We start from the raw sequence: 56235 nt of genomic DNA on the forward strand, positions 1-56235 counted from the left end.
CGCGCAAGCCTACACCTGGTTGTTTCGTGCGATGCCGCTGCTCGTTCTCCTGATCCTGACCTACAATTTCGCACTGTTCTATCCGGAGGTCGGTATCGGCATTCCGGCCCGGCCGATGTCGGCATTCCGGCCGGGCCGATGTGGTGGTCAGCGCCATCGACGGATTTGCTCACGCCCATTCTGGCCGCGGTCATCGCCTTCGCGCTCAACGAGGGTGCCTACTCCTCCGAAATTCTGCGCGCCTCCATCCTGTCCGTTCCTCGCGGGCAGGAGGAAGCGGCCGTCGCGCTCGGCATGACCAAGGCACGCGTCTACCGGCGGGTGGTGCTGCCCCAGGCGATCCGGATCGCGATACCGCCGATATTCAACAATCTGATCAACATGCTCAAAGGCACTTCGATCGTGGCTTTCATCGGCGTGTTCGACCTCATGTACACCGTCCAGTCCATTTACCAGATCTCCTACGAGATAGCCCCGCTGCTCGTGGTTGCCACCATCTGGTACCTGGTGGTGGTCACCATCCTGACCTTCGTCCAGTCGGCGCTCGAGTCCAAGTTCGCATTCACCCGGTCGAACTCACTGCGACGCCGCATTCTCAGTAACGCCTTCGGAGGTCGCTCATGAGTCCGTTGCCGATTCTGGAGGCTCGCAAGGTCAGCAAGACGATCAAGCACAACACGATTCTCGAGGACGTGAGTATCGAGGTGCAGAAAGGAGAGACTGTCTGCCTGCTCGGTCCCTCCGGCGCGGGCAAGACCACCTTCCTGCGTTGCTTGAACTACCTCGAGAAGCCCAGTTCCGGTGCGATCCTCCTGGAAGGCGAGCTGCTCGGATACCGGCTCGCCAAGAACCAGAACCACCTGGTTGAACTCACCCAGCGCGAGGTGGCTCGACAGCGACGCAGCATCGGCATGGTTTTCCAGTCGTTCAACCTGTTCTCACACAAGACCGTGCTCGAGAACGTGATCGAGGCTCCGGTCGGGGTACTGGGTCGCCCGAAAGCCGAGGCCATCGCCGAGGCACAGGAACTACTGGCCACGGTTGGCATGGAGCACAAAGCGAACGACATGCCGGACCGGCTGTCCGGCGGACAACAGCAGCGCGTAGCCATCGCCAGGGCCCTCGCGATGCACCCGAAGGTCATGCTCTTCGACGAGCCGACCTCGGCACTCGACCCGGAACTAGTCCGCGAGGTCTTGGAAGCCATGAAGAAACTCGTTGAACTCGGCATGACGATGATCGTTGTCACGCACGAAGTCGGGTTCGCGCGTGAGGTCGCATCCCGTGCCGTGTTCATGGAAGCCGGGCGGATCGTCGAAGACGGACCCGCCCGTGAGGTGCTATCGGTGTCACAAAACCCACGCACCAAGATGTTTCTGCAGCAGGTGCTCTGACGCACCCCACCACTGATGAGGAGCTGCGATGCTCGAACAGATCGCCAGGCTGCGGCGAAGCAGCGCGGCGCTCGACTCGTCCCCGCTCACCTTCGACGGGGGAGGGCATTACCGAATCGAGATCCCGAGCGTCGAAACGCTCGCCGCCTTCGACATCGCTGTGCAGGAGGCGGCTCGACGCGAGGTCCCGATCCATCGAATCTCGCAGGGCAGCGGGATCATGCTGCTGACCGACGAAGAGCTGGCCGGTTATGCGCGACTCGGCGTGGCACACCATATCGAGGTCTGTTTGTTCGTCGGTCCCCGGGCAGCTTGGGATGGTGCGAGTCCATCACGGGCGACCGCCGAGGGAGCAGCCATCGGAGCGCGCAACGTCGGCCTCGCGTCACTGCACGGTGCCCTCAGCGATGTGTACCGGGCAGTCGATCACGGGATTCGCAGCGTTCTCGTCGCGGACGAGGGACTGATGGCGCTGATCGCCAAGGCGAAGACCGAGGGCTCGCTACCCGCCGACCTCATCGTGAAAGCTTCGGCGCTGATGGGCATCTCCAATCCCTACTCGGCCGAGGTGATCCATCGCATCGGGGCCGATTCGATCAACATTCCGGCGGAGACGTCGCTGCCGGAGCTCGCCGCGTTCCGTTCGGTGACCGACGGCGTCCTCGACCTCTATGTCGAAGGCCCCGACAGCCTCGGCGGTTTCCTGCGCTACCACGACATCGCCGAGATCATCAGAATCGCCGCCCCCGTGTATGTGAAATTCGGCTTGCGCAACGTCGCGCCGATGTACCCGACAGGGTCACACCTGCATGCCTTGGCCGAACAGACCACCGCTGAACGCATCCGTCGCGCCGCGATCGGACTGGAACACCTTGCCCGCGCCGGCACCGATCTCAAAGTCGACGAATCATGCGACCGTGCTGGGATCCCGGTCGCGTGAATAATTCGTGGGCGGTACCGGCACTCTCGGCACCAACCCGAACGGCGTGACCGGCGGGGCCGCCGAGGCGCTGCGCCGTACCGACGTGGTGGTCGGGTGTCGGTGCCGAGGAGCTGGTGGCGACGATGGCCGACGACGCCATCGTGTTCGCGCTGTGGCGCGATTTTCGGCATGCACAGGGGTCAGACATGATTGATCCGATACAACGGAAAGTAGGAAGAGATTTTCCCGGCCGCGTAGTCCGTGGTCAACTGTGGGACATCGCCGAATTCGTAGATGCTGCTGGGGTCGATATCCGCACCGCTGCCCGATTCAGGTGAGAGCGGTTACCCTTTACGGGGGAGCCGACGTTCCTGGCGTGTTGATCATGGAATTCTCGATTACGCTTCACGGCCCCTTGTATTTGTGTCGTAAATATGATTGTGTGCCCGCCATTGGCCACCGCCGCACCGGCCGCCCGCCGCAGCCGGTCGGTCAGCCGTGCCCGCGCCGGAACCTCATCCACGGCCTCGGTGAAGGTCCTTCTGCCGTACCCGGGCTGGTCAACCTGAGCTCCGACCTCCAATTCGGTCGGCATCCGCCCCCAACATGTACTGCCGAGGAGATCGCCCTCGACCTGGCGATCCAAGACGCCGAGCGGATCCACCACGACGAGGACGAACTCGTCACTGACTTGGAGGCTGAACTGCCGGCCTCGCGGTCCGACTACAACTGCGACGCGCTGCAGGACGTCTTGTTCCAGGACAAGGACGACGAAGGCTTGCTCACCACCGCGTTCTGCTCGACCAGCAGGATGCCGAACGCTCCGGCCGCGGTCGCGCCCCCCATCCTCGAGCCAGTCTGGCTTCTCGACAATGCCGAGCGCGACGAGCCACGATCGGTCCGCGCGTTCTCCGGCGGCTTCGGTCAGGGCGCGGGTGGTGTGTTTTTCGTGGAAGCCGAGCATCCGGGCGACGACGGGTGCGGGGCAGGCAGGACGAGTTGGCGAAGGGCTGAAATCGCCTTTCATCGCGCGCTTGCGCCCCTGATCACCGGCGCTCGCACCGCGACCCCGGGCCGCCGCAACGATGTCCAGCAGCCCGGGGTGTCCGATCAAGACGGCAACGGCATCGGGTCGATGCTCTGGTCGTTCGCGGTCAGGTCGATGCCGTAGTCCTTTGCGAAGACCATGTAAGTGCTGTCCAGCACGTTCTCGGTGTTCTCGTTCAGGGTGTAAACACGCGCCCCGCGCAGGCGGTTGCGCTCGGCACCGGACAGCCCGTAGGTGCCGAAGCCGGTGCTGCCGGCGTAACCGAGCAGCACGCCGTAGTAGTTGCTGTGGTAGGTGTTGACGTGGTCGTGCCCGCAGAACACGCCCTTGACGTCACCGCGGGTGAGGATCGCGTTGAACATGCCGCTGTTGAACGGCCCGGGGCATTCGGCCTCGTTGCGCTCGCCGACGATGCCGTGCCGAGCCACACCCCGCGCGTGGTCGGCGTCGGTGCGCCCGTCGACGCTGCCGAATCACATGAAGCGGTACTCCCACAACGGGATGTGGATGAACATCAGACCCGGCACCTTCCGGCCGACCTGCCGCTCGATCTCCACCGACCGCTGGAAATACCAGGCGACCTGGTCCATCCGCAGCCAGTCCCAGGTCGGGTAGCCCGCGAAGTTCTGCCCGGCGATGTTGCCCGGCGCGTAGCGACCGCTGTCCAGCAGCCACAGGTTGAACTTCGGGTTGTTGCCCCGTGCGCCGTGGATGAACAGGTTCATGTTGCCAGTACCGGTGACGCCGCGCGGGCCCAGCTCGTTCACGTTATAGGCGTAGGACCGGTAGTACTCCAGCATCTCGGACTCGTCGAGGCCGCCCTTCGCGGTGGAGTCCTCGTCGTGGTTGCCGTAGGTGATGGCCCACGGGATCTTTCGCGCTTCCATCGGCTGCACGATGTTGTTCATCGCCTGCCGCATCTCCAGCTCGGTGTGTCCTGACACGATCCTTCGGCGTAAGCGCCTGGAGAGCACCGGAGAGCCGCGCTCACCCCTTCACCAGGGCCACCAAGACCAAACCGGACGAAACCGGATCTTCCGCCCAAAAGATCAAAACGCTGGGCCCTCGGCATGACCAAGTTCCTTTCTGAGACAAAGGACAGTGTCCATTCGTGCAGAGGGCTTGTTTGATCTCTGGGCGGAACCAAGTATGGCAATTACCTGGAAGACGAACCGATTTTACTGCGGGAATGGGATCCCGCGTCCTGCGCGCGGCTCGGGGGGCGCATATTCGGAAACGCTGCGGCGGAGAATCGGGAGCGTCCGGATTTGCGTACAAGATTCGCCGTAATCGTCTAAGGGTGCTGGAAACAGTTTCCAAACATAAGGTGCACACAACGTGATTACACCCATGACGACTGGAAGCGTGAACGCGGGTCGCCAGCCTATGATGCGGCATGAACCTGCGACCGAGGAGAGCGCCCGGATCTTCCAGCGGCGTCGACACGCTCTTGTTGGCACAGCTCTGTTCAACAGCTACTTCAAGCAAGCGCGACTGGACGAGCTCCTGCGGTGGGCGGTGACCGAGTTCGAGTCGGTGCATGTGTTCCTCCCTGACACGACCACCGCTTTCACGATGCAGGCCCGCGGCTATCCGGCGGTGGAAGCAGAGCGGAAGACGCGGCGCGAGGCACGAAGGCTGCGCGGGAAGATATGCGGGTCGCTTGCCATGCTCGGCGTCGCGTCCCCCGAGCAGATGATCATCGACTTCGCCTGGCTCAACGAGAACGAGGAGTACCTGCGCACGAGGGACGAGGTTGCGGAGGTCTTCGGGGCGGATGAAGACTTCAGGAAGGCCTGTCTGGCCGAGTCTGAGTCAGTCGCGAGGAGCAGGCGGAGAACCGATGGCATTCTCACGGAGGAAGAGCTGAACATGGCGGCACGGTACTTGCTGGCCGAGATCCCGCTTTTCGTAAACGCTCCCGCCATACTTGGCATGCCCGAGACTGTGTTCTGCTACCACCGCATCGAACCGTTCGAACGTGACCTGTACCGCGGCGCGTTCGCGCTGAAAGCAGTACCTCGGCAAGGCTGGGTCGTGGTCGAGTCCGCTTCTTCGGAAATGGTGGACGCCGGTGCCGCGGCCGGGTCCCTGCCGCGACCACGTACCGCAGGTGCGCTGTGAACCGCGCCGATACGGCCGATTGCGAACCCCGGCGGTCCGGCGAGCAAGTCGCTGGAAGTCCCAGCGCCTGTGGTAGGCGCGGCTTCGGCTGGTCTGCACGGCGACCAAACCGGCTGGTACTCCTGGAATCTCGATCGTCCCGCCGACCGGCAGCGGGACGATCGAGGGGAGCAGCAAGACCTCTACGACGGGCCCGGGCGATCTGGCGGCATAGCACCGCGTTCTCGTGCCGCAACGCCAACATCTCCGCATCCTTGGTCATGCGCCTGCGAAGCACAACAGCGGGCACCTTGATCAGATTTCGGACTAGCGCGGTGACGATCGGCAGCGGCATCGAAGGATCATCCCAGGCCCCGGCGCCCCCTGGAGGCCGTTGCCCTGCGCGGAGAACCTACAGGCCAGACCCAGAATCGTATTTCCGACCGGGACAAGGTCGCCGAGGTACCAGGACGCGGGATCTCGACCAGGTCGGTCTCTCGCCCCGCGCACCAGCGGCTTCATCCAGGTTCGGCGGGCCGCTCGTAGTCGATTTTGGACCAGGAATCGCCGACCCAGACGTAGTAGGGCTCGAAGTCGCGGTGCATCAGTGAGTGGTCGGACTTGATGTCCTGTACCGGCGTGATCGTTCTAAGCCGAGAGGCCAACATCAGCATCCACGGGAACTCTCCCAGGCCAACGACGCAAGACCTGCCCTCTCCGGCCACTATCGCGGCCAACCAGCCGCGGGCGGCCTTTGCCCGCAGCGACCACGATCTTCATCCCGTATCGGTGATCTTGCGCGCGGGTCAGGACTGCGGGTCCTTCGAGGCCTGCAGCTTCCCCGCTGGCAGCCGGTCGGCGCCCCAGCTGCGCTCGACGTAGCCAACGATGCGCGCGACGTCCTCGGCGGGCACCCGCTCAGGCTCCCCGCGCTCGAGTGGATCGGCGTGGAAGATGTAGAGCCGGGAGGCGAACTGGTCGAACGGCAGCGAGGCCTCACCGAACCGCTCGCCGTTGCCTGCGGTGGAGGCAACGATGCCATCGCCCCAGTCCTGGCCGCTGTCGTTGTTCGGGTTGAAGAAGTACACCCGCATGACGTCCTGGGGGTCCGGTGCGACCCGCAGGATCGTGATCGCGTGCCAGCCGACGTAGCGAGCGGCGCTGTCGGTGACGGCGATGCCGGCCGGCTGCGGATGGATCACCGGCTGCCCGCCGTTGTAAGAGGGGTGGTAGCTGGCGTGGAACTGCCGCAGGAACTCGTCAAGATCGACCAGCTTCCCGGTGCCGACCTCGACGTTGATCCAGAACTCGCGGGCCGACCACCAACCGTGGAACTCCGGGTTGACCCACCGGTGCGGGTCGCCGGGCCGATCGGCGCATCTCCTTCCCATCTCGGCATAAATCCGGTCCAGATGAGGCACCACCAGCAACGAAACAGGGTCCAGATCCGTCGGCTGGGTGCTCGCGACTCCGGACACGCTGTCCTTCGACGACACTGGCTGGCCTTCGAAGTGCATGATGATCTCGTCATCGCGCGCGGCCCACGCCACCACCTGCAGCAGGTAGTCCGGGTCGTTGTAAGCCCACATCGACAGAGCGCGGGCCGATTGGCAGGTCGGGTTGTCGCCCTGCCCGACGCCGAGTGGCTGGCCCAGCATCGACAGGACACCGGCGGTCAGCCGCGCGTTCGGCTCCGGCTGGTCGCCGAACACCGTCGTCAACCGCTCCCGCACGACTGGGGAGAGGTCCAGAGCCAGCTGGCGCGACAGCGCGGGCACCACCGGCGGGGCATAGAGGATGCCGCGGTCGAGCAGCAGCGCAAGCCCGTAGATGCACTGCGCGGTCTGCGGGTGCACAGCTTGCTCGATCAGGCGGTGTACAAGGTCGTGGTAACGAAGCAGGCAGTTCCGGCCGGTGTCTGACAACCCGAGCGCCTCGCCGACGAGGTAGTCGCTCTCGTGCAGCAGGAACCGCAGCAGCTCCGCGTGGTACGGCGACACCAGACCGGTGTCGTGCATCGCCCGGGCGAACCCGGTGGCCTCATACTGCAGGCCGCCGGCGTCCATCGCCTCCAGCCTGGCGCGGAAAACCTCGAGGCCAGGGTCGTCCCGGCACGCCTCGGTGGTCCCGAACAGGCTGGTGATGAGGCGGTCGAGGCCCTGACCGGACGACGCACCCAGGTCGACGTCCGGATCGCCGCGGTAGATCGCGATCCGGGTGATCAACGACTGCACCTGGTCGACCTGGATCGGGCGCTGGCGCAGGATCCGCCAGATCTCGTCGGCCAGCTTATCCAGGACACTGTCGTAGCCGATCTCGTCGGCGATGTGCCGGAACAGGTCCCGGATCAGCTGCGCGGTCCGGCCCTGCCTGGTCCGCTCCGCCTCGCTGGGCGGGGTGAACAGCAGCTCCAGGTTCATCGCCAGCACCTGGGAGAGGAACCGGCGGGCGTCCTCGGTGGAGAACGTCGGGTGCGCGAAGTCGCCGCGGGCGATCGCGAGCATCCGCAACTCGCTGGTCGCCTCCACCACGACGGTGTCCGCGTCCCCGCTGCGCAGCCCGGGGCCGACCAGTGCCGGGAGAAGGATCTCCGGAGACGCCCAGTCGGTCCCCGCAAACAGGCCGGCTTCCTCCAACGCCTGCGCCCGGGCCTGGACCGCCGCGGCGCCGCCCGGCTTCAGCAGCACCCGCCGCAACGCTTCCAGAACCCGCCTCAGCTTCGTGTGCTTCCCGAAGTCGCGGGTCTCGGACATGGCTTGAATGGCGGCGTCGAGCGAGGCCACGCGCTTGTCCAGCGTCGTGACCTCACCCGTGGCGTCGGCGGTCGGTTTCAAAGGGTTCCCTCAGGTAGGTCTCCTGCGTCCACGAAAGTCGTCAGACGTAGAAGTCGAGCTCTTCCTGTTTCTTCAACAGTTCGCGCATCCGGTAGGGGTCATCTCCGAAGAAGTACACCAGACCCCAGTGGTTGCCGAACGCGGTCCTCTTGGTGACCATCTCCTCCAGTGGCGTCGAGAGGTCGTGCGACTCGTAGTAATCGTCTTCCTCGGTCTCCTCCGGGATCTGCAGTTCGGCGACGACCCGGCGGCGCGGGTAGACGCCGAAGCAGCCCGCAGCCCCAGAGGCGTCGACGACCTCGCGCGGGAAGAAGGCGTCGATCTCCTCCTCGGTCGTCTTCGGGTCGAAGGCCAGCACCAGCGCCTGGTAGGCGTTGAACCCGTATGCCCTCTCGAGCAGCTCGAAGACCTTGAAGCCCGGCGGCCGGTAGGCGACCTCGCCGAAGTACATCTCGCCGTCACTGGTGACGAAGTACTCCGGGTGCACGAAGCCGAACTCGATGTCGAACGTCTTGATGAGCTTCTCGATCTGCGCCGTGATCTGCGGCCGGTACCTCTCCAGTTCCGGCGTCGCCGGAACGAACACCGAGTAACCGAGCGTCACATACTCGGAGATGTTGAGAAACTTGATCTTCCCGTTATGGATCCACGCCTCGACGGCGAATTCCCAGCCGTCGAGGTGTGATTCCATCAGGACCGGGAACTCCTCGTCGGGAATCATGTCGATCTCATCGGGCGTGCGGATGACGCGGTGCCCGAGACATCCGGCCTTGTCGAACGCCTTGAGGTGGATCGGGTCGTTCAGGTCGCCGTCGAGTTTCAGCAGCGTCTGGTTGACCCGCTTGAGGAAGCGGATCACGTCGTCCCGGTCGTGGGCCTCCTCGAAGATCCCGACCCGGATCCCGCCGAGCTGCGCGCGGCGCTTCATCAGGGACTTGTCCCGCAGCAGCATGGCCTGACCGAACAGGCGTGGGTTGTCCAGCAGGACGGCGTTGATCGCCCCGGCCCACTCCACCGTTTCCTCGAACAGCGGGATGGCGATGTCGACGCCCTCCGCCTTCAGGGTCTCGGCGATCTGCATGGAGCGGTCGTTGAGCCGCTCGAAGTTCCACGGCACGTAGGGAATGTCGTGCTCGGAGCAGTACTCCTCGGCCCAGTCCGGTGCCACGACGACATAACGTCGATCGAACCGGTCGAGAGCCTCCACCGCGTTGAGGCTCCATCCGAGAAGCGCTACGTATCCCTTGTCCGGGTTCTTGATGGCCGGTTCGGGCTGTGGCATGGACCGCTCCTCCGTATCGGCGCATTCAGTTTTGCGACGGCGTCGCAGACACAACCGTACCCGGGGATGATGTTTCGTCGGCGTGCCGAAGCAAAGAATCCGGTGACCAACCTGGTAATCCTTCGGCCTGCAACACCGATCGGCCTAGTCGGCCGGGCTGGGCCGGCGACACCGCCGCGCCCTCGATGCGCGCGGTTCTTGGCCGGTTCCCCAGGTCGCCAGGGCCGGGTGGTGTCCGTTTTGATGTGTTTCGCATGCCGGTTTTCGGCGATGGGCATGGGCTATCGCCGTCGCGGGTGGGCGACGGTGCGCTGGTGGCGCGGCCGGTGCTCTGGCCAGTCGAAGCCGAACCGGATACGCGGCGTCGTCGCTCGGCGCCCCGGATACGTGCGAACTCGGGAACCTGTTCGCCGTCGATCTCGACGATCACCACAATCCGGGCGTGAGAGGAAAAGTCGCCGTTGGAACAGGAACCATACGGTCCAGTGAGGATTCCGACTGGAAAACCTCTCTGGGGCACGGGGATGGCGACCTCGACGTCACCGATGTCCGGAATCGTTCCCAGGGAGGTGATGCCCCACGGCGTGTCCTCCCAGACCTGAAGCGTCTGGTACGCCTGTACTCGATCCCGGAGATGCGCACGGTCGGGTGGCATCATCCGGCATCCGCCGCAGCGCCTCGTCACGCAACCGCAGGGCCTATTCAATACTGCGGTAGTGCTTGACGAACAGCAAAGCGACCGGGGGTGCAGCCGACCGGGTAGGCGGGATGTTCAGGCGGCCAGACGGAACGGACGGCGGTCGGGCCCGCAGTGTGCGGGGTTCTGGCTGGATTTTGTACATGCCGCCGCGATGATGGCGGTCATGGCCAGGTCGTATCGGAACTTGTGAGCGATTTCCGCTTCGAGTTCCGCGTACTTGGCGGCTAGCTCGGGACGGAGCTGTGCGGCACGGATAACGTCCGCGCGGCTCGCTAGGACGCACGGCGAGCACGACAGACTTAACTGGACTACCGAGAGACTCTGCCATTGACTGGCAGCTGTTCACTCACTGTCGCTTGTAGACAGCCGCGCATGTGGTGGACTTGCCGATATGTGATACCCGGTGTTAGCGCCTGATTAGGTCGAGCTCGGCGAAGAGTGCATCGACGATACAGCGCGGGCGTTTCGTTCTGAAGAACGTTCAAGGCTCAGCGCATTGGCCTTGCGCACGCCGCGGACCGGGTGCGAGCTATTGCTTGCCGGGCGCGGTGGTGAGTTCGGTTGCGGCCCAGCTGGCAAGGAGTCGGAGTGACTCCGCCGAGGGTGAGTCGGGTTGGGCAGTGTAGGCGGTGAGGGTGAGGCTGGTGTCGGTGGTCAGTTGCATGGCCTCGAAGTTGAGGGTGAGTTCGCCGACAACGGGGTGGCGGAAGCATTTGACGCCGGTGCGGTGCAGTCGGACGTCGTGGGCGGCCCAGCGGGTGTGAAAGTCCTCGCTGCGGGTGCACAGCTCGCCGATTAGGTCGGACAGGCCCTTGTCGCGGGGGTCGCGGCCGGCTTCGGTGCTATGGAACTCACCTCCGTCAACGACACCGCCAAAGCCCCGGCTGCCGCGTTCACCGGCGACGTCTACGTCACCCCGATCAAGACAGCGCAACCGCCGTCCCGGCTGATCGCGTCCCTGGTCCGGTTCACCCCAGGTGCCCGCACCAACTGGCACTCCCACGCCAACGGCCAGACCCTGCACGTCACCGAAGGCGTCGGCTACGTCGTCAACGCAACGGCGACGTGATCCGCATGCGTGCCGGCGATACCGTGTGGACCCCGGCTGGCGAGGAACACTGGCACGGCGGCACCAACACCACCTGCATGAGCCACATCGCCATGCTCGAAGGCACCCATGACGGCGACGGCACCACCTGGCTGGAATCCGGCACCGACGAGCAGTACGCCGCCGCCCACCAACACCACTGACGCAGCGCCCGAGGAACCGATCATGACCTGGACCGATCACGAACTGACCCTCGCCGAGCGCACCGACGAACTGGAGATCGCGCCCCGTCGCGACGACGGAATCCTGCGCAGTCCGGTGCCGATCTGGGGCGTCCGAGACGGCGACGACCTCGGTGCCGACACCGAGATCAACGACCGCATCGACGCCGCCTACCGCCCCAAGTACGGCCGCCACAACGCCAGTTACCCAGCCGGGCCCGCTGCCGGGGATCGACACGCAGCATCGGACAGCGCACGCACCACTGACTGAACTAACTCCAGAATTTTGGCTCTATCTTTTCGGAGTTTCTGGGAGGATCGCCGGTCATCCGGCGCGGAGTGGGCGCGCGGAGCCGATGTGTTCGACGGCCTCGCGGGCGGCACGCCAAGTGTCGAACAGCGCGTCGTAGCATTGGGCCCGTTCGGGATCGGGATCGAGCTGCTGGAACTCGCAGGCGATCCGGGCGCGGGCGTCGTCGAGGTCGCGGGCCAGCCCGGAGCCGACCAGAGCCAGCGCGGCGGCGCCGAGCAGGGTGACGTCGGGTTCCTCGCACACCAGGGTGGTGCGGTGCAGCACGTCTGCCCGCAACTGCGCGGTCGTCATTGAGCGGGCGGTACCGCCGGCGAGAACGACAGGCAGCCGGGCGGTGTCCGGGTCTGGGGAATCGAGCACATCGATGCCCTCGCGGACAGTGAACGCGGCACCTTCCTGAGCTGCGCGCAGCAGGTGCGCCGCGGAATGCTCGGGGCGCTGACCGATGACTGCGCCGCGGTCGGCAGGCCGCCAGCGGGGGAACCGGCTACCGGTCATGGTCGGCAGGGCGAGAAGCCCGTCGGCGCCGGGTGGGATCTGGGCGAGCTTGCCATCGTCGACGGCGCCGACCAGCGACCGCCACTGGGCGACGGCTCCACCGGTCATGCCGCTCGCGCCGCCGGCTACCCAGCGCCCGGCGACGAGCGCGGGGTTGACCAAAGCCTGGGCGGGCGCCAGATCGGCGTGGTCGATCAGCCGGCCGACGACGTCGGTCGTGCCGGCGACGTCGGCGATGGCGGTGGTGCTCGAGCCCAGCAACAACCCGATCCCGACCGAACCGTCCGGGCCACCTGCCACCACGGGTGTACCGGCTGGGAGGAGACACGCCTCGGCCGCTGTCCGGCTCAGCCGGCCGACGATCTCCGACGGCGCGACCTGCCGGGGAAACCAGGCCGGGTCAAGGCCGAGCGCCTCGACCACGGCGGAGTTCCACGCGCGGGCGGTGACGTCCGAGATGAGGGTGTAGGCAGCGTCGACGGTGTCGGTGACGATTTCCCCGGTGAGCCTGGCGATCAGGAAATCCTTCGGCGAGAGCAAGTGGCGGACCCGGGCGGTCAGGTCCGGTGACCTGCGCAGCTCGAGCGCGTAGGCAAGGGCGCCTCCGGTGAGGGCGGGTCGTCGCGCGGCGTGCAGCAGGTTCGCCTGCAGCCGCTCGTTGATCGCGTGCAGTTCGGGGATACCCCGAGGGTCCGACCAACCGCCGCCGGCCTCGATCGGGCGGACCGCAGCATCGACGGCGACAGTGCCGATGTGCGCCGAGATCGCGATAGCCGCTGGTGCGGGTCGGGCGCCGTGGGCGCGGTCGGTGTCAGCGAGCGCGGCTAGCGCGGATAGCACCTCTTTTAGCAGCGTTTCGGCGTCGAAGTACTCCCCGCCGCCGGCCGGGTCACGCTCGATGCGCGATCCGACTGCGACCGTGCCCTGTGCGGTGACCAGCGCGGCGCGCACAGCGGAAGTGCCAATGTCGACTGCGACGACACTGGCAGTGCGTTCGGAGCTGGCGGCACCGTCTCCGCTGGCGCCTGTGGTCATCGGACCCTGTTCATTCTGAGGCTCTGCTCGTCCGTTCGGATGGGATTTCGGCCGAACGATCGTCGGATCGCGCGGCTAGCGCAATGACTGCGGCGTGGTGTCTTGTCTGGGTTCCAGGTCGAGCCAACTGGGGCGGTGCTCAAGGTCAAATGGCGCCATCGTCGGCGAGCGCCTTCAGCTCGACGTCGGAGCGGCCGAGGATGGTGCGGTAGACGTGCTCGTTGTCCTCGCCGATCTGCGGTGGGGCCTTGCGAATGGTTGGTGGGGTCTTGTCCATCTTCACCGGATTGCCGGGCAGGCGGATAGTGCCGAGGCTGGGGTGCTCGGATTCCACGATCATCTCGCGCGCCGCGATCTGGGGGGAAGCGGCGATGTCGGGGATCGTCTCGACCTTGGAGAACGGGATCCCGGCATCATCGAGCACGACGGCGATCTCGTCGCAGGTGCGGGTGGCGGCCCAGTCGGCCACGGCCCGTTCCAGGATTGCTTGGTTGGCCATCCGGCCCGGCACGGTGCGGTAGTCGGGGACCTGCAGAAGGTCCTCGCGGCCGATGCCGCGGCACAGCTTCGGGAACAACCCGTTGGTGCCGGCCTGGATATAGATGTCGCCATCGCGAGCCTCGTAGACGTTGACCGGGGCGGTCAGCAGGTCGCGGGATCCACTGCGCGGCATGTCCAGGCCGAGCATGAGGTGCGAGATCAGGCGGGTGCCGAGCGTGGCGAACATGGAGTCCAGCGAGGCGACGTCGACCCGTTGTCCTTCACCCGTCCGCTGCTTGTGCATGAGCGCGGCGAACGCGCCGATCGCAGCCTGGTAGCCGGTGACGTAGTCGGCGATGTAGGTGCCGGTGAGGGTCGGTTTGCCGTCCGGCTCGCCGGTGATCGCCATCAGTCCGGACGAAGCCTGCGCGATCGCGTCGAACAGAGCCCGCTGGGATAGCGGGCCGGTCTGCCCGAACCCGGAGATCGAAACAAGGATGATGTCCGGCTTGAGCTCGACCATCCGTTCGTAGCCGATACCCATCTTCTCGATCGTGCCGGGCCGGTAGTTCTCCACGACCACGTCGGCCCAGCGGACCAGGTCCTCAAGGATCGCTACCGCCCGGGGGTGGCGAGTGTCGAGCGTTGCGCCGTACTTGTTGCGGTTGTAGAGCATCGTGTAGACACTCTCGCCCTGGCAGTAGGGCTCGTGGTGGCGGGCGTCCTCCCCATCGGGCCGCTCGATCTTCACGACCTCGGCGCCGAAGTCGGCGAGGACCTGCGCGCAGCTCGGCCCGGCGATGAATCGTGAAAGATCGAGAACCTTGACTCCATCGAGCGGGCTGGGCGATCCGGATTCCTCCTGCAGCACTGTTCTGTCCTTCCCTGCCGACCGGTGTTTCCTGGTCTGGACGAGCTGACGGTCCGGGCCGACCGCGCGCCCTGAGCGGTGCCCGCCCCGCAAGCGCGGTCCGGCTGCCGCGCGTGAATCATGTCCTAGTTATCGCCACCGCGGCTCGCGTGGGCCACCAGCGTGGGCGCGGGACCGGCGGGTCAGTCGGCGTCCTGCTGAGGCGCCGGCGCGGTGGCCTTGAACGGCACGAACGCCGGGTAGGTCCAGGCATTGGCGGAGCGGTCGAGAACTACATCGACGACAAAGGGCTGGGAGTCAGCGAATGCGTCCTTGACCGTTTCGACGAGGTCGTTGACGTCGGTGACCCGTTTGGAGGCCAGACCCATGCCCTTGGCGACCTGGGCGAAGTCGACGTCGTGGAAGTCGACACCGATGGTGCGGCCGTTGAAGTGCAGCACCTGCTCCTGGCGGATGTTGCCGTAGCTGGAGTCGTTGAGCACGACGATCACGATCGGACCGCCCTTGCGGGCAAGAGTTTCCAGCTCCCCGAGACTCATGCCCAGCGAGCCGTCGCCGATCAGGGCGAGGACCGGGCGGTCGGGGTCGGCGGCAACCGAGGCGATGGAGGCCGGCAGCGCGAAGCCCATGTTCCCGAACCCGACCGGCTTGATGTAGCGGTACGGCTTCTCCATCTCCCACAGAAATGACCACACGCCAGGGTTACCGGCGTCTGGGATGAGCACTGCGTCGGTCGGGGTGACATCGCGCAAGGCGCGGACGACCGCGGCAGGGGAGACCGTGCCCTCGTTCTCAGGTTCCAGGGAAGCCGAGAGCTCCCACCACTCCTTCTCGGCCTGCTGCAGCGACTGGATCCAGTCGCTCCGCTTCGCCTTGGCCTCGGCGGCTCGATCGGCGGTGGCGGCGACGAGGGCGTTGCTGAAGGCGGCGAGGTCGCCGGTCACGCCGGTGGTGATCTCGGAGTAGTAGCGCCCGATCATCGTGGGGTCGACGTCGACCTGGATGACCTCGGGCAGTTGCAGGCGCCACCGGCCGGTGGAGACCGCGTTGAGGCTGTTACCCAGGGCAAGGACCAGATCGGACTCGCCGACCACGCGCGTGGTGAGGTTGGTGCCCATCCGGGAGAGCGCACCAAAGACCAGGGGATGGGTGGTGGGAACCGCGCCCATGCCGTTGAAGGTGGTGATCACCGGGATGTTCAGGGCGTCGGCCAGGGCGAGTACCGCATCGGCTGCCTGAGCACGGTTACCGCCATTGCCCAGCCAGATTACGGGCTTGTCCGCTGCGAGCAGCCGCTCCGCGACGGCGCTGATCTGCTCCGCGGCGGCAACCGGCCGGTGACCGACCCAGGACCGTGAGGGGTGCACCTCCGGAAGCGCGGGTGGGTCTTCGACGATCTGCTCGATCGTGTCGCGCGCGAAGTCGAGGTGGACCGGACCGGGATTGCCGGTCATCGCGTTGATGTAGGCCTCCTCCATCGCCTGCTTGATCGAGGAGCCGTGCGCGACCAGCCGCGCGTACTTGGTGAAGGGCGCGAAGATCTGAACGTGGTCGGCGTTTTGCGCATCGTCCTTGTGGATGTTCGCACCGTTGTTGTTGCAGGTGATGATGATCGCCGGACTGGAGTCCCGGAACGCGCCGCCGACCCCGGTGAGCAGGTTGGTCGCGCCCGGCCCGGTTGTCGCGATCGCGACCGCGGGACGGCGGGTCAGTCGGCCGTAGGCGTCGGCCATGACCGCGGCCGCTCCCTCGTGCCGGGTGTGCACGAACTCGATCGACGGGGTGTCGATGATCGCGTCGGTTATGGCGAGGGTCTGCCCGCCAACGACGCCGAACACGTGGGTGACGCCCAGCGACTCGAGCATTTTCACGACCAGCTGACCGCCGGTGATCTTCTCCGACATTCCTCTATCCCTTTCGGTTCCCGGTGAGCACGCCTGGCGTCGACCGACGCGACGCGAGGCCGTGATCGTGCTGGTAGGTGCAAGAACCGCCCGGATTCGGGCGCATGGGGGAGACCGTGCTCACCGAAAAGTCTAGTTGACTAGATATCTTGACCGTACGCAGTCGCCAGGGAGCGTGTCAACAGTCGATGCCCCCATGTCTCCGGCATGACCTTTCGGGAGACTTGTTCGCGCAGAACGTGCTTCCGGGTCAGGTCGCCGAAGTTGCCTCTTGACGCCGTTCGCATGGCATGGCTTTACTGTACGCAAATAAGACTAGTTGTCTAGTCTTATTGAATTCGCCGCTGATCTCGCAGACCGCCCGGCCCGCCGCCAACCACACCGCACGAACTGCACCAGGTCCGCCGCGGCACCGCCAGCGGCATCCCCAGGACCTGTCCGGTGGACGCCCACCCCTTCAGATGTGACCGTCTGAAGCGAACACGACAACGGAGTCGGTAATGTCCATTGACCCCGCACCCGCTTCCTCACCCGGCTCAGGAACACCTGAGATGACCAATGACGGCATGACCGCACAGACCGAGAAGGAACGTCGCACCCTGGCCCGCCGGGCCGCGGTCGCCAGCCTCGTCGGGACCGCCGTCGAGTGGTACGACTACTTCATCTTCGGAACGGCCTCCGCGCTGGTGTTCGGCAAGTTGTTCTTCCCGGGCGGCAGCGCGGTGATAGGCACCCTGTCGGCATTCGCCGTGTTCGGTGTTGGATTCTTCGCTCGTCCGGTCGGCGGCATAGTCTTCGGCCACCTCGGCGACAAGATCGGCCGCAAGGCTGCCTTGGTCACGACGCTGCTGATGATGGGAACGGCGACGTTCGTCATCGGCCTGCTTCCGACCACCGCGACGATCGGACTCTGGGCACCGATCCTGCTGGTGGTGTGCCGCCTGGTGCAAGGCCTCGGAGTCGGTGGCGAGTGGGGCGGTGCCTCGCTGGTGGCCGTCGAGTTCGCCCCGGACGGAAAACGTGGCGCCTACGGGGCTTTCCCGCAGGTCGGCAACGCCGTCGGGCTGGTCATGAGCACGGGAATCTTCGCCTGGGTGTCGACCCTGCCCGAGCAACAGCTGATGTCCTGGGGTTGGCGCATCCCGTTCCTGCTCAGTGCCGTCCTGATCGCTGCCGGCATGGTCATTCGGCTCAAGCTGACCGAAACCCCCGCGTTCCGGGCCGCGCGGGAGGCCGTCGAAGCCAAGCAGGCGGTCGAGGGCGTCAAGGAGAGAATGCCGCTCACCGAGGTGCTGCGGCGGTTCCGTAAGCCGCTGCTGCTGGCAATGGGTATGCGGGTCGGAGAGGTCTTCGCCGGTTACATCATCCTGACAATCGGTCTGACCTACGCCACGACCTACACGAAGCTGCCTAAGACCGACGTGCTGCTCGCCGGAACCGTCGCGGCAATCCTTGCCGTCTTCGGTTATTACATCGCGGGTGCCGTCTCCGATCGCATCGGCCGCCGGACGGTGTTCATGTTCGGTGCCGGCGCCGGACTCGTCCTCATCTTCCCGTTCTTCGCGGTCCTGGATTTGAACTCCGTCCCGCTGATGTTCCTGGTCTACGTCGGGATGTACATCGTGTCGGTAACCCCGATGTACGGGGTCGAGCCGGCGTTCTTCTCCGAGCTCTTCGGAACCAAGGTCCGCTACACCGGGATCTCGTTGGCCGCGCAGCTGCCCAGCGTCCTGATCGGACTCTGGCCAGCCGCCTCCACCGGGCTGCTCGTCGCGACCGACGGCCGCCCGTGGCCGGTTGCGGCGATCACGGGTGGGTTCATCCTCATCGGCCTGATCTGCGCGTGGAAAGCCCCGGAAACCAACCGGCTCGAAATCGCGACAGTCGGCGAGACCAGCAAGGACCCGCGCAGCGAGCAGGCACTGCCGAACAGCTGAGCGTGCTGTCCAGTTCGCTGGCCCAGCCGGCTGCCGAACCGCGACGAAGGAAAGATGGCCATGCCAACGACCCCCGAGCAGTCCGATACGCCGCCCCTTGGCGGCATCCGGGTCCTCGACCTGTCCCGGTTCATCGCGGGCCCGCTGTGCTGCCAAATCCTGGGTGACATGGGCGCCGAGGTGATCAAGGTTGAACGCCCAGGCGGCGAGGACTCCCGCCGCCACATACCCCACTACAAAGGCCACAGCCTCTACACCCTCAACTACAACCGCAACAAGTACGGAATCACGCTCAACACCCGGCACGCCGAGTCGCTGAAGATCCTTGAGGACCTCGCCCGCCAGAGCGATGTCGTCGTCGAGAACTTCCGGCCGGGCACGCTCGACGCGATGGGACTGGGCTGGGAGCGGATCCACAAGATCAACCCCCGCACGGTCCTGGTCTCGATCTCCGGGTTCGGGCAGACCGGGCCGAACCGGGATCGGGCCCTGTTCGACGCGATCGCCCAGGCCGCGTCCGGGCTGATGAGCATGACCGGGCAGGCCGACGGTGAGCCGACCATGACGGGAGCGTTCCTGGCCGACCACATCGCTGCCTTCCACGGCGTGATGGGCACGATGATGGCCCTCGCCGCCCGTGCCCAGACCGACCAGGGCCAGCACGTCGACATCGCCTGCTTCGACGCGCTCTTCGCCTGCATGGGCACCCTGCCCTCGGCCTGGCGGATGCTTGGTCAGGACGCGCACCGCAGTGGCAATCGCGACCACATCACCGTGCCGGCCAATACCTTCCCGGCCGCCGACGGCTACGTCTACCTGCACGCGGGTACCGACGCGCTGTTCCCCAGCCTCGCCGCGGTCATGGGGCGGCCCGAACTCGCGTCCGACCCGCGTTTCGTCGGCCAGCACGACCGGCTCGCCAACGTCGAGGCGCTCGACGACATCGTTCGGGGCTGGACCAGGCTGGGCACCGTCGAACAGATCGGCAAGGAACTCGCCGCGGCAGGCATTCCCTACGCGCCGGTTGCCACCGTCGCCCAGGCCACCGACTCCGCGCAGGTCCACGCCCGCGAGCTGATGATCGATGTCGAGCACCCGGGACTCGGCACCCTCACGCTGCCCGGAATGGCCCTCAAGCTAGGGGCGACCCCCGGCTCGGTCCGCAAGGCCCCGCCGCTGCCCGGTGAGGACAATGCCGACGTCTACCGCAGGCTTCTCGGCATCGCCCCCGAGCGGCTCGACAGGCTGCGCGCCGACGGCGTGATCTGACCGCCCGTCGGAGCCGTAACCCGTCGAACCCACCTGGTCCGGCACAAGCATCGAAAGCGAAAGAGAGGAACTACATGACCTGGCGCGACCTGACCGACCCTCGGCTCGTGGCTGAGGGAGTCGACCACGAGGCCGGGCTCAAGGAACCGATCTTCGAGAACCTCGAAATCCCCGAGAAGCTCGGCACGGTGACCATTGTCGTCGATGACCACAAGATCAAGCGATACGCGTTCACCCAGGATGACTACTACCCGTGGCATTTCGGCGGGAGCCCTTTCGGCGGCCGGATTGGCCACGCCGGTCTGCTGTCCAACGACCTCGTCCAACTGTTCACCACGATCTACGCCGCCAGCCAGACCGTCGGTCTGCACACCGAGGAACAGCTCTGGTTCGACAGCCCCGTACACCTCGATGACGAGGTCGTCCTCTCCGGCACCTACATCGATTCCTACAACCGGCGCGGCCAGGACTACGTCGTCATGGAAGCCCAGGCCACCGGCTCTGACGGGCGCAGTATCCTGCGTCACCGCGGGGTGGAGATCCTGCGCACCCAACCCGGCGACATCGCCGGCCGCGGTCAGACCGCCTCCGAAGGAGGTTCCGGACGGGTCGACGGCCGTTGCGACGAGACCCTGCCGACCGCCGCCATCGGCACCCCGTCCCTGCGGCCCGGGGCGCCGCTGCCCGTCCTGCGCCTGACCATCACCCAGGAGCAGGCCTCGGTCTTCTCGCGGGCCGGCGAGTACGTCCGCAACACCCACAGCGATCTCGCCGTGGCGCGCGCAGGCGGACTGCGCATCCCCATTGTCCAGGGCCAGCAGCAGTGCGGTTTGGTCACCGGCATGCTCACCCGGTTCTTCGGAGCGGACTTCTTCACCAGCGGCTGGCTACGAGTCAAATTCGTCAACCCCGTCGAGGTCTTCGAACCCATTGAGGTCGGCGGCGTCGTCAAAACGGTCACGCCGATTGGCGACGACCGGATCGAGATCGATGTCGAGGTATGGGTCCGCCGGGCCGACGGCAAGCTCAGCACGGTCGGGTGGGCCCGCGCCACGACCTCGGCCAGCGGAGCAGTACTCGCCGATGCCGATCAATGGACCGGCTCCGGTGGCTTCCTGTCCACCGCGGGCGTCTGACCGAGCCCGCGGCATCCTCGGCCCGGATCGGCCAGCCGGGAGGTAATCTGGCACTGGCCGACCGTGCCGGTCATCCGACACGACTCTAGGAGCATCCCGCCGTGGCCACGCGCCCGATGTACGAGGTCATCAGAGACGATCTAATTGATCAGATCACCACCGGCGCGCTACCGTCCGAATCCCGCCTGCCCAGCGAGAAAGAACTCGCCGAGCAGTACGGCGTGAGCCGGATGACCGTCCGCCAGGCTCTCGACTCGCTCGGACGAGACCGACTCGTGGTGCGCCGTCGAGGCTCCGGAACCTTCGTCGCCCCGCCGCGTGCCCGGTCGCGACGTCTCAACCGGCTCGGGCCGTTCAGCGACGACGTCGCAGGCAACGTCGACACCGTCACCACCATCGAGCTCCGCCGCGAAGTGCTCAAACCACCCAGCGACATCGCGAAGATCCTGGGACTCGGCGCCTCCGACGAAGCCGTCCAGCTCGTCCGTCTGCGCACCGTCGACGACACCCCGGCCGCCGTACAGGATTCGTGGATCCCGCTCACCATCGCCCCCGGACTCGCACGGAGCAACCTCATCGACGGCTCGCTCTACCACACCCTTGCCGAACGCTGCGGCGTCGCCGTCAGCTGGGCCGACCAAGAGATCACCGCCGCGCCCGCCACCAACGAACTCGCCCGCTGGCTCGACGTCAAGGTCAATGCCCCGCTCATCGAAGCCCACCGCACCACCCACGACGAAGCCGGGCGCACCGTCGAATACGCCCGTAGCTGGACGCGGCCGGAGTTCCCGTTCGTCGTACGGCTCGACGCTTGAGATCTCCCGCCAGGACGTCTCGAGGGCAACGCGGTCGTGGCAGTAAAAATATCTAGATGTCTAGCTTAATGTCGTTTCGGTCAGGGGACCTTCCGCGTCCCGTGTTGTGATCCGTGACGCCGTTCTGGCGCCGACACCCAATCTTGAGGAGGCCGCTAATGCACACGACGAAGTGGTGGACGGGGACGAAAGAAGCCGCCTTCGAGAACATCCAGATCCCGGAACTGTTCGGCCCCTTCGACATCGTGGTCGATGAGCGGATGGTGAAGAACTACGCCTTCGCCCAGGACGACGACGTCAGCCGGCTGACCGATGAACACGGGCGTCCGGCGGCCCACCCAGCCGTGCTGTCGAATGAGCTCCTCTTCCTCTTCTACGCGGTCTACGACGGGAACACAGCTCAGGGGTTGCACACCCATGAGGACCTTTCCTTCCACTCGCTCATCCGCATCGGCGAGAAGGTCACGCTGAGCGGTCAGTACGTGACGACCTACACGCGCCGCGGAAAGGGCTACGTCGTCATGGAGGCGGAGGCGCGCGGTGACGACGGACGTCTGCTCATCCGGCATCGCGGCACCGAGATCATGCGGGTGAGGGCGGCGGATGTCGTGGGCCGCGCCACCGCGCCACTGCCGGCAAGGTTCGTAACGGGCAAGCATCTCGACATCGAGCCCGCGTCGAGGGCGTCGTTCAGCCTCCCCGAGCGCACGCCGATCGCCCCTGTGACCAAGCAGATCGCCCAGGAGCAGATGTATCGGATTCTCCAACATCCACACCGATTTGGCGGGCGCGCGGCGTTCCGGGATGGACCGAACCGTCGCTCAGGCCATGCAGCAGGTCGGTTACCTCTCCCAGATGCTGACCGCCTTCCACGGTCCAGCCTGGATCAGCGATGGCCACCTGTCGGTGAAGTTCGTCGACGCCTTCTACGAGGGGGACACCGTGACAGCACATGGCGCCCTCCTGGGTACCGTCGACCACGAGGGACGGCGTCATCTGGAAAGCGAGGTATGGGTGGAGAACCAGCACGGCAAGAAGACCGCCGTGGGCTGGGCCCATGCCCCGGCCGCCGAACAGTGAATCACCAGTGTTGCGGTGTAGATCGGCTTGAGGTCCTTGGCCGACGCCGCAGAGCGCTGCGTCAGAACCGTTGGCGCGCCCCGACCCTGCCGAAACGAACGTCCGCCCGCTGGTCAACCTGGTCGCGTTCTGCGTCATAGGCAAGAACGCGACCATCACAATGGCCGCCGAAGCAGGGCAGTTGCAGCTCAACGCCTTCGAGCCTGGCCGACGAGTCGACGGCCCCACGGCCAACACCCGGCGGCTGGGCCGAACTGGTGGACAACAGCATTGCCAGCGTGACTGTCCTCAACCCGGTCATTCGGCCACCGGGCCGCCACGGATGTAGCCGCCGGTGCCCTGACGACGGGCAGACCGGTCACCCAGCTTCGTGCGTGACCGGGGGCCTGCTTGACATCAGACAACTCCTGAACCGTTCCTTTGCAGTGGGCGGGAGTGAGTCGCGCACTGGCACGCCCCGAACGGTCCTGGACCCGCTGGTCCCCGGCTTTCGCAGCCCGGATGGCGCACGCCTCCCGTGTGTGGTCCGTTCCGGGAGGGCTGGTTCCCTCACGACCTGGCCAAGTGGGTACGGCCAAAGGCCACGGGGAGGCCCCAAACCCTCTCTCTGGGCGAGGGCCCCGCCACAAAGCCGATACCGCGGCTTGGTTCGCTCTCGACATCGCCCACCCAAGAAGAATATAATATTCGTGATCAGAATATATGATCTGCGTTCACGGAGGTCAAAGGTGACCGATTCCCAGCTCGCCGCCCCCGACGACGCTCCACCAGGGAGCGCTGCGGCACACTCCACCCGACGGATGCGCAACCGCGTGCTCACTTCGAGCTTCGTTGGCTCCGTCATCGAGTGGTACGACTTCTATCTCTTCGGTGTCGCCTCGGCGGCGGTGTTCAACAAGTTGTTCTTCCCGGACTTCAGCACCACCGCAGGCACGCTGGCTGCCTTCGCCACGCTCGCCGCCGGTTTCATCGCGCGGCCGCTCGGTGGGATCATCTGGGGTCACTTCGGCGACAAGGTCGGCCGCAAGCGGATGCTCGTCCTGTCGATCGTGCTGATGGGTGCCTCCACCACGATCGTCGGCTTGCTTCCGACCTACGCGACCATCGGTATCTGGGCGCCGCTGCTCTTGGTGGCCATGCGGTTGATCCAGGGCATATCCGCCGGCGGCGAATGGGGCGGCGCCGTACTCATGTCGATGGAGCACGCACCGAAGCGCCGCGGGCTCTCCAGCAGCGTGGCCCAAATGGGCCTCTACGGTGGCATCCTGTTGGCCAGCGGTGTCTTCGCACTGATCTCCCTGATGGCCGACGACGCCTTCCTCGCCTGGGGTTGGCGCATCCCGTTCCTGGCCTCCGCGGTCCTGGTCGCGGTCGGCCTCTGGATCCGGCTCGGCGTCGAGGAGAGTCCGATCTTCACCAGGGCCCGCGGACAGGCGGAGCAGCGCGACGCCGAGAAGCCGGCGCTTCCCGTGCTCGAGGTCCTCAGGCACCCCAAGAACCTGCTGCTGTCAATTTTCTTGGTGCTCGGTCCCTTCGCCGCGAGCGCGGTGTACGGCACCTGGGTCGTCTCCTACGGGATCAAGCTCGGTTTCCCACGCATCGACGTCCTTAACGCCGTGTTGATCTCCGCCGCGATCGGCCTGCTCGGCCAGCCCCTGTTCGCCGGGCTCTCGGACCTGTGGGGGCGCAAGGTCGTGGTTGGCCTGGGGGCGGTGCTGCAGGCGGTGAGCATCGTCGCGATGTTCTCGTTGATGCATGCCGGGAGCGTCGCCCTGATGTACCTGGGCATCTCGCTTGCGGCGCTCGCCCACGCCGTCGTCTACAGCCCGCTCGGCGCCTGGCTGGGCGAACTGTTCCCAACGACGCAGCGTTACACCGGTGCCTCGCTCGGCTACCAGATCGCTGGAACCGTGGGCGGCGGGTTTACCCCGCTGATCTGCGCCTCGTTGCTGGCCGCAGCCGACGGGAGCACCGCTGGCATCTCGTTGTTCATCGCCGCCACGTGCCTGCTGACTTTGATCGCGGTGTTCGTGGCGAAGGAGACCTACCGCAGCGCGTTGTAGTTCCGCGCACCCGAGGAGAGAACGATCATGACGCTGACCGACCCCCGACCCGCCAGGGCTCCGGCTGCGGAGAGGCTTGGCATCATCGACACCGACTTCCACCCGATGCCGGTGCCTACAGACCCGCAGGTTGCGGAGCACCTCCCCGAGCGGTGGAGGACCTACATCGCCCGCTACGGGCTAGGCGGCTTCGGCGGCGGCGTCTCGCCGTCGCAACGGGAGTTCACCCACCGGCTCGATGCCGTCGACGAGAGTGGCCGTGTGGGCGTCGACCCGCACTTGGCCGTGCGGCAGGTGCTGGATCCGTTCGACATGTCTGCGGTGGTTCTGACCTGTCCGCAGACTTACATCATCACCAGCGGAGGGGCGAACATGCCCTACGAGTGCGCCTACGCGCTTTACCGTGCCTACAACGACGCCCTCGCGCACACCTGGGTGGGCGCCGACAGCCGGTTCCGCGCCAGCATCACCCTGCCTCGCGACCTCGCAGGCGCCGAGCAAGAGATCGTGCGTTGCAAGGAAGGACCGTACGGCGACTCCTATGTCCAAGTCCTGATGTCCCCCGCCGGCCAGGAACCGCTCGGCAAGCAGCGTTACTGGCCGATCTTCGAGGCGTGTCAGCACTACGACATCCCGCTCGCCTTCCACGTTCCCGGCATGGGCCGCCAGCCGACGGGGGCGGGCCGGCAGAACTTCTACGCGGAGATGCACGCCGCTTTCGCCGTGTTGCCGATCTCTATGGTGCCGAGCCTGATCTTCGAGGGTGTCTTTGAACGCTTTCCACGATTGAAGATCGCGCTTCTCGAACTCGGCTGGGACTGGGCCGCCCCGTTTTCCTGGCGACTCGACGCCACCTACGACAAGCTCCGCGACGAGGTGCCGCACCTGACCCGGCGCCCGTCGGAGTACCTGCGCGAGCACTTCTGGTTCTCCACTCAGCCGATCGAGGAGCCGGAGCGGCTGGAGGAAACCCCACACGTATTCGCGATGTTCGAGGAGTCCGGTTTCGCTGACCGGCTGATGTTCTCCTCGGACTACCCGCACTGGGACTTCGACTCACCGTACGAGTCGGTGCCCGAGACGTTCCCGCTGGACCGCCGGCGGCGAATCCTGGGCGAGAACGCGAGCCGCCTCTACGGCATACCGCTGCTGCCCGGACATGGGATCCCGGCGGTGGGTGCCTGAATGTCCGCGCTTGAGAAGGCACGCCGCGCGCGCCTCGCACGGCTGTTGAACCACGAGGACGTGCGCCGGGCCGCGGCGCGCGCCCTGCCTCGTGGAATCCGCGAGTACGTTGAGGGCGGCGCTGAGGACGAGGTCACCCTTTGGCGAAACGCCAAGGCCTTTCGCGACGTCGCGTTCCGGCCCCGCATGGCCACGTGGGTCGACCGGCCGGACCTCACGACGACCGTGCTCGGCACTCGCATCGAGCTGCCCGTGCTCACTGCACCCTGCGGCGGCATGCGGCTCGTGCACCCGCACGGCGACATCGGAGTGGCCACCGCGGCGTCGCGCGCCGGCTCGATCCACGTGGCCAGCTCGGCGGCCGGATTCACCCTCGAGGAGATCGCGGCTGTCGGGGGCCCGCAGTGGTTCCAGCTGTACCGCTTCTCCTCGCGTCGCACGATGGAGCACCTCATGCACCGCGCCCAAGAGGCGGGCTACTCGGCGTTGGTCGCGACGGTGGACACCGCGGTGTCCGGCTACCGGGAGCGGGATTTCAAGAACGGTTTCAGCTACTCGATGCGGGTCAACGCCCGTAATGCCGTGAAGCTCGCCCCGCAACTCGTGCGTCGACCCGCGTGGCTCGCCAGGTACATCCTCGACGGGCTGCCCTTCGAGATCCCGAACACCGCGCAGGTCACCGCAGATGGCAAGCCGATGGTGCTCACCGAGATGACGAAGGGGGGCGCGGGATCGCACTCGCCCACCTGGACCGACGTTGACTGGCTGCGCGCGAACTGGCGCGGCCACCTCGTCGTGAAGGGACTGCTCACGGCTGAGGACGCGCGCCGTGCCGTCGATGCGGGGGCCGACGCGGTGATCGTGTCGAACCACGGCGGTCGCCAGCTCGACGGTGCGCCCGCCACGCTGCACGTCCTCCCGCGAATCGTCGAGGCGATCGGCGGCGAGGCGGATGTGCTGCTGGACAGCGGGATCCGCCGCGGCAGTGACGTCCTCAAGGCACTGTCACTGGGTGCGAAGGCCGTGCTCGTTGGGCGGCTCTCGGTATGGGGACTGGCCGCGGGCGGAACCGCGGGCGTCGAGCGTGTGCTCGAGCTCGTGCGCGCCGAGATGGTCCGCACGATGCGCCTGATGGGTTGCGAGTCGGTGTCCGAGCTGGACCCGAGCTGGCTCGACGAGGACACGATCCCCGCTCACCGCAATAAGAAGGAGGTCGAGGTCCTGTGACTACGGCAGAGACCCGGTCCGCGACCACACCGGCCCGGCACGCCAACCGCTTCGTGGTCGCCCGCGTCGACGAGATTCCGCCGGGGGATCGACGCATCGTAGACGTGGGAGGCCGGCAGGTCGGCGTCTACAACGTCGGCGGCCGGTTCTACGCGATGCTCAACCGCTGCCCACACCTGGCCGGCCCGCTGTGCGAGGGCCAGGTGGTCAACGCCGTCGAGTCCTCCGTGCCGGGCGACGTCCGGCTCGAGGAATCCCGCACCTACGTCACCTGCCCCTGGCACAACTGGGAGTTCGACGTCGAGACCGGCCAGTCGTACTGGAACCCGCGGCTGCGCGCCCGCCCGCTGCCCGTGGGCGTCGAGGGCGGCGCGGAGATCGAGGCCGCCGTCCAACGCGGTGAGATCGACCGGCTGCCCGGCCCCTTCCAGGCCGAGATGGTCCCCGTCTCGGTGGAATCCGACTACGTCGTGCTATCGCTGCGGCCAGCACGAGGAGGCAACAGATGACCGCCCCTTTCACCGCCCTGCTGAAGGGCTCCGCCCGGGACGCCCTGTGGAGCGGGCCGGTGGTGGACTGCGACGTCCACGCCACCCCGCCGTCACTGGAGGCTCTGTTCCCTTACACCGAACCGGTGTGGGTGCAGGGCGCGCAGGAGCGCGGCTGGAAAGGACCCATTGGGGAGGCCCATGCTTACCCGCCTGGCGCCCCAACCACTGCTCGGGACGAGTGGCGGCCGGAGGGCAGGCCGCCGGCGTCGAGCGTCGAACTGTTGCGGCAGCATGTCCTCGACCCCTGGCGGGTCGACGCGGCACTCGTGAACACCGCCTACGGCGTGGACTCGCTGCGTCACCCCGACTGGGCCCCCGCGCTGGCCCGCGCGGTCAATGACTGGCTGATCGCGGAGTGGCTCGACCGGGATCCGCGGCTTGTCGGCTCGATGGTCGTCCCGGCGCGCGATCCCGCCGCGGCCGCCGCCGAGATCGAGCGGATCGGTTCACACCCGCGGATCGTGCAGGTCACCATGCCCGTCCGGTCCGAACGGCTCTACGGACAGCGGGTGTTCTGGCCGATATACGAGGCCATGACCCGCCACGACCTGGTCATGGGGCTGAGCTGGGGTGGCACCACCGAGGACGCGCCCTCCCCAACCGGTTACGCCTCCTGGTACGCCGAGGAGTACGCGGCGGAAATCCAGCTTTACGGCGCGCAGATGACCAGCATGATCTACGAGGGGATCTTCCAGAAGTTCCCTGGCCTGCGCGTAACGATGCTGGAGAGCGGCTTCGCCTGGGTACCCACCTGGAGTTGGAGCGTCAACAAGAAGTGGAAGGGCCTGCGCCGCGAGATCCCCTGGGTCGACCGGCTGCCCACCGAGATCATTCGCGACCACTTCCGGTTCTCCATCGCCCCGGCCGATCTGGGCCCGGCCGCGCACGCCCGCAAGGTCATCGAATGGTTGGGGTCCGAGGATCTGCTGTTGTTCGCCACGGACTACCCGCATCTGCACACCGACGACCTGGCAGCCGTCCTCGAAGTGATGCCGGAGTCCATGCGGCCAAAGGTCATGGCCGAGTCCGCGCGGCAGTGGTATCGACTGGACAAGGCCCTCTCATGAGCTACGCCTTCACCGCGTTCGCACATCCGAACCGGCTGCGCCGGATCCTGGAATCGGGCGGTACGGCGGTCGGGCTCGCCTGTCACACGGGGGATCCGCACATCGCGGAGACCCTGTCACTCGCCGGGTTCGATTATCTCTACCTCGACCAGCAGCACGGCGTCGGTGGTCTAGGCAGTCCGGTCGAGATGCTGCGGGCCACTGCGCGCACCGGCACCACACCGCTGGTAAGGGTCGCGGCGAACGACCCGGTGCTGATCGGGCGCGCCCTCGATGCCGGTGCCGAGGGCGTCATCGTCCCGACGGTCGAGTCCGCCGAGGACGCTCGCCGTGCCGCTGCGGCGGCCCGCTACGCCCCCGACGGAATCCGCAGCTGGGGACCGACCCGCTCGGCCTTCGGGCTCGGGTCGGACCCGGAGACGGTCAACGGCGAGGTGCTCTGCCTCGTCATGATCGAAACCATCGAAGGTGTCGCGAGAGCGGGGGAGATCGCCGCGGTCCCGGGCGTGCACGGGGTGTACGTCGGGCCGGGTGATCTCGCCGTCAGCCTAGGGCTGTCCCCGACTGAGGGGCCACGCAACGCACGGCATCGCGCCGCTGTGCGCGACATCTGCGCCGCGTGCGACGCGGTCGGCATCGCCGCGGGCATCACCGGCGACCCGCGCACGGAGGCCGCCCGCGGTTTCCGGATGGTCACCGCTGGCTCCGACGTCAGCTTCCTCAAATCCGGTCTCGCGGACGCACGGGCCCGCCGGGATGCCCTGCTGCGCACCAGCACCGAAGACGACACCGAAGGAGATGTCACCGCATGAGCACCGTCAACACCGTCCGAGGACCGATCGACAGCTCCGAGATCGGCACGACGCTGATGCACGAGCATCTCTTCGCCCACAACCCGGAGCTCGAGCAGAACCTGCCGCACCCTGAGTGGGACGAGGAGGTAATGATCGAGAAGGCCCGGAAGAGCCTCACCTCGCTGCACGAGGACAAGGGCATCGACACCTTCGTCGATCTCACCGTCCTCGGGCTGGGCCGCTACCTGCCGACCGTGCAGAAGGTCGCCGAGGGCCTGCCGCTCAACATCGTCGTGGCCACCGGGTACTACACCGCTAAGGACCTGCCGACCTTCTTTCACACCCACGCCCCGGACGGTCTGGTGGGGAAGACCCTAGGCGGCCGGGATCCGCTCGAGGTCATGTTCATCGACGACATCGTCAAGGGCATCCCCGGAACCGACGGGGTCAAGGCCGGGATCATCAAGGTGGTCACCGACGAGCACGGCATGACCGCCGACGTCCAGCGGGTCTTCACGGCCGCCGCCCGGGCCCAGGCTGAGACCGGCGTCCCGATCTCCACGCACACGAACGTCGCCTTCGCCAACGGCCGCGAGCAGCAGAAGTGGTTCCGGAGCAACGGCGTCGACCTGGAGCGCACCGTCATCGGGCACTGCGGCGACTCCACCGACCTGGACTACCTCAAGGAGCTCATGGACAACGGCTCGACCATCGGCCTCGACCGGTTCGGCATGGAGTTCGTGCTCGACGACGACAGCCGCATCGACACCCTCGTCGCACTGCTCGAGCAGGGCTACGCGGAGCGGATCACCATCTCCCATGATGCCGGGTTCTTCTCGATCAACACCCCGCCGTCCTTCCGAGCGAAGCACGTGCCGAACTGGCATCACCACCGCATCTCCGATCACATCCTCCCGGAGATCCGCAAGCGCGGGGCCACCGAGCAGCAGATCACCCAGATGATGGTGATCAACCCGGTCCGGGTACTTACCGGCGACGCCGCGGCGACCGCCGCCGTCGCAGCGAAGGCGCTCGGAGCGGGGGTCTCGTGACTGCAGAACTGGTCACCCTCGCACCTCCGGCCACCCTCCCGGACGCGGTCGCACGCTGGAACAGCGGCGCGATGGCCTTGGTGCCCCTTGCCGGGGCGACGGAGCCGTTGGTCATGGCCCGGGACACCCGAGAGACCTTGGCCGAGTACGCGCAACCGAACGGGGTGTCCGGCCGGGACCTGATCGACGCCGTCGAAGCCGCCGAACTCCGCGGTCGCGGCGGCGCCGGCTTCCCGACCGGCGTCAAGATGCGGGCCGTCGCCGACCGGGAGGGTCCGCGCACGATCGTCGCGAACGGCGACGAGGGCGAACCGCTCGCAGTGAAGGACCGGTACCTCATGCGGATCCGCCCGCACCTCGTCCTCGACGGGCTGCTGCGGGTAGCCGACGCGGTGGCGGCCGATCGAGCCGTCGTCTACCTCTCCGACACCATGTCCGCCGACAGCGTGCGGAAGGCGCTCGACGAGCTCGGCGGAACACCGGTGCCGATCGATGTGATGCAAGTCCCGCGCACCTATGTCGGGGGCGAGGAGTCGTCGGTGGTCCGCGCGATCGACGGCGGGCCCCCGCTGCCGACCGACAAGCCGCCGCGCCCATTCGAGTCCGGGGTGGGAGGGGGTCCGACGCTCGTGCTCAACGTCGAGACCCTCGCCAGGATCCCTGGTCTCGCAGCGGGGGTGAAGACGGACTCGGTGCTGCTCACGCTGACCGGCTCCGTCACCCGACCCGGACTCTACGAGGTCCCGCTAGGGCGGCCGCTACGCGAGCTCGTCGAGCCCGTCGGGGCGCCGGTCGGCTTCCTGATGGGCGGCTACTTCGCCGGTCTGCTCGGGCCGCGCGCACTCGACATCCCCCTCGGATTCACCGAGTTGAGAGCCGAGGGCAGCGGGCTGGGCTGCGGCGCAGTCGCCGTCCTGGGGCCGGGTGACTGCCCAGTCGCCGCCGCCGCCGACGTCATCGCCTACTACGACCGGGAGAACGCCAGGCAGTGCGGACCATGCATCCGCGGCACGGCGGCTATGGCCGGTGCATTGCGGGAGCTGGCGGACGGGACGGCCTCCGACGCTCGGCTGGAGAAGTTGCAGAGCTGGTCGGCCTCGCTGCGCGGGCGGGGCGCCTGCGCCACCCTCGACGGTGCCTGCAACGTGGCCGCCACTCTGCTCCGCGAGTTCCCCGAACTGGTCGCAGAGCACCGCGCGGCGCCGTGTTCGCGTTGTGCCGCCCTCGGGCCGACCGAACGCACGGCACCCCACATCGATCCCGAATCGGAGGAAACATGAAGGTCCGCCTGGAGTCCGCGAAGTGCGACGGGTTCGGCACCTGCGCCGAGCACAGCCCCGAGATCTTCGAGCTCGACGAGTGGGGCTACGCCTCGGTCAAGGGCGACGGCGAGGTCCCCACCGAGCTGGAGGGCAAGGTCAACCGGGCGGTCGCGGACTGCCCCGTGCACGCCATCATTGCGACCTGAGTGCACCGAACGCTCATCCCGCCAGGCGCCCCGTTCCGCGGGGCGCCTGCGGCATCTCCGGCTCGCTCCAGAACTCCAGCGAATCGAGCCACTGCATGAGCAGGTTCCCGGTGTCCTGGAAATGAGCCGCTGTGCCGCTGCGCGCGGCCTCGACGTCGCCCTCGGCGATGGCGTCGATCAAGGCCGTGTGCTGGGTCCGGTTGACCTCGGACCAGCCTGGGACCACGTGAAAATTCTCCGGGAACTGCAACGGGACAAGCCGGCTCGCGGACTGCACGAACCAATCCAGCTTCGGCGCATCGGCGATCACCGACACGTAGTGGTGCAGAGCGGAGTTCAGCTCGGTAGCTAGGTGGCCGTCCGACGGGTCGGCGTCACGGATGCGCTGGTCGATCTCCCGCAAATATGCGACATCCCGGGACGTCGCGCGGGTGGCGGCCCGCGCGGCGATCTCACCCTCCGCCGTCGACCACATCAGATAGGTGTCCTCGACGTCCTTCCGCCGGATCGGGGCGACCCGGAACCCACGGTTAGGCTCATGGCGCACCCAGCCGTCCTGTGAGAGGAGCAGCAGAGCCTCGCGGACGGGTGTGATACTCACGCCCAGCTGCTCGGCAAGCTGGCCTAGTCGGAGAGTGTCACCTGGGTGAACGGTCCGCGCCATGATCTGGTCGCGGATCGCGCTCGCGACGTTGCTGCGCAGTTGCTCCTTCTCATCCCGTCCCACAGCTCCATGATACCCAGCGGCGATCTGCGTCCGTCCTGCCTGCGCCGCGACGTCGGCAGCAGATCCGCCGCGCCGCGCCCCATCGCGGCCCGCTGACCGTGCCCGATCTGGCGATCCGCACGTCGGTCAGGAATCCCATCTGCGCGAGCACTCGCCGGGATCGGTCCGCGACGGTGATCGGCTGGTCGTTTTTCGGGTTGACCGCATCGACCAGCGAGGTCAGGTAGGGCTCGATGTGCTTGCGGCGATCCAGCTCGGCGGTGGAGCCCAGTTCGGGTCGATGTCGGCGAGGAACACCCCGAAGTGTTTGAGGCAGGTCGCGATCGCCGACACCGTTTTGGGTTGGCAGGTTGCCCGTTTGCCTTCCAGATAGGCGATCACTCGGCGGCTGCGGCCATGAACCGAGTGAGCCAAACAAACGGTAGGGAGTTAATTGATGACCTTGACTCGGGGAACTCCATCGAGCCTCGCGCTCAGGTCAAGATCCATCGCTAACCCAGGTGAGAAGCGGAGTGCGGCACGTCTTCCGTTCGAGCGGGCGGACAGGTAACCTACCAATCGTTTGGATCGGAAGGAGTCGCGAGTGGCGGTAGACAAAGTCGTCCCCTCGGCCGCGGCGGCCGTCGCCGACATCGGTGCCGGTGCGACGGTGATGATCAGCGGGTTCGGCCCGCCCGGCCAGCCGGACCTGCTCATCGAGGCGCTGTACGAATCGGGTGTCACAGACCTGACGGTGATCAACAACAACGCGGGTGCCGGGGGCGAGGCGATCTCCGAGCTGTTCGCGGCCAAGCGGGTGCGCAAGGTGGTCTGTTCGTTCCCCAAGGCCATCGGGTCCACGGTGTTCGATGACCTTTACCTCGCCGGGGAGATCGAGCTGGAACTGGTGCCGCAGGGGACGCTGGCGGAACGTATCCGGGCCGCCGGGGCCGGGGTCGCCGGGTTCTACACACCGACCGGCTACGGCACCGAACTTGCCGAGGGCAAGGAGGTGCGGGTCCTCGACGGCCGCCCGTGCGTGTTCGAACGCCCGCTCATCGCCGACTTCGCGCTCGTCCGCGCGCACCGCGCCGATACGCACGGCAACCTCGTCTACCGCAAGACTGGCCGCAACTTCGGACCGCTGATGGCCGCCGCCGCCGAAGTGACCATCGCCGAGGTGGGTGGCATCGCCGAAGTCGGGGCGATCGATCCGGAAACCGTTGTGACGCCGGGGATCTACGTCGACCGGGTGGTCCTCGGGGCGGACGCTGGAGCGGAGGATGAGCGATGAGCTGGTCGCGGCACGAGATCGCCGCCCGGGTAGCGTGGGACATCCCGGACGGTGCCTACGTGAACCTGGGGATCGGCATGCCCACGCTGGTGGCCGACCACGTCCCGGAGGGCAAGCAGTTCATCCTCCACACCGAGAACGGCATGCTGGGGATGGGGCGCGCAGCGACCGGGGACGAGGTCGACCCGGACCTGATCAACGCGGGCAAGATCCATGTCACCGAGACACCCGGTGCGGCGTATTTCGACCACGCCGAGTCGTTCGGAATGATCCGCGGCAGGCACCTGAGCTACTGCGTGATCGGCGCCTACCAGGTGTCGCAGGACGGTGACCTCGCCAACTGGCGGACGACATCACCGACGGTGATCCCCGGTGTCGGCGGCGCGATGGACCTCGCGGTCGGTGCCCGGCACGTCTTCGTGGCGATGGATCTTTTCACGCGCTCCGGCGAGTGCAAGCTCGTGGAGTCCTGCAGCTATCCCCTGACCGCGACGCGCTGTGTGGAGCGGGTGTACACCGATCACGGGGTCTTCGAGCCGTCCGCGGACGGTTTCCGTGTCGTCGAACTCGCCGGTGGCGTGGGGATCGAGGCGCTCCGTGAGTGCAGTGGTCTCGATCTCGTCGACGCCGTTGCGGCCTGACCAGGGAAGGAAGGTCATGACGGCGACGAGTGTCACCCCGGTGCCCTGGGGCGGAGAAGCCTGGCGCGGGCCGATGAGCTGGCCCGATCGGACATCGAAGGCCTACGACCTGGCGGTGCGGCTGGAGGTGGGCATGACGCAGCACGCCGCACACCAGCGCTACGGGTACCGGCTCGTGCAACAGCACGGCGACCACAACTACCCCAACGGCATTTCGGCGGCGATGGAGCTGATGTCGATGCCGGGTCACTGCGGCACCCACGTCGACTCCCTCGGGCACATCTCGGTCGACGGGTGCATCGCGGGCGAACGCAACATCACCTCCCTGCAGTCTGAAGAGGACGGAGTGCCGATCGGTTCGGTCGAAGAACTTCCACCGCTGGTCGGGCGGGGACACCTCGTCGACGGGGAAGTCCTTTTCGGACGCGAGATGACGAACCGGGACGGTTTCGGCGCACCGGAGCTCGACGAGTGGTTCGCCGACAGGCCGCAGCCGGGGCCTGGTTCGATCGTCCTGTTCCGCACCGGGTTGATGAAGTCCTGGGAGGAGCCGGACCGCTACCTCGGCACCGGCGTGGGACTCCCGGGTGTGTCGCTGTCCGGAGCCGAGTGGCTGTCCTCGCGCGGAGTTCTCGCGGTGGGTGGGGACACGGCGAGTTTCGAGCACAAGCCCGAGTGGACGGTCCCCGCGCTCGACGTCCACGTGCATCTGCTCGTGAGGTCCGCGATCCCCATCATGGAGTCGGTCTACCTGGAAGGGCTCGCGGCGGACGGCGTGCACGACGGGTTCTTCTTCATGGCCGCACCGCTGCGCATCAAGGGCGGGACCGGCTCGCCCATCCGCCCCCTCGCCTTCGTGTGACACCAACCGAACCGCTTGAACTGAAGGACAGATCAATGTCGCTCACCCCGGTGGACATCAAGCTCATCGTCGCCGCCTTGCAGGAATCCGGATGGGACCAAGCAGAGGTCGTCGTCGGGGACGTCCGGGTCGCGGTCGCCCGCAACGGCGCGAGGCTCGACTCCGCGTCCTCCCCGGAACCGGCCCCAGCCCCAGCCCCAGCCCCAGCCCCAGCTCCCGCCGCGCCCGCCCCGCTGCCTCCCGAGCCCGCCGAGGAGGAGGGCGGCCACGTGGTGACCGCGCCGAGCGTCGGCATCTTCTGGCGTGCGCCGGAGCCGGGGGCGAAGCCGTTCGTCGAGGTCGGCTCGAAGGTGGCCGTCGGAGACACGGTCGGCATCGTCGAGGTGATGAAGCTGATGGGCAACGTGACCGCCGAGGTGGCCGGGACCGTGACCGCGGTGCACGTGGAGAACGCGCAGGGCGTCGAGTTCGGTACCCCGCTGGTGACGATCCGGCCGGAGAACTGACATGCGCAGCCTGCTCATCGCCAACCGTGGTGAGATCGCCGTCCGGATCGTGCGTGCCTGCTTCGACGAGGGGATCGAAAGTGTCCTGGCCGTCTCGGCGGCCGACACCGATTCGCTCGCCGCGCGGCTCGCCGACCGGGTGGTCGTCATCGGGCCCGCGTCGGCGGCGGAGAGCTACCTGTCCGTGAACCGTGTGGTCGCGGCGGCGCTCTACGCTGGATGCGACGCCCTGCACCCCGGCTACGGCTTCCTGTCCGAGCGTCCCGAGTTGGTCAACGCCTGCGAAGAGAACAAGATCACCTACGTCGGACCGCCCGCGGACATCATGCGACGTTCGGGGTCCAAGCTGGGTGCCCGCGCGGTCGCGGAGAAGGCCGGGATCCCGGCTGGCAAAGGCACGCCCGGTCTCCGCGACGTCGAGGACGCTGTGCGCGCCGCCGAAGCGCTGGACAACTTCCCGTTGCTGCTGAAGGCTTCCGCGGGCGGTGGCGGTCGCGGTATGACGATCGTGCGTGACGTGGCGGACCTGCGGGAGGGCTTCGCCCGTTCCTCCACGGAGGCCCAGCGGGCGTTCGGTGACGGGACGGTCTACCTGGAGCCCTACATCGAGAAGGCGCGTCACGTCGAGGTGCAGATCCTCGCCGACACGCACGGCACCGTGTGCCACCTCGGCGAGCGGGACTGCTCGACGCAGCGCCGGTATCAGAAGATCATCGAGGAGGCACCCGGCGCGGGTCTTCCGGAAGAGCTCGCCGAGGCCGTCCGCACCTCCGCGGTGGAGCTGTGCCGGGCACTGGGCTATGTGGGGGCGGGCACCGTGGAGTTCCTGGTGGACGCCAAGACCCACCGTTACGTCTTCCTCGAGGTCAATGCCCGCGTCCAGGTCGAGCACCCGATCACCGAGATGGTGACCGGCGTCGACATCGTGCGCGAGCAGCTGCGGATCGCCCGCGGTGAACGGCTGTCGTTCCGGCAGGAGGACGTGCGGCTCGACGGTCACGCCATCGAGTGCCGTATCAACGCCGAGGACCCGCGAACGGACTTCCGGCCCACCCCCGGCCGGATCGACAGGTGGACCGTCCCGCAGGGGGCGGGTGTCCGCGTCGACACCTACGCCCACGACGGTGCGGTGGTGGCGCCCTGGTACGACTCGCTCGTCGCGAAGGTGATCGTGCACGCTCCCGACCGTCCCGCGGCCATCGACCTGATGCGCCGGACGCTCGATCGCACTCGCGCCGAAGGCATTTCGACCACCGTCGACGTCCACCGCGCGATTCTCGGCGACCCCGCGTTCGCCGCGGGGCCGGTGACCACCCGCTGGCTCGAAGAGCAGTTCCTGCCCTCGTGGCTGGCGGACTAGGAGCACGCATGCACATCGATTTCGTCGACCAGAGCCTGCGCGACGGTCAGCAGAGCTTGTGGGGCATGCGGATGCGCGCGTTCGAGGCCGCGCCCGCGTTGCCGTACCTCAGGCGCGCCGGGTACCGCACGATCGACCTCACCGGCGCCGGCATGTTCACCGTGCTGCTGCGCGAATATCACGACGACCCGTGGGGCACCCTGGACTTCCTCGTCGCCGGCCTCGGCGGGAACGAGCTGCGCTCGGGCCTGCGGACCATCAGCTGTGCCGGGTTCGCGCACACCCCGCAGGCCGTGCTGGACCTGTGGATCGCGACGCTGGTCAAGCATGGCGCGACCAGTTTCTGGCTGTACGACTGCCTCTACGACATGGAGACCATGCGGCACATGGCCGAGGTGGTCACCAAGGCAGGCGGGCAGCCGGTGCCCGCGGTGATGTACGGCCTGACGGATGTGCACGACGACGCGTTCTTCGCCGAGCGCGCCGGGCAGATGGCTTCGTGGCCGGGCGTGGAGTCCGTCTACGTTGAGGACGCCGCGGGCGTGCTGAAGCCGGAGCGTGCCAAAACCCTGCTTCCCGCGATCCGCACGGCGACCGGAGACATCCCGCTGGAGATGCACGCGCACAACACGACGGGGCTGGCGCAGCACAACTACGTCGTCGCGGTGGAAAGCGGGTTCCAGCGCCTGCACACCGCGTCCCGGCCGCTGGCCAACGGGCCCTCGCTGCCCTCGACCGAGATGATGAGCGTGATCGTCGAGGACCTCGGCCACACGCACGGCCTGGACACCTCGACCTTCGCGCCCGTCGCGGCGAACCTGGAAGAGGCGGCACGGATCGGCGGGCATCCGCTGGGTGTGCCGGCCGAGTACGATCCGCGGATCTACGACCACCAGCTGCCGGGCGGGATGACCGGGACACTGATCAACCAGCTCGAACGCCACGGCATGGGGCACCGCCTGCGGGAGGTCCTCGAAGCGATCCCACAGGTCCGCGTCGAGCTGGGGTCGCCGATCATGGCCACACCGTTCTCCCAGTTCGTCGGCATCCAGGCCGTGCTAAACATCGTCACCGGCAAGCCCTACGAAATGGTGCCCGACGAGGTCGTCCACTACGCCCTTGGTCACTACGGGCCGCTGCCCGCGCCGATCGCGCCCGACGTTCTGGACCGGATCTTGAGCAGCCCGCGTGCCAAGCAACTATCGGACTGGGAACGGCCGAATCCGTCGCTGGCCGAGATCCGCAAGAACTTCCCGGGCGGGATCTCCGACGAGGAATTATTGCTCCGGTACATGTTCTCCGACGAGGAGGTCGACCGGACGATCGCCAAGGGACCGGTTCGTACGGACCCGCGGCGCAGCGCGAACCGCGTCGTCGATGCGATCCTCGACCTGATCGGCGATCCCGGCGGCAGCCGCTCGTTCGCGGTGTCCACACCGGACTTCAGCCTGAAACTGCGGAAAGCGAGCTGACGTGGGTGAGTGCTTGCTGGTCGAGCGTGACGGCCCGGTCACCTGGATGACGTTGAACCGGCCCGAGCGGCTCAACGCGCTGTCCGACGACCTTCTCGAGAGCCTGGGCGACGCGCTCGAGGAGAGCGCGTCGACCGACGTCGGCGTGGTCGTCATCCGCGGCGAGGGACGGTCGTTCTGCGCGGGCTATGACATCGCACCCGACTCCGCGGAGGTCGGGTACGCAGCCGAACGCACGCCGGTGCAGGATCGTGACCGATTGTTGGGCAACATCGAGTTGTTCACCCGGATCTGGCGGCACCCGCAGCCGGTGATCGCGCAGGTCCACGGGTACTGTGTGGCCGGCGGAGCGCAACTGGCCTCCCTGTGCGACATCACGATCGTCGCTGAGGACGCGGAGATCATGACCTCGCCCGCGCTGCCGCTGGGCGGCGGCTACCTGTCACCGTTGTGGGTGCACCGGGTCGGTCCCCAGCGAGCGAAGCTGATGTCGTTCGACGCTGGCCGCAGGATTTCGGGGAAGGTCGCGGCGGACTGGGGCTGGGCGGCCGAAGCGGTGCCCGCCGAGGAGCTCGCGACCTATGTACGGCGGACCGCGCATTCGCTCGCGCGCACCCCCGCACCGTTGCTGCGTCTGAAGAAGGAAGCCGTCAACCGGACGGTAGAGCAGCAGGGACTGCTGACCCACGCCCGGACCGGCGCCGAGACCGACGCGCTGCTGCACCAGACCCCGGAGGTCAAGCACTTCCAGGAGTCGATCAAGTCGCTCGGCTTGAAATGCGCTATCGCGGCGTTCAACGCGCCGTTCATGGAAGAGTTCGGAGGACGATCGTGACGTCTGTGGCGACGCGCGGCGCCCGTGACCTCGAGACGTTCGCGTCCGAGGCGGAGAAGTGGCTCGCGACCGCGGTGCCTGCCCGGTGGAGAGAGAACCGCGGCAGGCTGGCCGGTAAGGAGTCCGATGCGCTCCGCCGCGAGTGGGACCGCATGCTGTGGAAGGGCGGTTACTCCGGTCTATCCATCCCGGCGAAGTTCGGCGGGCGTGGTCTCGGCTTGGCCGAAGAGGTCGTGTTCCACGTGCTCGCCGGCAAGGTCCAGGCGCCCGACGGGTTCACCCGCGTCGGCAAGACGCTCGTCGCACCCATGCTGATCAAGAGCGGAACGCCGGGGCAGCGCGAGACCTACCTGCCGCCGATGATGCGCGGCGAGGAGGTGTGGTGTCAGGGCTTCTCGGAACCCGAGGCCGGGTCCGACCTGGCCGGCATCCAGACCCGCGCCCGCCCGGTGGAGGGCGGCTACCTGCTGACCGGGCGCAAGGTCTGGACCTCCTTCGCGCAGCACGCACAGCGCTGTCTCGTGCTCGCGCAGACCCAGCCCGATGCCGGTCGCTATCGCAACCTGACCATGCTGCTGGTCGACATGGCCCAGCCGGGCATCACGATCAGCGACATCAGGCAGATCTCAGGGGCGGTGCATTTCGCCGAGGTCCGGTTCGACGACGTCTTCGTCTCCGCGGACGACCGGGTCGGCGCCGACGGCGAGGGCTGGCAGGTCGCCATGCGGGTGCTCGGCGACGAGCGCGGTGGTGTCGAGACGGCCTCGCGCTACGTAGAGATCCGGTCCGATCTGGACCTGTTGCTCGAGACCGTCGGGGACCGGCCGGAGCTGGCTGGTCACCTGCGCAACCTCGACGTCCGGGCCGAGTTGCTGCGCTGGCAGCTGGCCAAGGTCGTCGACCGGGAAGCCGACGCGGACAGCGCGTTCCAGCGGTCGGCGTCGGTGCTCAAGGTGATGTGGAGCGAGCTGTGGCAGGACGTGACCCGCCTGGGGCTGTCCACCGCGCCACACACCCACCGCGAGCACTGGCGCTACCAGTACCTGGAGGCGCGCGCCGTCAGCATCTACTCCGGTACCAACGAGATCCAGCGCAACATCCTGTCCGAACGCATCCTGGGACTGCCGCGATGACACACACCATGACCGCGGCACCGTCCGAAATGGGCGCACTGGCGGCGGAGGCGATCCGGGATGTGCTCCGCCGGGCGACCTCGGGATCGCCGATAGCCACCTACGCCGAGGGTGCGTCGCCCATGTCGTGGGCCGTCCTGGCCTCCGGCGGGTGGGATCTCCTCGGCCATCCCGACAACGGTGCCTCGGTTCGTGATCTCGCGGAGGTCGCCCGCGCTTGGGGCTACGGCTGCGTCCCGTTGCCGCTGATCCCGTCGCTGGTCGCCAAGCGTCATTCCGCGGCGGCCGCGGCACACGACGGGCCGGTCACACTGGCGCTGCCGCTTTCCGGCACGACGCGGGCCTACGTGCCGTTCGGCCAGGTGCCGGGCATCCGACTGGTGACCGGGCTCGGTACCGGGCCCGACCGGCTGACCGACGTGCCCGCGGGTGACGTGGACGACCTGGCGCTGACGATGCGCGGCGTCGAGTCGGACGCCGGGACCGCGCTCACGGATCCGGTTGCCCGGGAGGTCGCCATCCTGCTGGCGGCCGAGGCCACCGGCGGCGCCGAGCGACTCCTGTCCGACTCGAACGCCTTCGTCGCCGAGCGCAAGCAGTTCGGCAAACCGGTCGGTGCGTTCCAGGCGGTCAAACACCACCTCGCCGACGCCGTGATCGCGGCCGAACTGGCCGAGACCGCGGTCATCTGGGCCGCCGAGCGGCCAGCGGAGGGGTTCCGCGGTGCGTTGTTCGCGATCGACCGCGGCATCGACATCGCCGAGCTGGCGATCCAGGTGCACGGTGGCCTCGGGTTCACCTGGGAGATGGGGCTGCATTTCCCGCTGCGGCAGATGATGATGGCCCGCGAGCTGGTCTCCGCGCTGGAGGACCGGCACGGCTGATCAGCCGCCCAGCAACCGCCGGAGGCAGGACGATGACGGTGACGTCCCGTTCGGGCCTATCCACCGAAGCCATGCGACCTCCTATCCGGATAGATCGCCGGACTTCTACCGATCAAACACTGCGTCCAGCTTCAGCTACTACGGCGTGTCGCCCCGCAATCCGGTCAATGGAAAGGCTGTCGGGTGCTGAAAGCCAAACCGCGCCTGTCCGAACGGATCTTTCAATGCCAGGCGTGCGGCGCTGCGGGTACCGCCACGGGAAGACCCAAGCCAGTACAGCCCTCGCCGCTCTAGCGCACTTCTAGTCAGCCCAGCGCGTTCACCCAAACCACACCACCAGGTGAGAGGTGAGGGGCACCCTTTGGTAGCTATGCCGCCCAAGGGTGCCCCTCACCTCGAAAAATTCACCCGGGTGGGTTGGGTGGCGGCCTTGGGCCGCATCTGCTGGCGACAACCGGGCGCCGTCACGGTTATGGAGTCGCCGGGATTGCTGGGAACGCTCTCCGCGGCGGTGATTTCACTAGTGGTGACACGCTTATCAGACAGCGGAGCTCTCGGTTTTTACACGTTTCCCGAACGGTGCGGTCAAGGCGTCCTCAGTCGACTGCGGCGAGGGTGCGGAAGCGGCTGCCGTGGAAGATCAGGGGAGCGGCCCCGGGATCGGCCCGCAGCCCGTGGACGCGCAACAGGGCGATCGCGTGGTCTCCCGCCGGCAGCTCACGCTCCACAGAGCAGTCCAGCCAAGCCGTCGCCCCGCGGACGTAAACGGCACCGTCGGCCGTCGTCTCCCACGACACCCCGGCGAACCGGTCGCCCTCCTTCCGGGACAGGCTAAGGCATTCCGCGTCGTGCCCTTCCGCGAGGACGCTGACGCCGAGGCGGGCCCGGGGCCGGAGCTTGGGCCACGTCGCCGAGGTGTCCTGCACGCAGACTGACACGAGCGGTGGGTCCATCGAGACCGAGGTGAACGAGCTGGCCGCCATGCCGATGGGTACCTTGTCGATCAGCGCGCACACCGCAGTCACCCCGGACGGGAAGCAGCCGAAGGCCTGCCGGAGCGTGCGTGGATCACCGCTCAGCGGTTCGAGCTGGATCATCGTTACCCTCCGAGAACAGGGGGAATGGTCAGGGTTCTCCGGCGAGGACGGCGCCGCGCAGGCCGGCCGCGGTGAACGGTTCGTAGGAGTGGACGTGGAATCGCCATGCGCCGTCCTCTAACCGGAATTCGTCGGTGTAGCGGCCCAGCGTCACCAGCCGCACCGCATGTTCGTCTACCCTCACGGCCTGCACGTACGCGGATCCGGAGGCCACGTCGCCGGGCCCGGCGACGACGATCATCGACGAGATCAGGTGCCGGATGCCCGTGGGGGTTCCGGCGGCGCGGACCAGGCCGGCAATCGCGTCCCGCCCGGTCACCGGCTCAGTGCCGGGTGCGCGGAGGAACGTCGCGGTCGTGGTGAACAGCGAGCCGAACTGCTCGGCGCGCCCGTCGTCGTAGTACTGGGCGTACCGCGCGTAGAGCTCCGCGATCTCCGGCCTGGTCACGTCGCCTCCGTCATTTCAGCAGGGCGCCGGCGTCGACGGGAAGCGCGGCGCCGGTGATGAACCGGGCGTCGTCGGACACCAGGAACAGCAGGGCGTTGGCGATGTCCTCGGGCTCGACCCACGGGGTCGGGAGCACCTGCAGGGTGCGGGCGGCCTCGAGGAAGTCCTCGCGCGTGGGGGCCTCCAGGTCCGGCCGGAACATCCGCCAGGTCGCCTCGTTGTCCGCCATCGGTGTGGCCACCTGCGTGGGGTGGATGCTGTTGACGCGGATACCCTCCGGGCCCAGCTCGAGCGCGAGGGACTTGGTCAGGCCGACGACACCGTGTTTGGACGTCACGTAGTGCGGGATGTTGGCGAACGGGTGCAGCCCCGCGACCGAGCTGGTGATGACGATCGCGCCGCCGCGGCCGCCCGCCTGGATGTGCGGGATCGCGGCCCGGCAGGTGTGGTAGGCGCCGTTGAGGTTGATGTCGATCATGTCTTGCCACACGGAGTAGTCCATCCCGGACGCCGTGGTGGGTGCCGCCGCGATCCCCGCGTTGGCGGCGACGATGTCGAGCCTGCCGAATTCCGCCACACCCTGGTCGACTACTGCCGTCAGCGTCGGCAGGTCACGCACGTCCGCGACGGCCGTGATGACGCGCTTGCCCAGTGCTTCGACGGCGTTCGCGGTGTCGGCCAGTTCCTCGCGGGTGCCGCCGGGGTAGGGGACGCCGGGGATGTCCTCGCAGATGTCGACCGCGATGATGTCCGAGCCCTCCCGCGCGAGCGTGATCGCGTGCGCGCGGCCCTGGCCGCGGGCCGCCCCGGTGATGAATGCGACTTTGCCCTCGACGCGTCCGGTCATGGTTCAGGAGCTCCTTTGCTGGTCGGCGGACGAACGGTTCGGGCTGGGCAGCAGATGTCCCAGCCGGTCCCGTTTGGTGCGCAGGTAACGGACGTTGTGCGGGTTGTGGCTGACCGGGAGCGTGATCCGGTCGGCGATCTCCAGGCCGTAGCCCTCCAGCCCGCCGTACTTGGCCGGATTGTTGGTGATGAGCCTGAGTCTGCGGACGCCGAGGTGGCCGAGGATCTGCGCGCCTACGCCGTAGCTGCGCGAGTCGACGGGCAGCCCTTGGGCGAGGTTGGCGTCGACCGTGTCCATGCCCTGCTCCTGCAGCGCATAGGCGCGGATCTTGTGCCCGAGCCCGATTCCCCGGCCTTCGTGGCCGCGCAGGTAGACGACGGCGCCGCAGCCTTCCTCCGCGATCGTCTCCAGCGCTTGTTCGAGCTGGGTGCCGCAGTCGCAGCGCAGCGATCCAATGATGTCGCCGGTGAGGCATTCGCTGTGGACGCGCACCAGTGCGCCGCGTTCGGTGTGGCCTTCGGTGGCGAGGTCACCGAGGACGAGGGCCAGGTGCTCGGTGCCGTCGAGCCTGGACCGGTAGGACACAGCACGGAAGTCACCGAACACGGTCGGCATCGCGGACTCGCCCACCGGCTCGACGAGCTCCTCGGTCGCCCTGCGGTAGCGGACCAGGTCGGCGATCGCGAGCAGCAGGAGGTCGTTCTCCTTGGCGAAGGCGGTAAGTGCCGCACCGCGGAGCATTTCACCGTCGGCGGCGACCAGTTCGCTGATCACGCCGACCGTGCCGCGTCCGGCCAGCCGCAGCAGGTCCACGGCCGCCTCGGTGTGCCCGGCCCGGACCAGCACGCCGCCTTCCCTAGCCCGCAACGGGAACAGGTGCCCCGGCCGGCGCAGCTGTTCCGGCCGGGTGGCGGGATCGGCCAGGGCGCGGCAGGTGAGCGCGCGGGCCGTCGCCGAAACCCCGGTGCCGGCGTCGAGGTGGTCGACGGACACGGTGAACGCGGTGCCGTGGGCGTCGGTGTTGTCCTCGACCATCAGCGGCAGGCCGAGCGCGTCGGCGCGGTCACCGGCCATCGGGGTGCACACGATGCCGGTCGTGTGCCGCACCAGGAATGTCATCTGCTCGGGAGTCACGCTGTCCGCGGCGAGAACGAGATCGCCCTCGTTCTCCCGGTCGTGGTCGTCGACCACGATGATCATCCGTCCTTCGGCGAGCGCAGTGACGGCCTGCCGGACCGATTCGGCTGGTGTCGTGGGCATCGGGAACCTCCTTGTTCCGCCAGCGGGCTCGTCAGCCGCGGAAGCGTGCGATGGCCTGCTTGAGGCCGATCTCCTTGACCAGTTCCTGCAATTCGGCCACGTCCTGCGTGGTGTGGATCAGCGCGTCGGTGTCGGCACCCAGGCCCGCCACGGTGAGGAACCCCTGCATCTCCTGCACCCGGTTCACGGCGAGCTTCTTCATCCGCAGGATCGACGCCGGTGTCTTCGCGATGGACAACGCCAGCTCGCGCACGTACTTCTCCAGCTCGCCAGGCGGGACCGCGGTGTTGCCGAATCCCCACTCCACGGCCGTGCGCCCGTCGATGCGGCGACCGGGCACGAAGGACATCTCCTTCGCGCGCTGCGGGCCGATCTGGAACGACCACAGGGGTGAGATGAACCCGCCGCCCAGCGGGATCGCGGGTGAGGCGGCGAGCTGCGTGTCCTCGGCGACGACGGTGATGTCGCAGAACAACGCGAGCTGGGTGGCTCCGGCCATGCAGTACCCGTGCACCGCGGCGATCACGGGCTGCGGATGCCGCCAGATCCGCGTGAAGCGGTCGATGTATGCCGCCTGCCGGTCGCGGTCGGCCACCGAGCTGCGGGTGTGCGCGTCGCCGATCTCTTCGGATTCGCCGGACACGTCGTAGCCGGCAGAGAAGGCGCGGCCCGCGCCGCGCAGGATGACCACTCGCGTATCGGAGCTCTCCAGTACGGACAGGTGCTCGGCGAGCTCGTCGAGCATGCGCATGGACAGCGCGTTGAGCCGCTCCGGCCGGTCGAGGGTCAGCCACGCGATCGGTCCCTCGCGCTCGAGGCGCACCTCGGCAGGCGTGTCGTTCGCCGGTGTCTCGTTCCGCCTGGGCACCTTGTCCTCCTCGTTGTCACGCTGTCGCGCTGTGACACTGGCAACCTAACGGTTGGTTGAGTACCTTTTCAAGACTTGTCTGGCACCTTAATTGCTGGTGTCCGCCTAGGTGATTGACGAGACGATTGGTAGGTTCGTAGCCTGTCTAATAGTCGGTTGGTAAGTTGGAAGTTGAGGTGGCGATGACGCTGTCCGAGCGACTAAACCTGTCGGCGTTCCGCGACGACGCCGAGCAGTGGCTCCGCGACGCCGTGCCCGAGCGCTGGCGAATGCGGCGGAGCTCGCTGTCGCCCGAGGAGATCACCGCAGTGCGCCGAGAATGGGACAAACAACTGCACCGGGGCGGATACGCAGGGCTTTCGCTGCCGCGGGAGTACGGCGGGCAGGGGCTGGGGCTGGCCGAGGAGGTCGTCTTCCACGAGCTCGCGGCCCGCGCGCACGCGCCGGAGGGCTTCGGTCGGATCGGCAAGATCCTCACAGCGCCGACACTGATCGTCCACGGCACCCCGGAACAGCAGGCGCGTTTCCTACCCGGGATCCTGTCCGGAGAGCAGGTCTGGTGCCAGGGTTTCTCCGAGCCGGATGCGGGATCAGACCTGGCCAGCGTCGCCACGACCGCGCGGCGCGACGGCGACGGCTACCGCGTCACCGGGCAGAAGATCTGGACCAGCTTCGCCGACGTCGCCGACCGCAGCCTGTTCCTCGCCAAGACGAATCCCGACGCCCCGCGCTACCGCAACCTGTCGATGCTCCTGCTGGACATGAAGCAGCCCGGCGTGACCGTGCGCCCGATCAAGCAGATCTCCGGCACGTCCCATTTCGCGGAGGTCTTCTTCGAGGACGTGTGGGTCGCCGACGCCGACCGCCTCGGCGGTGAGGGCGAGGGCTGGAAGGTCGCGATGACCGTGCTGCAGAACGAACGTGGGGCGATCGAAGGGATTACCCGCTACGTCGAGATGCGCTGGGATCTGGACCTGCTGTTGCGGTGCTGCGCCGCCCGGATCGGCCGCACACTCGACGCGGAGGACTTCGACGTTCGCCTGGAGCTCGTCCGATGGCAGGTGAGCAAGGCCGTCGAACTGGTCGACGACCCGGTCGCGTTCGCCCGCGCCTCCTCGGTCCTGAAGGTGACCTGGAGCGAGCTCTGGCAGGAGATGACCCAGCTCGCGATCGCCGCGTCCTGTCCGGAACACCGCGCCCACTGGCGGCACCAGTACCTGGAGACCCGGGCGTCCTCGATCTACTCCGGCTCGTCGGAGATCCAGCGCAACATCATGGCCGAGCGCGTGCTCGGCCTGCCGAAGTGAGGGGCCATGACACAGTTGATTGCAGGCAAGATCGGAAACTTGGCCGCCGAGGGCATCTGGGACCTGCTGGCGCGCTCGCTCGGCGGTGAGCCGATCGCCCGCTACACCGAGGAAGGCCTGCTGCACTGGGAGACGCTGCGGGACGGTGGCTGGGACGAGATCGGCGTTCCCGAGGAGGCCGGCGGGGCGGGCGCGTCACTGCGCGACCTCGTCGAGGTTGCGATGACGTGGGGCGAGTTCTGCGTCCCGCTCCCGCTCGTGGTCACGCTAGCCGCGAAACGCTGGTCCGCTGCGGCTCGGGAGCATCCGGGGCCGGTCACGGTCTCGGTGTCCTCGGCATGCGCCGGCCCGCTGGTTCCGTTCGGGAACGAGCCCGGCATCCGCGTACTGGCCGGGCCCGACGGCTTCCTGGCGGTCGCGGGGGGTGCCACGGACGAGTTCTCCCTGACGCTGCGCCCAATGGCGGCGGACGAGGCGACCGCTTTCGATGCCGTGGCTGCTCGTGAACTCGCGGTGCTGTGGGCCGCCGAGGGCGTGGGCGCGGCGAAACGGTGCTTGCGCGACGCCGTGGCGTATGCTAAGGGGCGCAAGCAGTTCGGCGTTCCCATCGGCGGATTCCAGGCGATCAAGCACCGCGCCGCGCACATGCTCGAACTCACTGAGCGCGCCGAGACTGCGGTGCTGTGGGCCGCAGCCGACGACTTCCGGGAGGGCGCCGAGCCGGTCAGTACCCGGCGCCTGACCCTGCACGCGCTGGCCACCGCGCGCGAGGTTGTCGAGAGCGCGATTCAGGTCCACGGCGGCATGGGGTTTACCTGGGAGATGGGCGTGCACGTGTACTTGCGGCACGTGATCGCGCTGCGGGAGCTCGTGCAGGGACTGCTCCCGGAGTAGCGACCGCGACCCGGGAAACGACTTGTGGCGTGCCTCCACTGGCCGGTGGAGGCACGCCCCAAGTCCCGTGCGGCGGGGGATCAGCCGTAGTCGTTGTACTCCACGAGCAGCCCGTCGCGCACGGTCATGAAGGTGCCCAGGTCGAGGCTCACGGTCTCACCCGCGGCGGCCCAGCCCGGCACGTCGGCCGCGGCCTTCCCGCCCCACGTGTGCTCGACGAAGACCCTGTTGCCGACGGCCGCGATGCTGCGCCGGTTGCTGAAGGCCTTGTCGGGGAAGAGCTGTCCGTAGGTCTCGAACAGCTGCCGGGCCGCCTCTTTGCCCTGCACGTCGACGCCGCGGTTGTGGTGGACGAGGCGGACGTCCTCGGCCAGGAAGGCGGCGATCCGGTCGAGGTCGCCGCTGTTGTAGGCGTCGATGTAGTTCTCGGCGAACTCGACCAGATCGACCTTGTCCGAAGTGGTCACTAGTGCTCCTCGGAGTCAACGGATAACCCGCGCGTGCGGCGGGACTGCGGCAACGTAACAAACATCCGGTAGGTTGACAACCATATTGACCTTCGATCAACCTTGAATTCCCTGGTTGACGCGGTCATTGGCAGTCGATACCCTCAATAAAACGGTCGGTTGGTTGGCAGTTGTCCCGCCGGCCCCGCGCGGTCATCCCGGCTTCCCTCCGCCGGCGGGAACCACGTACACAATCGGCAAAGGAGCTACCCGTGCACGCTGCTGTGTTCCAGACCCCGTTCGTGCCACCGACGCGCTCGGCGCGCGAGGTGTTCAAGTGGGCGGTCGACCGCGCGACGGTCGCCGACCAGGTCGGGTGCACCGAGTACTGGGTCGGCGAGCACGCGACCCAGTCCTGGGAATGCATCCCGAACCCGGAGATGGTGCTCTCGGCCTGTGCGCTGAACACCGAGAACATCATCCTGGCCCCCGGTGCGCACCTGCTGCCCTATCACAACCCCGCGTCGCTGGCGATCCAGATCGCCTGGCTGACGCAGATCCTGGAGGGCCGCTACATCCTCGGGGTAGGCGCCGGCGCCTACCCGGCGGACGGGGCGCTGCGCGGGTTCAACGACCTGTCGAAGAACCACAAGATGCTCTCCGAGGCGATCGAGATCATGGAGCGTCTCTGGAAGGGCGAGCCCTTCCGCCACGAGGGTGAGTTCTTCAAGGCCGGTTTCCCGGAGGAGGACCCGAGCCACCCGTTCCGCAACATGCTGCCGCACGGCGGCAAGGTGCGGATGGGTGTCACCGGCCTGAGTGCCAACTCGCCGTCGATCCGTTTCGCGGGCGCGAACGGCTACCTGCCGCTGTCGGTCTACTCGGGCATCTCCTTCCTCAAGAATCACTGGAAGGTCTACTCCGAAGCCGCCGCCGTGGCCGGGCGTCCGGCTGAGCGCGAGGACCACCACGTGGTGCGCGACGTGTTCGTCGCCGAGACCGACGCCGAGGCCAAGCGCCTGGCCAAGGAAGGCGGTATGGGCAAGGCCTGGACCGAATACCTGCTGCCGGTCTACAAGCAGTTCGGGATCATCGACGGCCTGGCCGAGGGGACCGGTGTGAACTCGGCCGACATCGATCTCGACTTCCTCGCCGAGCACGTGTGGATCTGCGGCAGTCCGGACACTGTCGCGGCGAAGTTCGAGGAGTTCCAGGAGGGTGTCGGTGGTTTCGGCACCGTCATGATCTACGACTACGACTACATGGACGACCCGTCGCCGTGGAACGAGTCGCTGCGTCTGCTGGCGCAGGAGGTCGCTCCCCGCGTGAAGCTACCGAGCGCGGCGCGGTGAGCTGAGAATGCCCGAGTGGCAGGGGTGTTTGCGAACGCCGCGAGCACCCCTGCCACTGTCAGTCCGTCTTCGCCGGAGGGGCGGGGTTGCACAGGGACGCAAGCGTCATGTCCGTGTAGATGCCCGCGACCTCCTCGGGCGGGTACAGGCCGTCCGGCCGGTACCACGTGGGGATACTGTTCAGTGCGCCGATGATCAGCTGCGCGGCGACACGGGGGTCCACCTCGGCGCGGACCTGCTCCTCGGTGCGCGCCTTGTCGATCAGTGACCGGATGAACGCGTGGAACTCCCGGCCCTGGGCACGGACCCTGTCGATGTTGTCGCCGGTGAGCCACTTGCCTTCGTTGAAGTAGATGCTGACCCGCTCGATGTTGGTCAGGTACCACACCGCGGTCGCGTGCAGGAACGCGCGCAGCTGGTCCAGTGGGTTGCTCGCAGCGTCCAAGGACTCCTGCATGATCACCGAGGACTGCTTGTGCGACTCCACGCAGATCCGCGCGAGCAGCTCCTCTTTGGAGGAGATGTAGTGGTACAGGCTGCCTTTCAGGACGCCGACGATGTCGGCGACGTCCTGCAGCGACGCCGCGGCGTAGCCCTTCCGGTGAAAGACCTCGATCGCCGCGGCGAGGATTTCCGGTTCCCGGTTGCGCCGGTCGGTTGTCCTGCCCTTGGATTTCGTCGCCATCCTCGTCCCTCGTGTCGGCTCCGTGGCGAAGTCTCCCAGGTCACTTCGCGCCTACTGTCGACCATACAACACAACCAACCAGATCCGTTGAGCAAACAGGTGTAATACGCGAGCAACCCGGCGTTATGTGCGTATAACCAGTCTATCCGTGGCGGATGTTGTTAACCAACCATCTGTTTGGTAGTTTTTTGTGGCGCATCCTTCGCGGTCAAAGGAGACACGCTCGTGAGCAGACCGACCATCGAGTTCGTGGACCAGACGCTGCGCGACGGCCAGCAGAGTCTGTGGGGCCTGCGCATGCGCGCCTACCAGGCCGCGGACGCCCTGCCGCACCTGGACCGCACCGGTTTCCGGGTCGTCGACCTGACCGGCCCCGGCATGTTCACGGTGCTGCTGCGGGAGTTCAAGGACGATCCGTGGGCCTCGACCGACTTCCTCGTGCAGAACCTGCCCAACAGCGTGCTGCGCGCGGGTATGCGCACCACCGCCGTGATCGGCTTCGCGATGGCGCCAGACTCGATTGTCGACCTGTGGGTGCGGACGCTGATCAAGCACGGCGTGACGAGCTTCTGGATCTATGACTGCCTCTACGACATGCCGGCCATGTACCGGCTGGCGAAGGTCATCCACGAGGCCGGCGGGCAGGCTGTGCCCGCGATCATGTACGGCCTGACCGGCGTGCACGACGACGCGTTCTTCGCCGCGCGGGCCAAGGAGATGGCCGTCTGGGAGGGCGTGGAGACGATCTACGTCGAGGACGCTCCCGGCGTGCTCACCCCCGAGCGCGCCCGCACGCTGCTCCCGGCGATCCGGGAGGCCACCGGCACAATCCCGCTCGAGCTGCACTGCCACGCCTCCACGGGCCTGGCGCAGCACAACTACATCGAGGGCGTCAAAGCGGGGTTCACGATCCTGCACACCGCGTCCCGGCCGATGGCCAATGGGCCCTCGCTTCCCAGCACCGAGGGAATGCTGCCGATCCTGGACACGATGGGCTACTCGCACGGTCTGGACCTCGACCGGTTGCCGCCGGTGGAGGAGAACTTCATCTGGGCCGCACGCGACGCCGGTTTCGAGCCCGGTGTCCCCGCCGAGTACGACCCACGGATCTACCAGCACCAGCTGCCCGGCGGGATGACCGGCACGTTGAAGAACCAGCTGGCGACCCACGGGATGACCGACCGCTTCGACGAGGTGCTGGCCGAGATCCCCAGGGTGCGCGAGGAGCTGGGACACCCGATCATGGCGACGCCGTTCTCCCAGTTCGTGGGCATCCAGGCCGTGCTCAACATCGTCACCGGCGACCGCTACCGGCTGGTCCCGGACGAGGTCGTGCACTACGCGCTGGAGCACTACGGCCCGTTGGCCGCCCCGCTGGACTCGGACGTACAGGACCGGATCCTCGCGAGCGACCGGGCGAGGAACCTCGCGGACTGGGTGCGCCCGCAGCCCTCGATCGAGGAGATTCGGAGCAAGTTCCCCCTCGGCATCTCCGACGAAGAACTGCTGCTGCGCTACCTGACCTCCGGCGAGGAGGTGGACGCCATGAAGAAGGCGGGGCCGATCAGAACGGACCCGCGCCGCTCGGCGAACTCGATCGTCAACGGGATCGTCGACCTCATCGCGGAGGAGAGCTCGGTGACCTCACTGCACGTGACGCGGCCGGGGATGGAGATCCGGCTCGGGCGGGCCGCGCGATGAGCGAACCGGCCTACGACGAACTGCCGGGACTCGGCACCCTCGGCGTCCGCCACGCGTGGGACGTGCTGCCCACCGCGCTTGGCACCTTGTCGCGCCTGTCCCCGGAAGACGTGGTGCGCGCGGCCGGCCTGGTGCGGACCGGCGAGGTCCTGCCGCTCAACCTGAGCCTGGACGCCTTCGACCCGCCCCTGTTCGGGCGCGCCGCGGTCACCCACGAGGTTTTCCCGCACGACCGCAACACCTTCGAGGACACCCTCGGGTCCTTCAACCCGCAGGCCTCGTCGCAGTGGGACGGGCTCGGCCATGTCCGTGCCCGCGAACACGGCTGGTTCGGCGGCATCACCGACCAGGCCGGGGCGACGGAACGCCTGGGCATGCACCACTGGGCCGCGCGCGGGATCGTCGGCAGGGGAGTGCTCCTCGACATCGCCGCGCACCGCGAACGGGCCGGCGTCCTGTACGACCCCTTCGGCGGGGAACCCGTCACCGGCGAGGACCTCGCCGCGGTCGCTGCCAGTTCGGGCGTCGAACTCCGCCGGGGCGACATCCTGTGCCTGCGGTTCGGCTGGACGGCCGAGTACCGGCGGCGCGCAGCAGCGGGCGACGACATGCCCTCGGCCGTGAAGGCGTGGTCCGGCCTGTCGGGCGCCGAGCCCACCGCACGTTTCCTGTGGGACAACGGCATCGCGGCGGTCGCGGCGGACAACCCGGCCGTTGAACGCGGGCCGGGCGCGCGCGAGGACGGCTCGCTGCATCGCAGGCTCATCCCGGCACTCGGCTTCGCGCTGGCCGAGCTGCTCGACTTCGAAGCGCTGGCGGCAGCCTGCACGTGCCAGGTCCGCGCCGACTTCCTCTTCGCCGCGGTCCCGCTACCGATCACCGGCGGCGTCAGCTCACCGGCGAACGCGATCGCGTTGCTCTGAAAGGGATTGTTCGCCATGTCCACGGATCGCACGGTGCCCGATCTCGCCCCAACGCAGCGCCGCGAGCGCCGCGGTGCCTCTGGCCGGTCGAGGTGACCGGCAGTGCACTCGCCCCCGTTCTTCGTCATGACGGCCGCCGCGGTGGGGCTCGTCGACCTGGTGGCGATTCGCATCCGGACCGCATCCCGGCCGGACCGGTGAACAGTCCACTTCGGAAGGAAAGGAACCCACGTGCGTGACGCCGTGATCGTCGGAGCCGTGCGGACGGCCGTTGGCAAGCGAAACGGCGCACTGGCGCCGGTCCACCCCGTCGACCTGTCGGCACATGTCCTCGAGGCGCTGGCCGCCCGGTCCGGTGTGGACCCGGCCGTCGTCGACGACGTGGTCTGGGGGTGCGTCTCCCAGATCGGGGAACAGACCTTCGACATCGCCCGCAACGCCGTGCTCGCCGCGGGCTGGCCGGAAACCGTCCCCGGCTTCACCGTCGACCGGCAGTGCGGCTCGTCGCAGCAGTCGATCCACTCGGTCGCCGCCGGGCTCATCGCGGGTCAGTACGACGTCGCCGTCGCGGGCGGCGTCGAGTCGATGACCCGGATCCTGATGGGCTCCTCCACCAACGGCATGGACCCGTTCGGGCCCCGCGTCGCCCGCCGGTTCGGCGGCGTGGTGCCCAGCCAAGGCATCGGTGCGGAGATGATCGCGCAGCGGTGGGGTTTCTCGCGCACCGCGCTCGACGAGTTCGCCTTGCGCAGCCACGAACGTGCCGTGGCCGCGCAGGACGCCGGGCTTTTAGACGACGAGATCGCCCCGATCGACGTCGACGGCGCGGTGTTCGCCCAAGACCAGGGGATCCGCCGAGGCGGTACTGTCGAGACGCTCGCCGAGCTCAAGCCTCCCTTCCGTCCCGACGGTGTGATCACCGCGGGCAACGCGTCGCAGATTTCCGACGGCGCCGCCGCCCTGCTGATGGCGACGTCGGACAAGGCGAAGAAATTGGGTCTTCGCCCGCTCGCTCGTGTGCACACGGCGGTGCTGGCCGGTTCGGACCCGATCATGATGCTGACGGGTCCGATCCCGGCGACCGAGAAGGCGCTGCGGCGGGCCGGGCTGCGCGTCGGCGACATCGGGGCGTTCGAGGTCAACGAGGCGTTCGCGTCGGTACCGATGGCCTGGCTCGCCGAGACCGGGGCCGACGAGAAGCTCGTGAACCCGTGCGGTGGTGCCATCGCCCTCGGCCACCCGCTGGGCGGTTCCGGAGCGCGCATCGCGACGACCCTGCTGCACCACATGCGACGCGAGGGAATCCGGTTCGGCCTGCAGACCATGTGCGAGGGCGGCGGACAGGCCAACGCGACGATCTTCGAGGCGCTGTGAGCGAGATGCGGCTCGACGGCCAGGTTGCCGTCGTCACCGGTGCCGGACGCGGGCTCGGGCACGCCTACGCCCGGCTGCTCGCCGACCACGGCGCCAAAATCGTTGTGAACAAACGGATCCGACCGGGCACCGAGGCGCGACGGCCAGTCGCCGGGGAGACAGTGGAAGCGATCAACGTCGGCGGCGGCGCGGTGGCTGACATCTCCGACATCGCGACGCCCAGGCAGTCGTGGAGACCGCGCTCGACACCTACGGCCGCCTCGACATCGTGGTCAGCAACGCCGGCGTGGTGCAGTTCCCCTCTTTCGCCGAGTACCCGGACGACGAGTTCGAGCGGATGGTGGACATCCGCCTGCGCGGCACGTGGCACGCGGTCGCGTCCGGGGGCGGTGGTGGAGCACTTGCTTGGGCGACTACGCGGGCGGCGACGCCGCGCTGATGGCCGCGCATTACGACGACCCCGGCACGTTCGTGGTGGGGAGGTGGATGGACTCCGAAGCGGCCCCGCGGTGTTGACCCGCACGACGTTCGCGACCCGGTTCCGGGCCCGGCGGTGCGGAACCGGCGCGGTGACCCTCCGGACCGGCTCGCACGACCCGGCCGGCTCGATCCCGGCACTGGAGATCCTCGGCGCGAAGCACCGCCGCAGGCCGCACAACGTCCGACAACGAAGCAGGAAGGAACTGCCGCCATGCGCCGTGTGGAAGGAAAAGTCGCGTTCATCACGGGTGCCGCCCGAGGACAGGGCCGTTGCCACGCCATCAGGCTCGCGGAGGAGGGCGCAGACATCATCGCGGTCGATATCTGCGCCCCGGTCGAGACCGTCGGCTATCCGATGCCCGCGCCCGAAGACCTCGACGAAACCGCGCGAGAGGTGGAAAAGCGTGGCCGCAAGGTCCTGGCCCGTGTGGTGGACGTGCGCGACCAGCCCGCGCTGCGCGAGGTCGTGGGCGAGGGTGTCGCCCAGTTCGGACGGTTGGACATCGTCGTGGCCAACGCGGGAATCCTGGCCATCGCCGTCGACGAGCCCGCCGACCCGGACC

At 67.5% G+C, this 56235-nt stretch carries 58 protein-coding genes and 1 pseudogene (2 of these 59 cut by a window edge); 41 read left to right on the forward strand and 18 right to left on the reverse strand.

Features of this window, described 5'->3' with window-relative positions:
- The 6 genes from SSPN_RS49675 to SSPN_RS61065 all read left to right on the forward strand — a co-directional run.
- On the forward strand, positions 1–298 hold the 3' end of the coding sequence (locus SSPN_RS49675) for an ABC transporter permease subunit (protein ID WP_010314873.1). 338 nt of this gene lie to the left of the window's left edge; only the last 298 of its 636 coding nucleotides appear in the window; the start codon falls outside the window, past its left edge; its stop codon occupies positions 296–298.
- The gene (locus SSPN_RS49680) at positions 193–624 is read left to right on the forward strand and encodes an amino acid ABC transporter permease (RefSeq protein ID WP_237710952.1); all 432 of its coding nucleotides are present in this window, start codon (positions 193–195) and stop codon (positions 622–624) included. Before SSPN_RS49675 ends, SSPN_RS49680 begins: the two co-directional genes overlap by 106 nt.
- Positions 621–1394 carry an amino acid ABC transporter ATP-binding protein gene (locus SSPN_RS0136650; RefSeq protein ID WP_010314877.1) on the forward strand — a complete coding sequence of 258 codons (774 nt, stop codon included), beginning with the start codon at positions 621–623 and terminating at the stop codon, positions 1392–1394. Before SSPN_RS49680 ends, SSPN_RS0136650 begins: the two co-directional genes overlap by 4 nt.
- 28 nt (positions 1395–1422) lie before the next feature.
- Positions 1423–2334: a U32 family peptidase gene (locus SSPN_RS47645; RefSeq protein ID WP_010314879.1), complete on the forward strand. Its 912-nt coding sequence runs from the start codon at positions 1423–1425 to the stop codon at positions 2332–2334.
- Positions 2335–2450: 116 nt separating this feature from the next.
- Positions 2451–2654 carry a hypothetical protein gene (locus SSPN_RS57310; protein WP_170121565.1) on the forward strand — a complete coding sequence of 68 codons (204 nt, stop codon included), beginning with the start codon at positions 2451–2453 and terminating at the stop codon, positions 2652–2654.
- Between the two features lie 104 nt (positions 2655–2758).
- Entirely contained in the window at positions 2759–3487 is a 729-nt protein-coding gene (locus tag SSPN_RS61065) for a hypothetical protein (protein ID WP_010314881.1), read from the forward strand.
- On the opposite strand, the gene SSPN_RS58885 is transcribed toward SSPN_RS61065, so the two are convergent.
- Together SSPN_RS58885 and SSPN_RS58890 are read right to left on the reverse strand one after the other, a co-directional pair.
- On the reverse strand, positions 3427–3792 hold the full coding sequence (locus tag SSPN_RS58885; protein ID WP_202798997.1) for a metallophosphoesterase family protein: 366 nt from the start codon (positions 3790–3792) through the stop codon (positions 3427–3429). The two genes, SSPN_RS61065 and SSPN_RS58885, sit on opposite strands and share 61 nt — an antisense overlap.
- Before the next feature lie 45 nt (positions 3793–3837).
- Positions 3838–4308 carry a metallophosphoesterase family protein gene (locus SSPN_RS58890; protein ID WP_202798998.1) on the reverse strand — a complete coding sequence of 157 codons (471 nt, stop codon included), beginning with the start codon at positions 4306–4308 and terminating at the stop codon, positions 3838–3840.
- 442 nt (positions 4309–4750) lie between these two features.
- On the opposite strand from SSPN_RS58890, the gene SSPN_RS49685 reads away from it, so the two are divergent.
- On the forward strand, positions 4751–5488 hold the full coding sequence (locus SSPN_RS49685; RefSeq protein WP_049887729.1) for a tRNA-dependent cyclodipeptide synthase: 738 nt from the start codon (positions 4751–4753) through the stop codon (positions 5486–5488).
- A gap of 497 nt (positions 5489–5985) precedes the next feature.
- On the opposite strand, the gene SSPN_RS56000 is transcribed toward SSPN_RS49685, so the two are convergent.
- The 4 genes from SSPN_RS56000 to SSPN_RS53040 form a co-directional block, all read right to left on the reverse strand.
- Positions 5986–6135 carry a hypothetical protein gene (locus tag SSPN_RS56000; RefSeq protein WP_010314883.1) on the reverse strand — a complete coding sequence of 50 codons (150 nt, stop codon included), beginning with the start codon at positions 6133–6135 and terminating at the stop codon, positions 5986–5988.
- A gap of 138 nt (positions 6136–6273) precedes the next feature.
- Positions 6274–8301, reverse strand: a complete 2028-nt coding sequence (locus tag SSPN_RS0136680; RefSeq protein ID WP_010314884.1) for a hypothetical protein — start codon at positions 8299–8301, stop codon at positions 6274–6276.
- A gap of 40 nt (positions 8302–8341) precedes the next feature.
- A complete protein-coding gene (locus SSPN_RS0136685; protein ID WP_010314885.1) occupies positions 8342–9583 on the reverse strand; it encodes an ATP-grasp domain-containing protein in 1242 nt (413 codons plus the stop codon).
- A 1229-nt stretch (positions 9584–10812) separates the two neighbouring features.
- A complete protein-coding gene (locus SSPN_RS53040; protein ID WP_202799000.1) occupies positions 10813–11217 on the reverse strand; it encodes an MmyB family transcriptional regulator in 405 nt (134 codons plus the stop codon).
- Between SSPN_RS53040 and SSPN_RS61070 the strand changes: the two genes are divergently transcribed.
- The 3 genes from SSPN_RS61070 to SSPN_RS47675 are packed head-to-tail and all read left to right on the forward strand — an operon-like array spanning position 11128 to position 11823.
- A complete protein-coding gene (locus tag SSPN_RS61070; RefSeq protein ID WP_010314887.1) occupies positions 11128–11352 on the forward strand; it encodes a cupin domain-containing protein in 225 nt (74 codons plus the stop codon). The two genes, SSPN_RS53040 and SSPN_RS61070, sit on opposite strands and share 90 nt — an antisense overlap.
- 5 nt (positions 11353–11357) lie before the next feature.
- Positions 11358–11534 (forward strand): cupin domain-containing protein, encoded by a 177-nt coding sequence (locus SSPN_RS61075; RefSeq protein ID WP_010314888.1) that lies wholly within the window; start codon positions 11358–11360, stop codon positions 11532–11534.
- A gap of 22 nt (positions 11535–11556) precedes the next feature.
- Entirely contained in the window at positions 11557–11823 is a 267-nt protein-coding gene (locus SSPN_RS47675; protein ID WP_010314889.1) for a DUF2255 family protein, read from the forward strand.
- A 54-nt stretch (positions 11824–11877) separates the two neighbouring features.
- Here SSPN_RS47675 and SSPN_RS0136710 read toward each other — a convergent pair whose 3' ends face one another.
- From SSPN_RS0136710 to SSPN_RS0136720, 3 genes are all read right to left on the reverse strand, one after another.
- Positions 11878–13398: a xylulokinase gene (locus tag SSPN_RS0136710; protein WP_010314890.1), complete on the reverse strand. Its 1521-nt coding sequence runs from the start codon at positions 13396–13398 to the stop codon at positions 11878–11880.
- 145 nt (positions 13399–13543) lie between these two features.
- The gene (locus tag SSPN_RS0136715; protein WP_010314892.1) at positions 13544–14749 is read right to left on the reverse strand and encodes a CaiB/BaiF CoA transferase family protein; all 1206 of its coding nucleotides are present in this window, start codon (positions 14747–14749) and stop codon (positions 13544–13546) included.
- Between the two features lie 182 nt (positions 14750–14931).
- Positions 14932–16653 carry a thiamine pyrophosphate-binding protein gene (locus tag SSPN_RS0136720; protein ID WP_010314894.1) on the reverse strand — a complete coding sequence of 574 codons (1722 nt, stop codon included), beginning with the start codon at positions 16651–16653 and terminating at the stop codon, positions 14932–14934.
- Between the two features lie 551 nt (positions 16654–17204).
- Here SSPN_RS0136720 and SSPN_RS0136725 point away from each other — a divergent pair.
- The 4 genes from SSPN_RS0136725 (at position 17205) to SSPN_RS0136740 (ending at position 21810) form a co-directional block, all read left to right on the forward strand.
- The gene (locus SSPN_RS0136725) at positions 17205–18590 is read left to right on the forward strand and encodes an MFS transporter (protein WP_010314897.1); all 1386 of its coding nucleotides are present in this window, start codon (positions 17205–17207) and stop codon (positions 18588–18590) included.
- Between the two features lie 60 nt (positions 18591–18650).
- Complete coding sequence (locus SSPN_RS0136730; RefSeq protein ID WP_044576779.1) at positions 18651–19859, forward strand: CaiB/BaiF CoA transferase family protein; 1209 nt, start codon at positions 18651–18653, stop codon at positions 19857–19859.
- 74 nt (positions 19860–19933) lie between these two features.
- Positions 19934–20995, forward strand: a complete 1062-nt coding sequence (locus SSPN_RS47680) for a MaoC family dehydratase (protein WP_010314900.1) — start codon at positions 19934–19936, stop codon at positions 20993–20995.
- Between the two features lie 101 nt (positions 20996–21096).
- Complete coding sequence (locus tag SSPN_RS0136740) at positions 21097–21810, forward strand: GntR family transcriptional regulator (RefSeq protein WP_010314901.1); 714 nt, start codon at positions 21097–21099, stop codon at positions 21808–21810.
- A gap of 155 nt (positions 21811–21965) precedes the next feature.
- Here the strand turns inward: SSPN_RS0136740 and SSPN_RS49690 are convergent, their stop codons facing one another.
- The gene (locus tag SSPN_RS49690; protein WP_029536089.1) at positions 21966–22580 is read right to left on the reverse strand and encodes a hypothetical protein; all 615 of its coding nucleotides are present in this window, start codon (positions 22578–22580) and stop codon (positions 21966–21968) included.
- A gap of 34 nt (positions 22581–22614) precedes the next feature.
- Here SSPN_RS49690 and SSPN_RS49695 point away from each other — a divergent pair, with 34 nt between their 5' ends.
- From SSPN_RS49695 to SSPN_RS0136800, 10 genes are all read left to right on the forward strand, one after another.
- Positions 22615–22890 (forward strand): hotdog family protein, encoded by a 276-nt coding sequence (locus SSPN_RS49695; protein WP_010314903.1) that lies wholly within the window; start codon positions 22615–22617, stop codon positions 22888–22890.
- A 728-nt stretch (positions 22891–23618) separates the two neighbouring features.
- The gene (locus SSPN_RS0136760) at positions 23619–24953 is read left to right on the forward strand and encodes an MFS transporter (RefSeq protein WP_029536091.1); all 1335 of its coding nucleotides are present in this window, start codon (positions 23619–23621) and stop codon (positions 24951–24953) included.
- Between the two features lie 27 nt (positions 24954–24980).
- Entirely contained in the window at positions 24981–26138 is a 1158-nt protein-coding gene (locus SSPN_RS47690) for an amidohydrolase family protein (RefSeq protein WP_010314907.1), read from the forward strand.
- Complete coding sequence (locus SSPN_RS47695; RefSeq protein WP_010314908.1) at positions 26139–27365, forward strand: alpha-hydroxy acid oxidase; 1227 nt, start codon at positions 26139–26141, stop codon at positions 27363–27365.
- Positions 27362–27874 (forward strand): Rieske (2Fe-2S) protein, encoded by a 513-nt coding sequence (locus SSPN_RS0136775; RefSeq protein ID WP_010314910.1) that lies wholly within the window; start codon positions 27362–27364, stop codon positions 27872–27874. The genes SSPN_RS47695 and SSPN_RS0136775 overlap by 4 nt, the downstream gene beginning before the upstream one ends.
- Positions 27871–28983, forward strand: coding sequence for an amidohydrolase family protein (locus SSPN_RS47700; protein WP_010314911.1), 1113 nt, complete (start codon positions 27871–27873; stop codon positions 28981–28983). Before SSPN_RS0136775 ends, SSPN_RS47700 begins: the two co-directional genes overlap by 4 nt.
- Positions 28980–29795 (forward strand): HpcH/HpaI aldolase family protein, encoded by an 816-nt coding sequence (locus SSPN_RS47705; RefSeq protein WP_010314913.1) that lies wholly within the window; start codon positions 28980–28982, stop codon positions 29793–29795. The genes SSPN_RS47700 and SSPN_RS47705 overlap by 4 nt, the downstream gene beginning before the upstream one ends.
- Positions 29792–30829, forward strand: a complete 1038-nt coding sequence (locus SSPN_RS47710) for a phosphotriesterase family protein (RefSeq protein WP_010314915.1) — start codon at positions 29792–29794, stop codon at positions 30827–30829. Before SSPN_RS47705 ends, SSPN_RS47710 begins: the two co-directional genes overlap by 4 nt.
- Positions 30826–32109 (forward strand): NADH-ubiquinone oxidoreductase-F iron-sulfur binding region domain-containing protein, encoded by a 1284-nt coding sequence (locus tag SSPN_RS47715; RefSeq protein WP_010314918.1) that lies wholly within the window; start codon positions 30826–30828, stop codon positions 32107–32109. Before SSPN_RS47710 ends, SSPN_RS47715 begins: the two co-directional genes overlap by 4 nt.
- Positions 32106–32297, forward strand: coding sequence for a ferredoxin (locus SSPN_RS0136800; protein ID WP_010314919.1), 192 nt, complete (start codon positions 32106–32108; stop codon positions 32295–32297). The genes SSPN_RS47715 and SSPN_RS0136800 overlap by 4 nt, the downstream gene beginning before the upstream one ends.
- 13 nt (positions 32298–32310) lie before the next feature.
- On the opposite strand, the gene SSPN_RS47720 is transcribed toward SSPN_RS0136800, so the two are convergent.
- Positions 32311–33024 carry a GntR family transcriptional regulator gene (locus SSPN_RS47720; RefSeq protein WP_010314920.1) on the reverse strand — a complete coding sequence of 238 codons (714 nt, stop codon included), beginning with the start codon at positions 33022–33024 and terminating at the stop codon, positions 32311–32313.
- A 583-nt stretch (positions 33025–33607) separates the two neighbouring features.
- Between SSPN_RS47720 and SSPN_RS0136810 the strand changes: the two genes are divergently transcribed.
- From SSPN_RS0136810 to SSPN_RS0136850, 9 genes are read left to right on the forward strand one after another with little or no spacing between them, the layout of a single operon-like run.
- The gene (locus tag SSPN_RS0136810) at positions 33608–34297 is read left to right on the forward strand and encodes a 3-oxoacid CoA-transferase subunit A (RefSeq protein ID WP_010314921.1); all 690 of its coding nucleotides are present in this window, start codon (positions 33608–33610) and stop codon (positions 34295–34297) included.
- Positions 34294–34938 (forward strand): 3-oxoacid CoA-transferase subunit B, encoded by a 645-nt coding sequence (locus SSPN_RS0136815; protein ID WP_010314922.1) that lies wholly within the window; start codon positions 34294–34296, stop codon positions 34936–34938. The genes SSPN_RS0136810 and SSPN_RS0136815 overlap by 4 nt, the downstream gene beginning before the upstream one ends.
- A 16-nt stretch (positions 34939–34954) precedes the next feature.
- Complete coding sequence (locus tag SSPN_RS0136820) at positions 34955–35800, forward strand: cyclase family protein (RefSeq protein WP_010314923.1); 846 nt, start codon at positions 34955–34957, stop codon at positions 35798–35800.
- Between the two features lie 35 nt (positions 35801–35835).
- Complete coding sequence (gene accB / locus SSPN_RS0136825) at positions 35836–36306, forward strand: acetyl-CoA carboxylase biotin carboxyl carrier protein (protein WP_010314924.1); 471 nt, start codon at positions 35836–35838, stop codon at positions 36304–36306.
- Position 36307: 1 nt separating this feature from the next.
- Entirely contained in the window at positions 36308–37666 is a 1359-nt protein-coding gene (locus SSPN_RS0136830) for an acetyl-CoA carboxylase biotin carboxylase subunit (RefSeq protein WP_010314925.1), read from the forward strand.
- Between the two features lie 8 nt (positions 37667–37674).
- Positions 37675–39138, forward strand: coding sequence for a carboxyl transferase (locus SSPN_RS47725; protein WP_010314927.1), 1464 nt, complete (start codon positions 37675–37677; stop codon positions 39136–39138).
- 1 nt (position 39139) lies between these two features.
- Positions 39140–39973: an enoyl-CoA hydratase-related protein gene (locus tag SSPN_RS0136840; RefSeq protein ID WP_010314929.1), complete on the forward strand. Its 834-nt coding sequence runs from the start codon at positions 39140–39142 to the stop codon at positions 39971–39973.
- Positions 39970–41106: an acyl-CoA dehydrogenase family protein gene (locus SSPN_RS0136845; protein WP_237710937.1), complete on the forward strand. Its 1137-nt coding sequence runs from the start codon at positions 39970–39972 to the stop codon at positions 41104–41106. The genes SSPN_RS0136840 and SSPN_RS0136845 overlap by 4 nt, the downstream gene beginning before the upstream one ends.
- Positions 41103–41990 carry an acyl-CoA dehydrogenase family protein gene (locus tag SSPN_RS0136850; protein ID WP_044576784.1) on the forward strand — a complete coding sequence of 296 codons (888 nt, stop codon included), beginning with the start codon at positions 41103–41105 and terminating at the stop codon, positions 41988–41990. Before SSPN_RS0136845 ends, SSPN_RS0136850 begins: the two co-directional genes overlap by 4 nt.
- A gap of 596 nt (positions 41991–42586) precedes the next feature.
- On the opposite strand, the gene SSPN_RS0136855 is transcribed toward SSPN_RS0136850, so the two are convergent.
- The 5 genes from SSPN_RS0136855 to SSPN_RS0136875 are packed head-to-tail and all read right to left on the reverse strand — an operon-like array spanning position 42587 to position 46510.
- Positions 42587–43087 carry a flavin reductase family protein gene (locus SSPN_RS0136855; RefSeq protein WP_010314936.1) on the reverse strand — a complete coding sequence of 167 codons (501 nt, stop codon included), beginning with the start codon at positions 43085–43087 and terminating at the stop codon, positions 42587–42589.
- A 28-nt stretch (positions 43088–43115) separates the two neighbouring features.
- Positions 43116–43535 (reverse strand): nuclear transport factor 2 family protein, encoded by a 420-nt coding sequence (locus SSPN_RS47730; RefSeq protein ID WP_010314939.1) that lies wholly within the window; start codon positions 43533–43535, stop codon positions 43116–43118.
- Positions 43536–43545: 10 nt separating this feature from the next.
- A complete protein-coding gene (locus SSPN_RS0136865) occupies positions 43546–44382 on the reverse strand; it encodes a mycofactocin-coupled SDR family oxidoreductase (RefSeq protein ID WP_010314940.1) in 837 nt (278 codons plus the stop codon).
- 3 nt (positions 44383–44385) lie between these two features.
- A complete protein-coding gene (locus SSPN_RS0136870) occupies positions 44386–45642 on the reverse strand; it encodes a bifunctional 3,4-dihydroxy-2-butanone-4-phosphate synthase/GTP cyclohydrolase II (protein WP_010314942.1) in 1257 nt (418 codons plus the stop codon).
- Between the two features lie 31 nt (positions 45643–45673).
- Positions 45674–46510 carry an enoyl-CoA hydratase/isomerase family protein gene (locus SSPN_RS0136875; RefSeq protein WP_010314944.1) on the reverse strand — a complete coding sequence of 279 codons (837 nt, stop codon included), beginning with the start codon at positions 46508–46510 and terminating at the stop codon, positions 45674–45676.
- A 182-nt stretch (positions 46511–46692) separates the two neighbouring features.
- Between SSPN_RS0136875 and SSPN_RS0136880 the strand changes: the two genes are divergently transcribed.
- Together SSPN_RS0136880 and SSPN_RS0136885 are read left to right on the forward strand one after the other, a co-directional pair.
- A complete protein-coding gene (locus SSPN_RS0136880; protein WP_010314947.1) occupies positions 46693–47817 on the forward strand; it encodes an acyl-CoA dehydrogenase family protein in 1125 nt (374 codons plus the stop codon).
- A 6-nt stretch (positions 47818–47823) separates the two neighbouring features.
- Positions 47824–48711 (forward strand): acyl-CoA dehydrogenase family protein, encoded by an 888-nt coding sequence (locus tag SSPN_RS0136885; protein WP_010314949.1) that lies wholly within the window; start codon positions 47824–47826, stop codon positions 48709–48711.
- A gap of 80 nt (positions 48712–48791) precedes the next feature.
- Here SSPN_RS0136885 and SSPN_RS0136890 read toward each other — a convergent pair whose 3' ends face one another.
- The gene (locus tag SSPN_RS0136890; protein ID WP_010314951.1) at positions 48792–49178 is read right to left on the reverse strand and encodes a nuclear transport factor 2 family protein; all 387 of its coding nucleotides are present in this window, start codon (positions 49176–49178) and stop codon (positions 48792–48794) included.
- Positions 49179–49429: 251 nt separating this feature from the next.
- Between SSPN_RS0136890 and SSPN_RS0136895 the strand changes: the two genes are divergently transcribed.
- Positions 49430–50509, forward strand: coding sequence for an LLM class flavin-dependent oxidoreductase (locus SSPN_RS0136895; protein ID WP_010314953.1), 1080 nt, complete (start codon positions 49430–49432; stop codon positions 50507–50509).
- A gap of 58 nt (positions 50510–50567) precedes the next feature.
- Here SSPN_RS0136895 and SSPN_RS0136900 read toward each other — a convergent pair whose 3' ends face one another.
- Entirely contained in the window at positions 50568–51194 is a 627-nt protein-coding gene (locus SSPN_RS0136900) for a TetR/AcrR family transcriptional regulator (protein WP_010314955.1), read from the reverse strand.
- A gap of 225 nt (positions 51195–51419) precedes the next feature.
- Here SSPN_RS0136900 and SSPN_RS0136905 point away from each other — a divergent pair, with 225 nt between their 5' ends.
- The 5 genes and pseudogenes from SSPN_RS0136905 to SSPN_RS0136930 all read left to right on the forward strand — a co-directional run.
- Positions 51420–52895: a carboxyl transferase gene (locus SSPN_RS0136905; RefSeq protein ID WP_010314957.1), complete on the forward strand. Its 1476-nt coding sequence runs from the start codon at positions 51420–51422 to the stop codon at positions 52893–52895.
- Positions 52892–53818, forward strand: coding sequence for a cyclase family protein (locus SSPN_RS0136910; protein ID WP_010314958.1), 927 nt, complete (start codon positions 52892–52894; stop codon positions 53816–53818). Before SSPN_RS0136905 ends, SSPN_RS0136910 begins: the two co-directional genes overlap by 4 nt.
- 231 nt (positions 53819–54049) lie before the next feature.
- Positions 54050–55192 carry a thiolase family protein gene (locus SSPN_RS0136920; protein WP_010314963.1) on the forward strand — a complete coding sequence of 381 codons (1143 nt, stop codon included), beginning with the start codon at positions 54050–54052 and terminating at the stop codon, positions 55190–55192.
- 223 nt (positions 55193–55415) lie between these two features.
- Positions 55416–55631 (forward strand): annotated as a pseudogene (locus SSPN_RS49705) (SDR family NAD(P)-dependent oxidoreductase); the annotation flags it as partial.
- A gap of 252 nt (positions 55632–55883) precedes the next feature.
- Positions 55884–56235, forward strand: the 5' end (the start) of a protein-coding gene (locus tag SSPN_RS0136930) for a mycofactocin-coupled SDR family oxidoreductase (protein ID WP_010314966.1). It continues 479 nt past the right edge of the window; only the first 352 of its 831 coding nucleotides appear in the window; it begins with the start codon at positions 55884–55886; the stop codon falls past the right edge of the window.

It is taken from the genome of Saccharopolyspora spinosa NRRL 18395 (genome assembly GCF_000194155.1).
Lineage (GTDB): Bacteria > Actinomycetota > Actinomycetes > Mycobacteriales > Pseudonocardiaceae > Saccharopolyspora > Saccharopolyspora spinosa.

Bases quoted from the DNA above. Each gene is read 5' to 3' on its own strand.
- SSPN_RS0136650 (WP_010314877.1), top strand. From the start codon at position 621: ATGAGTCCGTTGCCGATTCTGGAGGCTCGCAAGGTCAGCAAGACGATC.
- SSPN_RS47645 (WP_010314879.1), top strand. From the start codon at position 1,423: ATGCTCGAACAGATCGCCAGGCTGCGGCGAAGCAGCGCGGCGCTCGAC.
- SSPN_RS49685 (WP_049887729.1), top strand. From the start codon at position 4,751: ATGATGCGGCATGAACCTGCGACCGAGGAGAGCGCCCGGATCTTCCAG.
- SSPN_RS56000 (WP_010314883.1), bottom strand. From the start codon at position 6,135: ATGTTGGCCTCTCGGCTTAGAACGATCACGCCGGTACAGGACATCAAG.
- SSPN_RS0136685 (WP_010314885.1), bottom strand. From the start codon at position 9,583: ATGCCACAGCCCGAACCGGCCATCAAGAACCCGGACAAGGGATACGTA.
- SSPN_RS61070 (WP_010314887.1), top strand. From the start codon at position 11,128: ATGGAACTCACCTCCGTCAACGACACCGCCAAAGCCCCGGCTGCCGCG.
- SSPN_RS61075 (WP_010314888.1), top strand. From the start codon at position 11,358: ATGCGTGCCGGCGATACCGTGTGGACCCCGGCTGGCGAGGAACACTGG.
- SSPN_RS47675 (WP_010314889.1), top strand. From the start codon at position 11,557: ATGACCTGGACCGATCACGAACTGACCCTCGCCGAGCGCACCGACGAA.
- SSPN_RS0136710 (WP_010314890.1), bottom strand. From the start codon at position 13,398: ATGACCACAGGCGCCAGCGGAGACGGTGCCGCCAGCTCCGAACGCACT.
- SSPN_RS0136720 (WP_010314894.1), bottom strand. From the start codon at position 16,653: ATGTCGGAGAAGATCACCGGCGGTCAGCTGGTCGTGAAAATGCTCGAG.
- SSPN_RS0136725 (WP_010314897.1), top strand. From the start codon at position 17,205: ATGACCAATGACGGCATGACCGCACAGACCGAGAAGGAACGTCGCACC.
- SSPN_RS0136730 (WP_044576779.1), top strand. From the start codon at position 18,651: ATGCCAACGACCCCCGAGCAGTCCGATACGCCGCCCCTTGGCGGCATC.
- SSPN_RS47680 (WP_010314900.1), top strand. From the start codon at position 19,934: ATGACCTGGCGCGACCTGACCGACCCTCGGCTCGTGGCTGAGGGAGTC.
- SSPN_RS49690 (WP_029536089.1), bottom strand. From the start codon at position 22,580: ATGTTGGAGAATCCGATACATCTGCTCCTGGGCGATCTGCTTGGTCAC.
- SSPN_RS49695 (WP_010314903.1), top strand. From the start codon at position 22,615: ATGGACCGAACCGTCGCTCAGGCCATGCAGCAGGTCGGTTACCTCTCC.
- SSPN_RS47690 (WP_010314907.1), top strand. From the start codon at position 24,981: ATGACGCTGACCGACCCCCGACCCGCCAGGGCTCCGGCTGCGGAGAGG.
- SSPN_RS47695 (WP_010314908.1), top strand. From the start codon at position 26,139: ATGTCCGCGCTTGAGAAGGCACGCCGCGCGCGCCTCGCACGGCTGTTG.
- SSPN_RS47700 (WP_010314911.1), top strand. From the start codon at position 27,871: ATGACCGCCCCTTTCACCGCCCTGCTGAAGGGCTCCGCCCGGGACGCC.
- SSPN_RS47705 (WP_010314913.1), top strand. From the start codon at position 28,980: ATGAGCTACGCCTTCACCGCGTTCGCACATCCGAACCGGCTGCGCCGG.
- SSPN_RS47710 (WP_010314915.1), top strand. From the start codon at position 29,792: ATGAGCACCGTCAACACCGTCCGAGGACCGATCGACAGCTCCGAGATC.
- SSPN_RS0136800 (WP_010314919.1), top strand. From the start codon at position 32,106: ATGAAGGTCCGCCTGGAGTCCGCGAAGTGCGACGGGTTCGGCACCTGC.
- SSPN_RS0136815 (WP_010314922.1), top strand. From the start codon at position 34,294: ATGAGCTGGTCGCGGCACGAGATCGCCGCCCGGGTAGCGTGGGACATC.
- SSPN_RS0136820 (WP_010314923.1), top strand. From the start codon at position 34,955: ATGACGGCGACGAGTGTCACCCCGGTGCCCTGGGGCGGAGAAGCCTGG.
- accB (WP_010314924.1), top strand. From the start codon at position 35,836: ATGTCGCTCACCCCGGTGGACATCAAGCTCATCGTCGCCGCCTTGCAG.
- SSPN_RS0136830 (WP_010314925.1), top strand. From the start codon at position 36,308: ATGCGCAGCCTGCTCATCGCCAACCGTGGTGAGATCGCCGTCCGGATC.
- SSPN_RS47725 (WP_010314927.1), top strand. From the start codon at position 37,675: ATGCACATCGATTTCGTCGACCAGAGCCTGCGCGACGGTCAGCAGAGC.
- SSPN_RS0136850 (WP_044576784.1), top strand. From the start codon at position 41,103: ATGACACACACCATGACCGCGGCACCGTCCGAAATGGGCGCACTGGCG.
- SSPN_RS0136855 (WP_010314936.1), bottom strand. From the start codon at position 43,087: ATGATCCAGCTCGAACCGCTGAGCGGTGATCCACGCACGCTCCGGCAG.
- SSPN_RS0136865 (WP_010314940.1), bottom strand. From the start codon at position 44,382: ATGACCGGACGCGTCGAGGGCAAAGTCGCATTCATCACCGGGGCGGCC.
- SSPN_RS0136870 (WP_010314942.1), bottom strand. From the start codon at position 45,642: ATGCCCACGACACCAGCCGAATCGGTCCGGCAGGCCGTCACTGCGCTC.
- SSPN_RS0136880 (WP_010314947.1), top strand. From the start codon at position 46,693: ATGACGCTGTCCGAGCGACTAAACCTGTCGGCGTTCCGCGACGACGCC.
- SSPN_RS0136885 (WP_010314949.1), top strand. From the start codon at position 47,824: ATGACACAGTTGATTGCAGGCAAGATCGGAAACTTGGCCGCCGAGGGC.
- SSPN_RS0136900 (WP_010314955.1), bottom strand. From the start codon at position 51,194: ATGGCGACGAAATCCAAGGGCAGGACAACCGACCGGCGCAACCGGGAA.
- SSPN_RS0136910 (WP_010314958.1), top strand. From the start codon at position 52,892: ATGAGCGAACCGGCCTACGACGAACTGCCGGGACTCGGCACCCTCGGC.